Genomic DNA, 57,671 nt, shown 5'->3' with positions numbered 1-57,671 from the left:
GGTTTGATTCAAACTCACCGCGCTCAAGATGCAGATCAGATTGTTATCAGGCAACATCTTAAAAGCGTACAAGGCGCTCCGTGACGTCGGACTATTTGTTGTTGTCCAGAGCTTGGAGGATCATTGCCGAGCGGGTCCCGATGATTTTGCGGACGGTCTTCAGCACCGGATGGGCGATGCCATCACTTGCGAGTTCGCCCAGCAGGGCGTCTGCTTCCGAGATGATCTTTGAAGCCATTGTGCCGAGCTCGGCATTGATCATCTTCTGAGCGCCCTTTGTCGGCGGCACCAGTGAGTGCCAGTGTTCCAGCAGGATGGTGTCCGGTGTCGCTCGTCCCCCGATCTTCATTGCAAGCTTCTTTGAAAGCCGGGGATATGCTGCTGTGCAGACGACGTCATAAAGTGGAGCCAAGTCAGGTGCCTTATCCCGGTAGAGCAGGGCATAATTCTTCGCGTGCGCGTCTGCATTGCCCACGAGATAGTGGAATATGAGCATGCGCTGGAACGTGAGCCGGTCCGCTGCAGGGCTCTGCGTGGAGGCCTGGATCAGTGCTTGAGAGTCCTTCGTGCCGGGGCCACCTTCTTCCTCGTATTTCAGCTCAGGCGGAACTGCGAGTGCTTGGCAGAAGTCTTCCTGATGCAGTCTGATGACAGTGCCGTCCGGCTCCTGACGCCGGTCATAGCGCTCCACGAGCAGAACATCTGTCCCGTCGGAGGAGTAGCGCCTAACCTCCGGCGCGTTGAGATCGAGGCGGCTGGCCAGCTTCATGCAAAAGAGCTCGTTCTCGACGGTCCCCTCCAGCGTCAGGATCACCGGCTTGAGAATATGCGTCGAGGGGATTCCATTTTTGGGAATCGCGATTTTTCCATCGATCAAGCAGACAGCAAGCTTGTCCTGCGCCCCGGCTAGAGACAACCGGATGCCTGCTTCTCCCCCCAGAAGCGGGCGATCATGAAGCCTGGACAGAACTGTTTTGAGCTTCTCTGCCGTTAAGACCTCGGCATATCCTTGGGAGGTTGCAGCAGATGAGTGCCCTTTCGGTAAAAGCGACAATGCGCCCGCGCAATCGCCGCCGATCACTTCTAGCAGGCCGAAAGGGTTATTGCGCGAGATACCCAGGGCTTCGGCGAGCCTGTGGCGTGCGCTTTCATCTGGCAAGAGGCCCGAGAAGTAGGCGCGGGAAGTCGCGTCCGGGTAGGGAGCCTCTGTCAGCGGCATGGACACCGAGATCGCACTGCCTCCTGAGCCGAGGTAGTCCCGGTCATAGGCAAAAGTTAGTCTGGCGCCGTCATCTTGATGGAGCTCACCGGCCTTCTTGTCATTTAGGTAGACGTCCAGGGTCCTCGTCATCAAGAGACACCTCTGCCAACGGTGATGAGTCTGAGGCCCAAGGTCTGTAGGACTAGCAGTGTCAGGCCGAGCCGGCAGCTGTCCTTGCCGCTTTCCAGCTCTCTGAGAAAGCGGATACCCACGCCTGCGAGACCGGCCAACTCCTGCTGAGTGAGATTTTGCCGCTTGCGTTCCTCCCGGATCAGCCGCCCTATTGAGGCGCTATCTTCAATTGTGGTCATTTTCGTCCCTCTCGGGATTATTTAATCACGGCAGAGCTGAAATTGCACTAAAAAGAACCGATCGGGATGAAATGAGCTGAAGTTACGGCGTGCAAGAAGAAATGATCCTGATCGGGATCATTGACATTCGAATGTGAGGCAGGGCGGTGAATACAGGGAGTGTCGAAAGTCGAATAGAGCTGTTTCGTGCACAACAAAATGTGTCACAAAAACACGTCCATCCCAATGTCACAAATTCATTGATATGAATATATGAATATGAATTCATTATCAAATAGATAGTATGTTGCTCGATGAGAGAAATGAGAGTTCGAGTCTCTCATCGCCCACCATTCCTTCCCCTTGAAATCATTGAATGTTGTTGCGCAGCAAGGCATTTGTTTGCGTTGCTGACACGCAGGCTGCCCGCTCGGCGCGGCCTTGCTTTTCAGGCAAAGCGCTTGGCGCCGGCGACGCAGGCGACGACGGCCAAGGTGGAGGCCAGCATGGGCCATGCGATGGCCTCGTGAAGGAACAGAGCTGCCAGAATCAAGCCGAAAAAGGGCTGCAGCAACTGCAGCTGGCCGACACCGGCAATGCCGCCAAGCGCCAGTCCCCGGTACCAGAAGATGAAGCCCACCAGCATGCTGAAGACCGAGACATAGGCAAGGCCGGTCCAGGCGGGGATGCCGACGTGGCTCCAGTTGGAAGGCAGAGTGAAAAGCCCGATGGCTGCCATGACCGGCAGGGACAGAAGCAGCGCCCAGGAAATGACCTGCCATCCGCCGAGCCTGCGGGACAGGGCCGCGCCCTCCGCATAGCCCAGTCCGCAGAGCAGGATGGCGGCGACCATGAAGAGATCGCCCGTAAATGATCCGCCGCCGCTATGGGCCAGTGCGAAAGCGATCACCGTTGAGGCGCCAAGCAGAGAAAACAGCCAGAAGGCCGGGCGTGGTCTTTCCCCGCCGCGCAAGACGCCAAAGCTTGCTGTCGCAAGAGGCAGCAGCCCGACAAAGACGATCGAATGGGACGCTGTGATGTGCTGAAGCGCCAGGGCCGTCAGAAGCGGAAACCCCACGACCACGCCCAGAGCGACGATTGCCAGCGAGACAAAGTCCTGGCGCAGGGGCTGTTTCTGCCGGAGCGCAAGCAGAAACACCGCGCCGAGGAGTGCTGCGATGACCGCGCGGGCCGAGGTGAGGAAGAGGGGCGGGAAGTCCGCGACGGCAACCCGTGTCGCCGGAAGAGAGCCGCTGAAGATGAGAACGCCCAAGAGGCCGCTGCCCCAGCCTGCTGCCGGTTTTTCCATGTTGCTCCACCTTCTCAAGTCTGACCCGCCCCAGGTCGTCATGTCTTAGCCAGGCAGGGCTGGATCGGGCAGAGGCGCTGAAGTACAATTTTCAAAAATTGTATGGCTTCAATTGCCCATACAGAAATGGGCAAAACTGCGCGGACGGAACCGGTACATGGGCGTTGATACTCCGACACGTACGGAAACCCTGATGGATGTGGTCCGGGTGAAGATTGTGAACCGGTCGCTTGCGCCTGGGGACCGTCTTCCCTCGATCCGCCGCTTCGCCCGGTCGATGAGCGCTTCGCCCTCGACAGTGGCGGAGGTCTATGCCCGGCTGGAGGCCGAGGGCGTCATCCGGGCGCGGCGCGGATCCGGCTTCTATGTGACCGGTGCCGACTTGCCGCCCATGGCACTGGCCGAGATGGGGGAGCCGCGGGAGAGGACGGTCGATCCGTTCTGGGTGTCGCGCCTGTCTCTGGATGCGGGCTCATCGGACCTGATGCCCGGCTGTGGCTGGCTGCCGGCCAGCTGGATGCCGAACGGTGCAATCCGCAAAGGCTTGCGCGCCTTGAGCCGGGGAGAGGCGGGGCTCTTGACCGACTATGGCAGCACACGGGGCGCGCTGGCTCTGCGCCGCCTGCTGATCGGCCGCTTTGCGGAGGAGGGGCTTCCGGCAACAGTGTCCCAGGTCATGCTGACCGGATCCGGCACCCAGGCCATCGATCTGATCTGCCGCCTGCTGCTGCGGCCTGGCGATACGGTTCTTCTGGACGATCCCTGCTATTTCAATTTCCAGGCCCTGCTGCGGGCCCATCAGGTCCGGATCGTCAGCGTGCCCTTCACGCCGGAGGGGCCGGATGCGGATGGCTTCGAGCGGGTTGTAAGTGCGGAAAAGCCGCGCCTCTACATCACCAATTCGGCCCTTCACAATCCGACGGGCGCGACGGTCTCGCCCCAAAGCGCCTACCGGGTGCTGAGTGTGGCAGCCAGTCACGGCATGACCATTGTCGAGGATGATATCTTTGCGGATTTCGAGCCCGCGCTTTCGCCCCGGCTGGCGGTGCTGGACGGGCTGAACCGGGTCATCCGCATCGGCAGCTTCTCCAAGACCCTGTCCGCCTCCATCCGCTGCGGTTATATCGCCGCCCGGCAGGACTGGATCGAAAGCTTGACAGACCTTCAGATCGCGACCTGTTTTTCCGGTCCCAGTCCGCTGGCGGCCTCCATCATCACCGGTATTCTGACCGGCGGCAGCTACCGCAGGCATATGGACGAGCTGCGCCAGCGGCTGGCAAGCGCCCGGGAGGAGACGGCAAAGCGTCTCGCCCCCCTCGGGCTTGTGCCCTGGGTCATGCCGAGGGGCGGATTCTATCTCTGGTGCCGGTTGCCGGAGGGGCTGGACTCTTCTTCCATTGCTCAGCGCTGCATGGAGGACAAGGTGATCCTTGCGCCCGGCAATGTCTTCAGCGTTTCCCAAACCGCCGGAGGGTTTCTGCGCTTCAATGTGGCGCATATGGCGGACAAACGGATCTATATGGCCCTGGAGAAGGCAATGACCGGACCGGCCCGCCCGGTCTGATCTGATCGCTCCCGGACCGGATATGCTTGCCATCTCCACCGGTAAAGGGGTATTTGTTCTCTTTATGTTCTTTTGGGTGGGCTTTGGCGTTCAGAGTAAGCTGACATCATGCGGACCGGTCTCTTTGCTTCCTTTCCCTTGCGTTCTGCCCGCGTCCATGAGGTCAGCGGTCCGGGCAGCTGCGCCTTTGCGGCCATCGCTGCGGCTTCGGCAGGAGGAATGGTCCTGTGGGTGCGCGAGGCGTGGTGCCCGGAGACGGTGACCCCGGCAGGACTGGCGCCGTTTTTCGATCCGGACAGGCTGCTTCTGGCCCTTACGGACAATCAGACCGGTAGTCTTGCCGTTGCCGAAGAGGCGCTGAGGGCGGGTGTGATTGCCTGTGTCGTGATCGAGATATCCCAGCCGCTGGGCCTACGTGAAGGCCGCAGGCTCCAGCTGGCGGCCAAGGCGGGGCATGCGGCCGGATTGTGTATAACGCCGGAAGGCATGGGCTCCAATGCTGCCGAAAGCCGCTGGCACGCCGCGCCTGTCTTTGATCCGGCAAGCGGGGACTCGACTCTCATGCGCTGGGAGATTAAAAAGAACAAAACAGGAACATACGGAGCCTGGCATGTTCGATGGTCTTCGGAAACGCATCGTTTGCATGTGGTTTCCCCGGTTGGCGAGCGACCGGGTCTTGCGGGCGCGGCCGGTTGACGGTCCTTTCGCGCTGACGCTCACGCAAAACAACACCAATCGGATCTATTGCCTGAACCGGCAGGCGGAACAGGCAGGGCTATCACGCGGCATGAGCTTTGCCGATGCGCGGGCCTATTGCCCCGGGCTGATCACCCATCCTGCCAGGCCGGATCTGGATGCCCGGTTCCTTGTTGTTCTGCGACGCTGGGCGGCCCGCTATTGCCCTTCTGTTGGTGCAGAAGGGATGGATGGTTTGACGCTGGACGTAACCGGCGCCACCCATCTTTGGGGCGGCGAGGAGGCCATGCTGGATGACATGCGCGCCCGGGCCGAAAGGGCAGGGCTGAGCCTTCTGGTTGCCTGTTCCCATTCCCGTGGCGCGGCCTGGGCCCTGGCGCATTACGGTCAGGAGGGAGGAGGGCTTGAAACCCTGCCCGTTGCGGCATTGCGGCTTGAGGGCACCATGATCACGTCGCTCGAGCGGCTGGGGCTCCGGACCATTGCGGATCTTGAGGCGACGGCCCGCGCGCCGCTCGCGCGCCGGTTCGGGCCCCAGCTTCTGACGCGGCTGGATCAGGCCTTTGGACGGGCGCCGGAAGCACTGGCCCCCGAGGGAGACCCGCCCCATTACGGCGTACGCCTCAGTTTTCCCGACCCCATCGGCTTGACCGGGGACGTGATGAATGCGTTGGAGCGGCTGCTCAAGCCACTCTGTACCAAGCTCAAGGCCCAGGAGACGGGCGCCCGCTGCCTGGTGCTGACCTTCCGGCGGGTGGATCAGGAAAGCCAGGACGTTCCGCTCCGTCTTGCCGCGCCCATGCGGGATCCGGAGCGCCTTCTGCGCTTGTTCGAGCGGGGCGTTGGCGAGGTGGAAGCAGGCTTCGGCATCGATCAGATGCGTCTTGAAGCGACCCTCGTGGAACCGCTGCCTGCCGAGCAGCTCAGTACGGCCCAGACGAGACCCGGGGAGGACCGGCTCAGCGATCTGATCACCCGGATTGGAACCCGCATCGGCCTGGAGAATATCCAGCGCTTCCTTCCCTCCGACAGTCATATTCCGGAGCGCAGCTTTATGACCGTGCCCGCGGCTTTCAATGGCACCCCAAGTGCGCCCGGCAGCGGCTGGCGCCGGGGGCAGTTGCGTCCCCTGCGCCTGTTCCCGCCCGTTCCCATCCTTGGCACCGGTAGTCAGCCGCCTAACCAGTTCCGTTGGCGCCGGATGGCCTTCAGGACATTCCGTGCAATGGGTCCGGAGCGTATTGCACCGGAATGGTGGCAGGACGACGAGAACTGGCGGTCTGGGGTTCGGGATTACTGGAAGGTGGACACCCGTGAGGGGCAGCGGCTCTGGCTGTTCTACACGCCGCAGAACCCAGGCTGGTTCGTGCAGGGGGAGTTCGCATGAGCCAGCCGCCCTGTCCGGTCATTCCCCTTACTGCGGCGTTTCCACAGCGCTATGCCGAACTGTGTGTGACCTCCAATTTCACCTTTCTCACTGGAGCATCCCACCCGGAAGAGCTGATGCGGCAGGCGGCTGAGCTGGGGCTGGAGGCCATCGCGATCACCGACCGCAACACGCTGGCCGGTGTGGTGCGGGCCTATAGTGCGCTCAAGGCTCTGCGCAAGGAAATGGACGGCGCCCGGAATGACACGCATCCGGATGGGCGCGGGGCGGTGCCGTTCCGCTTGCCGAAGCTGATCATTGGCACCCGCCTCGTGCTGCGCGACTGTCCGGTGGAGTGGCTGGCCTTGCCAGTGGACCGGGGAGCCTATCACCGGCTTGCCCGGCTTTTGACCGATGGCAAGCGGCGGGCGCAAAAGGCGGAATGCCATCTGGATCTGGCAGATCTGGAAAAGGGCTGCCAGGGCATGATTCTGATCGCCCTGCCGCCTGCTGATCTTGTTCCAGCCGATCTGGCCAAGTCCGAGGGACCTGTGAAAACCCTTGTCCGCCGCTATCCGGGCCATGTCTTTCTGGGCGCACCGCCGCGTTATGATGGTTCGGACCAGTCCTGGTTCGACGCCTGCGCGGCCTTCGCGCTGCGGATCTCTGCGCCGATGGTGGCTGTAGGCGACGTCCTGCTGCACCGGGCGGCCCGGCGCCAGCTGGCGGATGTGCTGACCTGCCTGCGCGAGGGACTGACCATCGACCGGATCGGCACCCGGGCCCTGCCCAATGCGGAGCGCCGCCTGAAGGGGGCGGAGGATATGGCGCGGCTTTACCGCAACCATCCGGCGGCCCTGCGCCGGACCTGTGAGATTGCCGCCCGCTGCGCCTTCGACCTCTCGGAGCTCAGCTACGAATATCCCAATGAAATCGCTGATGGAGAACCGCCTCAGGCCCGGCTGGAGCGTCTGGCAAAGGAAGGGCTCGCCCGCCGGTATCCGGGTGAGGTGCCCGGCAAGGTGCTGACTTTGATGGGAAAGGAGCTGGCCCTGGTCGGGGAACTGGGCTTTGCCGCCTATTTCCTGACGGTACATGACATCGTGCAGGAGGCCCGTTCGCGCGGCATTCTTTGCCAGGGGCGCGGTTCGGCAGCCAATTCCGTCCTTTGCTATCTCCTTGGCATCACCGATGTCAGTCCGGACATGATCGGCATGGTGTTCGAGCGCTTCATCTCCCGCCACCGGGGGGAACCGCCAGATATCGACGTGGATTTCGAGCATGAGCGCCGGGAAGAGGTGATCCAGTGGATCTACGATAAGTATGGCCGCCACCGGGCAGGGCTTTGCGCCACGGTGATCCACTTCCGCGCCCGCGCGGCAATCCGCGAGGTCGGCAAGGTCATGGGCCTGTCGCAGGATGTGACCGCAGCCCTTTCCGGGCAGATCTGGGGATACTCAAACAGCGGGGCGGACGCTCAGCGGGCGCGGGAACTGGGGCTGAACCCCAATGACCGGCGGCTGGCGCAGACGATCCGCCTGATCGAAGAGATCATCGGGTTTCCGCGCCATCTCAGCCAGCATGTGGGCGGTTTCATCATCACCCGCGGACGTCTGGACGAGTTGTGCCCCATCGAAAATGCGGCGATGGAAAACCGCACGGTAATCGAATGGGACAAGGATGACATCGACGCTCTCGGCATCCTGAAAGTCGATGTTCTCTCCCTTGGTATGCTGACTTGCCTGCGCAAGAGTTTCGATTTGCTGGAGCAGCATGAGAAGCTCCGTCTGACCCTCGACACCGTGCCCAAGGAGGACAAGGCGACCTATCAGATGCTTCAGCGGGCCGACGCGGTGGGTGTGTTTCAGGTGGAAAGCCGGGCGCAGATGAACTTCCTGCCCCGGATGCAGCCGAAGACGTTCTACGATCTGGTGATCGAGGTCGCCATTGTCCGGCCCGGTCCCATTCAGGGCGGCATGGTCAAACCCTATATCCGCAGGCGTCAGGGGCTGGAGGCTCCGGAACCGTTCGGTCCTGCGCTTGAAGAGGTGACCCGCAAGACCCTGGGCGTGCCGCTGTTTCAGGAACAGGCCATGCAGATCGCCGTGGTCGGCGCGGGCTATTCGGCGGAAGAGGCGGATCATTTGCGCCGGTCCCTGGCCTCGTTCCGGCGCATGGGCACTATCGGAGACCACAAGACCCGATTCATCAATGGCATGCTGGCAAACGGTTACAGTCAGGACATTGCCGCGCAGTGCTTTTCCCAGATCGAGGGCTTTGCGGATTATGGCTTTCCGGAAAGCCATGCAGCGGCCTTCGCCATGCTGACCTATGTCTCTTCCTGGCTGAAATGCCATCACCCGGCGGTCTTTGCCTGCGCCTTGCTGAATTCCCAGCCGATGGGTTTTTACGCTCCTGCCCAGATCGTGCGCGACGCCCGGGAGCATGGGGTCGAGATCCGGCCCGTCTGCGTCAATCACAGCCAGTGGGACAATCTCTTGGAGCGGCGCGGCGACGGTGCACTGGCCCTGCGGCTCGGCTTCCGTCAGATCAAGGGATTCCGCGAGGAAGACGCGGGCTGGATCGTGGCGGCGCGGGGCAATGGCTATCCGGATCCGGAAAGCCTATGGCTCAGGGCTGGGGTTGGCCCTGCCGTTCTGGAGCGCCTGGGCGAGGCGGATGCCTTTGCCGGGATGGGGCTTACCCGGCGCGATGCCCTCTGGCAGGTCCGCGCGATCCGCTCTCCAGCGCCCCTGTCGCTTTTTTCCGACCCTCTGGACGGGGAGGGCCTGCGGGAGCCTTCCGTCACCCTTCCTGCCATGCATCTGGGCGAAGAGGTGGTCGAGGATTATGTCGCCATGCGCCTGACCCTGCGCGCGCATCCGATGGAGCTGTTGCGCCCGTCGATCACGGGCCTGACCCCGCACGACCGGCTGCCGGTTGCTCCTTTGATGCGCACCACTGTCTGCGGGCTGGTTATCACCCGCCAGCGGCCGGGCACCGCTTCCGGCGTCATCTTTCTGACGCTGGAGGACGAGACCGGTGTTTCCAACGTTGTGGTCTGGCCGAAGATCTATGAGCGGTTCCGGCGCATCGTTATGGGCGGGCGTCTGCTCAAGGTGACAGGGCGGCTGGAGCGCGAGGGCATCGTGGTGCATCTGATCGCCGACCAGATCGAGGATCTGTCCTTCAAGCTCTCCGAGCTTGGCCACCCGCTCGACAGCGCCATCGGCATCACCCAGCCTCAAGCCGACGACGCCCCCCGTCCGCCCCGCTATGCCGCCAGCGCGCGGCATCCGAGAGAACAGGCCAAGCGGCTGTTTCCCAGCCGGGATTTCCATTGAGAAAACCGCGCAAAGACAAGCCGGCAGGTGGACCTGCCGGCTTGTCTTGAAAACGGTGCAATGACGGGATCAGGCGGCTGCCACGTCCTGCAGGAAGGTCTCGATCTTGTTGCGCAGGTTCTGGGTGCTTTCCGCCGTGCGGGTCGTGCTTTCCAGCACGTCGTCGGCGGTTTGGGCCGTCTGGGTCGCACCGCTTGCGACGGTGTGCATGTTGACCGTGGCAAGGCGCGTGCCTTCGGCAGCTTCCTGCACGTTGGAGGATATTTCCTGGGTCGCCAGCCCCTGTTCGCTGACCGCATCCGTAATGGCGGCGGTGTAACCGCTGACTTCTTCCATGATCTTGGTGATGTCCTCAATCACCGCGACGGTCTCCCGGGTCGAATTCTGGATGGCCGTGATCTGGGAGGAAATTTCCTCCGTCGCCTTTGAGGTCTGGTTGGCCAGTTCTTTAACCTCGGCCGCCACAACGGCAAAGCCGCGTCCGGCTTCACCTGCACGTGCAGCCTCAATGGTCGCATTCAGCGCCAGAAGGTTTGTCTGTTCAGCGATGGCCTGAATCAGGCTGACAACTTCGCCGATCTTCTGGGCCGCGGCATCCAGGCTGGCGACCTTGGAATTGGACAGGGCGGCACTTTCACTTGCCTGTCCGACAGTTGCGCTGCTCTGGCTCACCTGACGGTTGATTTCGCTGATCGAAGCCGAGAGCTCCTCTGCCGCCGAGGCGACGGTCTGCACGTTTGCAGTGGCCTGTTCCGAGGCCGCAGCCGCACTGCCGGAACTTTCCTCTGTTCTGGTGGCAATGTTGCGCAGGGCAACAGCTGCTTCGTTCAAACGGCCGGTGTTGTCGCTGACCGATCCCACCGCGATGCGTACTTCTTCCTGGAAGATTTTGATCAGGCTCGCGATCTTTGTCTGGCGCTGTTGTTCGCGCAGACGATCAGCTTCTGTCTGCTGCTCAAGCTGCTGGCGGGCGATTCCGTTTTCGCGGAACACGGCCACAGCCTTGCTCATGTCGCCAATTTCATCACTGCGGTCCACGCCCTCGATAGCACCGGAAAAGGTGCCTTCCGCGATTTCCCGCATCCGGAGGGAGAGGGTGCGCAGCGGGCTGGCGATCGACCGGGCAATCATAGCGCCGAGGCCAACGCAAACCGCAATCAGCAGCGCCATTAGACCGGCACTGCTGGCTGCCGTTTTCCAGTAGGCAGCATTGATGTCATCCATGAGAACGCCGGAACCAAGAATCCAGCCCCATGGCTTGAACTCTGAGACATAGCTGATCTTTGGCAGGATCTTGCCGTCGGGATCCTTCCAGGCATAGGAAACATAAGCGGTGCCATTGGCCTTTGCCTGATCGATAAACTCGCGAATGTGAAACTTGCCGTTGCCATCCGTCGAAGAGAGCAGGTTCTTTCCTTCATTAGCTGGTTTCGCCGGATGAACCAGATTGGTGCCTCCACCATCATAGACAAAGACATAATCTTTGCCGCCGTTGTAGAGCATGCCGCGCAAGGCGCGCTTGGCGGCGTCCTGGGCGTCTGCCTCGCTCATTTCTCCTTTTGAGACGAGCGCCTGATAATTTCCGGCAATGCTTTGCGCTGCCTGTACAAGACTACGGATTTCCGCGCGTTTGAAGGCCTCGAGATTGTTTCCGAGGGCGTACAGCTGATAGCCGAGAGTGATCATGAAGCAGGCGGAGAAGAGGCCGACGAGGGCATAGAGCTTTCCGCTTACTGTCTTTGGGGCGCCTAAAATCATCTTGCAGATCCGGTGGAAGAACGAATGGATAGATCAAATAAGTACACAGGATAAGTTAATGAAAAGTCGTTTCTTGTGCCGGTGATGATTTTTATTCGAGTCCACTTAGGGTTGCGCGATATTGTCAAAAAAACGTATTGTTATTTTTGTTGTGCGCTTAGTTTATTTGATTGTAGATTTGAATTTCCGCAGAGGAATAAGCTTGGCAAGTCAACCGCTTGCAGCGGGCATAAGGCGCATCAGCCGCCGTTTTGCCCTTGCTCTGAAAGTCTGCTGCCGATGGCGAGGGCTATCAGGTGCGGGGTGGTGTCGGCGCGGTACTTGAGCTTCAGGTCCTGAATGCGGTGTTCGACTGTACGCTGGGACAAACCGAGTTCTGCTGCGATCTGCTTTGCCGTCCGTCCGAGCATCAACCGGTCGAGCACATCATTCTCGCGGCATGTCACTCTCCTTGAGGGGGAGACTGCCGGAAGAATTAGTCTCGGCAAGACAATCGACACAGCCCAGGCGGCGCGTCCCGTCGTCACCTTCCGAGGCAGGATCAGCCGGTCGTAGATGATGTATTGATCGATCATCCGGGCTTGGACTGTTTCAACAATTGGCTGGCAACTGTCCCTCGTTGCGGCAAAAGGGTCGGCGACATGCTTGCGGATGAAGCTCTGGTCCGAATAGTCGCGCAGCCGCGTTACGCCATTCCGCTTCAGGCTTGTCTGCTCGACAACGGGGACCAGGCTGAAGTCTCCCGGGTCGTCGCAATGCATGTCGATGCTGTGCAGATTGATCCCGTTGCCTGTGGTGAGTGGCAGAAATCTGTTTGCATCCGACAGGGGCGAGCTACCGGCGCTGGTGTCGGACCAGATGCCGAGGGCGTTGCGGGTAAGGGTCTCAAACGGGCTTGTCGTCAAGGGCCGGTGCTTTTCAAAAGAGTTGAGCCGCCGGAGGGCTGGCTTCCTGACAGTGGGATCTCTGCCGTGTAAGGCGGCAGCTTATGTATAAATGACCTGTTTATGCATACATAGATGCGGCTGGCTGCTGGTTTGGTCAAGTCTGCGGGGCCGGATGGAGGATGGATCTGTCTCGAAATTGCGACTGAATAGGTATTCAGAAGAATCTGGTGCGATTCAGGATCAGGGTTTTGCCTCAAGCCATTTTGCTGGCTTGATTTTATCCACAAGACAGCGCCACTCAGAAACGCCTTGTTCCTAGGGGTTTTTGCGTGTTTTGCAAAAACCTCCCGGCATGGCTTTCCGGGTGCTTGACTTCCTCCGCCTGCCGCCGTACATCAGCGCCACTTCGCGGCGACAACACGTCGTCAGCGCGGAGCGGGTGTAGCTCAGTTGGTTAGAGTGCCGGCCTGTCACGCCGGAGGTCGCGGGTTCGAGCCCCGTCACTCGCGCCACTTCCCATAGGACTTCGGTCAGGGAAGGGCGCCTATATACCGTTAAGTTGCGGGTGTAGCTCAGTTGGTTAGAGTGCCGGCCTGTCACGCCGGAGGTCGCGGGTTCGAGCCCCGTCACTCGCGCCACTTAACGAAGCCGGGAAACCGGGCCGCCCTTGGGCAAGACATTTCCTCAAAACAAACTCAAAGAAAATATGAAACCAAACGCCTGCGCTTTGTGGCGCCTTTGCGCGTCCTGGCTTCAGATCCCTTCCTTGTCTGCTCATGCGAATCCTTTGAATGCCTCAGGGCCTGCCGGGTCAAATGACGGCAGGCGCGAAGCGTGCATACCTCTGGTGAAAGTTATGCACCGGCCGGGAACGCAAGGAATTGTGCGGTTCGTGGCGTGAAAACGGCAATTTCGGTCAACGATGGCAATTGTTTGGCGGCGGGAAGGTCTTGCGTTGCACCATGGGGTGAGCTAAGCGTGCCTTCGCATGCTGGTCCGCCTCGGGCCGGCAGGTCTTGCGCTATGAGCGGTTGAAACACTGCGCTAGGGTAGGGCCTCGAAGGCAGGATCTTCTCCCGGTCCACCCTCCACATGCAAGGACGCGAAAGACATGGAAGAACTCTTGCGGGAATACATCCCGATCGTCGTGTTCATCGGCATTGCGCTGGTGATCGGCCTGGCGCTTTTGATTTCTCCGTTCCTCCTGGCCTACAAGAATCCGGATCCGGAGAAGCTCTCCGCCTATGAGTGCGGTTTCAACGCATTCGACGACGCGCGCATGAAGTTCGATGTCCGTTTCTACCTGGTCTCGATCCTGTTCATCATCTTCGACCTGGAAGTGGCTTTCCTCTTCCCCTGGGCGGTGAAGTTCGGTGATCTTGGGTGGTACGGCTTCTGGTCCATGATGGTCTTCCTCGGCGTCCTCACCATTGGCTTCATCTACGAATGGAAAAAGGGAGCGCTGGAATGGGATTGACCAGCACAACCGGCCCGCTCATCGCGCAGCAGCCGAAGGGTATCATTGACCCGAACACCGGCAAGCCGGTCGGCGCGAATGATCCTTTCTTCATGGAAGTCAACGACGAGCTGGCCGACAAGGGCTTTCTCGTCACCTCGACCGACAATCTGATCCAGTGGGCCCGTACCGGCTCGCTGATGTGGATGACTTTCGGTCTGGCCTGCTGCGCCGTGGAAATGATGCAGCTCTCCATGCCTCATTATGATGTCGAGCGCTTCGGCTTCGCACCGCGCGCGTCTCCGCGCCAGTCGGATGTGATGATCGTCGCCGGCACGCTGACCAACAAGATGGCTCCCGCGCTCCGCAAGGTCTATGACCAGATGCCCGAGCCGCGTTACGTTATCTCCATGGGCTCCTGCGCCAATGGCGGCGGCTACTACCACTTTTCCTATTCGGTGGTGCGCGGCTGTGACCGGGTCGTTCCGGTCGACATCTATGTGCCGGGCTGCCCTCCGACGGCGGAAGCTCTGCTTTACGGCGTCTTGATGCTGCAAAAGAAAATCCGGCGCACGGGCACGATCGAGCGCTGAGAACCGGTTGAATTTGACTAGGGGTGGAACGCGCCGCCCCTTCGAGGCTCCAACGGAGTGAGGCAAAGAACATGGACGAGACGCTGAAGGAACTCGCAGAGCACATCCAGCTTGCTCTGGGCGAGTCCCTGCTGTCCTGGACCGTCGAGTATGGCGAGCTGACGCTTGTGGCGGATGCTGGCCAGATTCTTGACGTTGTGCGGTTCCTGCGCGACAACAGCTCCTGCAAGTTCGTCAATCTGACGGATGTGTGCGGAGTTGACTGGCCGGCGCGGGAAAAGCGTTTCGACGTCGTCTATCACTTCCTGTCCCCCGTTCAGAACCAGCGCATCCGCGTGAAGGTCGCCACCGATGAGGAAACCCCGGTTCCCTCCATCACCGGCCTTTTCCCGGGCGCTGAATGGTTCGAGCGCGAAGCCTATGACATGTACGGCATTCTCTTCTCCGGTCACCCCGATCTGCGCCGTCTGCTCACCGACTATGGTTTCGACGGCCATCCGCTGCGCAAGGACTTCCCCGTGACCGGTTACGTGGAAGTGCGCTATGACGACGAGAAGAAGCGCGTCGTTTACGAGCCGGTTCGCCTGAACCAGGAATTCCGCAATTTCGATTTTCTCTCGCCATGGGAAGGCACGGACTACGTGCTGCCGGGCGATGAGAAAGCAACCACGAATTAAGGCTTTCCCCGATGGCCGAAAATCAGGTTCGCAATTTCAACATCAACTTCGGTCCCCAGCACCCGGCGGCCCACGGCGTTCTGCGTCTTGTGCTTGAGCTGGATGGGGAAGTGGTGACGCGCGTCGATCCGCATATCGGCCTGCTGCACCGCGGCACCGAAAAGCTGATCGAGCAGAAGACCTATCTGCAGGCCGTTCCTTACTTCGACCGCCTCGACTACGTGGCGCCGATGAACCAGGAACATGCTTTTGCGCTGGCGGTCGAGAAGATGCTCGGCGTCACCGTTCCGATGCGCGGCCAGCTGATCCGCGTTCTCTATTCGGAAATCGGCCGCCTGCTGTCGCATCTTCTGAACGTGACCACCCAGGCCATGGACGTTGGCGCTCTGACGCCGCCGCTGTGGGGCTTCGAGCCGCGCGAAGAACTGATGATCTTCTACGAGCGCGCTTGCGGTGCCCGCATGCACTCTGCTTATGTGCGTCCGGGTGGTGTCCACCAGGACCTGCCGCGCGATCTGCTCGACGACATCTGGGATTTCTGTGATCCGTTCCTGCAGCGTCTGGACGACATTGAAGGCCTTCTGACCGACAACCGCATCTTCAAGCAGCGCAACGTCGATATCGGCGTTGTTGATCTGGATGATGCCTGGGCGTGGGGCTTCTCCGGTGTGATGGTCCGCGGATCCGGCGCTGCTTGGGATCTGCGCAAGTCGCAGCCGTATGAGTGCTATGCGGATCTGGAGTTTGATATTCCGATCGGCAAGAACGGCGACTGCTACGACCGCTATCTGATCCGTATGGAAGAGATGCGTCAGTCGGTCCGGATCATGAAGCAGTGCCTTGAGCGGCTGACCACGGAAACGGGTCCGATCTCTTCCACGGACGGCAAGATCGTTCCACCCAAGCGTGGCGAGATGAAGCGGTCGATGGAAGCCTTGATCCACCACTTCAAGCTCTATACCGAGGGCTATCACGTCCCGGCTGGCGAAGTGTACGCCGCTGTGGAAGCGCCCAAGGGCGAGTTCGGCGTCTATCTCGTGGCTGACGGCACCAACAAGCCGTACCGCTGCAAGATCAAGGCTCCGGGCTTTGCGCATCTTTCGGCCATGGACTTCGTGGGCCGCGGCCACCAGCTCGCCGATATCTCGGCGGTTCTGGGCTCGATGGATATCGTGTTTGGCGAGGTCGACCGCTAACGGTCGGCTTTCGCGCTTTTTTCTCGACCCTGGCAGCCGGCCAACCGGCTCCGGTCATGCTGATGAAACGGGGATAACACCATGGCGGTTCGCAGACTTGCCGCGGAACAACCTGAAAACTTCGCCTTCAACGAGGTTAACTTCGCTTGGGCGAAGAAGGTGATCGACCGGTATCCGGCGGGCCGTCAGGCCTCTGCCGTCATTCCGCTGTTGTGGCGCGCCCAGGAACAGAACAACGGCTGGGTCTGTGAGCCGGCAATCCGCTACATCGCGGACATGCTCTCCATGCCGCATATCCGGGTTCTGGAAGTCGCGACCTTCTACACGATGTTCCAGCTTCAGCCGGTGGGCAAGAAAGCTCACATCCAGGTTTGCGGCACCACCCCGTGCCAGCTGCGCGGATCTGAATATCTGATCAAGATCTGCAAGTCCCGTATCGCCAAGCACATGCATGAGATTTCCGAAGACGGGAACTTCTCCTGGGAAGAGGTCGAGTGCCTGGGCGCCTGCGTGAACGCGCCGATGGTCCAGATCTTCAAGGACACCTATGAAGACCTGACGCCGGACACGTTCAACAAGCTTCTGGACGATATCTCCGCTGGCAAGGAAGTGACGCCTGGCCCGCAGAACGGTCGCCGCTTTGCCATGGCGGAAGGCGGGCAGACAAGCCTTACCGAGATCAACGACGACACCAAGGGCACCCTGCCGGTGCCGCATGTGGTCGATGGCAACGCAAAGGCCTCATTGGCCTTTACCGGCGCTGCGATCAACGCGGGCGGCAAGGACTATGACGGTGTGCCGACCCCGGCAGAAGACGCTGTTGCCAAGGTGAAGGCAGCTTTTGCTGCCAAGCAGGCTGCGGACAGCGCCGCTGACACTGCCAAGAAGGTCGAGAAGGCAGCTGAAAAGCCCGCCGAACCGGCGCCGGTCTCCAAGGCCAAGCCGGAAAGCGCCGATGCACCTGCCGTGGAAGAGAAGGAACCTGTTCTTCTCACCGCCGCGCGTGACGGCAAGCCGGACGATCTGAAGAAGCTGAAGGGCGTTGGCCCGAAGCTTGAGGAAACCCTCAATGATCTCGGTTTCTATCATTTTGATCAGGTTGCGGCCTGGACCCCGGCGGAAATCGCCTGGGTGGACAGCCGGTTGAAGTTCAAGGGCCGGATCGAACGCGACGGCTGGATCGAGCAGGCCAAGATCCTGGCATCTGGCGGCGAGACGGAATTCTCCAAACGCGTCGAAAAGGGCGAAGTGCCCTCCAGCAAGAACGAAGGGTAGGGGGAAGAGATGCTGAAAGATCAGGATCGGATCTTCACCAATATCTACGGTCTTCATGACTGGGGTCTTGAAGGCGCGAAGAAGCGCGGCCAGTGGGACAACACCAAGGGGCTGCTCGACAAGGGCCGCGACTGGATCATCGACGAGATGAAGGCATCCGGTCTGCGCGGCCGTGGCGGCGCAGGCTTCCCGACAGGCCTCAAGTGGTCCTTCATGCCGAAGGCTTCCGATGGCCGTCCGTGCTACCTCGTCGTCAATGCCGACGAATCCGAGCCGGGCACCTGCAAGGACCGCGAAATCCTGCGCCACGACCCCCATACGCTGGTTGAAGGCTGCCTGGTCGCCGGTTACGCCATGGGCGCGATTGCTGCTTACATCTATGTGCGCGGTGAGTTCATCCGCGAACGTGAGCGTCTGCAGGCTGCCATTGATCAGGCCTATGACGCTGGCCTGATCGGCAAGAACAACAAGAACGGCTACGATTTCGATATCTACGTTCACCACGGCGGCGGCGCCTATATTTGCGGCGAAGAAACCGCTCTGCTGGAAAGCCTTGAAGGCAAGAAGGGTCAGCCGCGCCTGAAGCCGCCGTTCCCGGCGAACGTTGGCCTCTACGGCTGCCCGACCACGGTGAACAACGTGGAATCGATTGCAGTCGCGCCGACCATCTTGCGCCGTGGCGCGTCCTGGTTCTCTGGCCTCGGCAAGCCAAACAATGCAGGCACCAAGCTATTTTGCGTGTCCGGCCATGTGAACCAGCCGGCGACCTTCGAGGAAGAACTGGGAATTCCGTTCTCCGACATGATCGAAAAGCACTGCGGCGGTATCCGTGGCGGCTGGGACAATCTGCTGGCAGTCATTCCGGGCGGCTCCTCGGTGCCCTGCCTCACGGCGGAGCAGATCAAGGACACGGCGATGGATTTCGACACGCTGCGCGGTCTGGGCTCCGGCCTTGGCACGGCAGCCGTGATCGTGATGGACAAGTCGACCGACATCATCAAGGCGATTGCCCGGCTGAGCTACTTCTACAAGCACGAGAGCTGCGGCCAGTGCACGCCGTGCCGTGAAGGCACCGGCTGGATGTGGCGCGTCATGGAACGCATGGTGAAGGGCGAATCCTCTTATGAGGAAATCGACATGCTGTTCAACGTGACCAAGCAGGTTGAAGGTCACACCATCTGCGCACTTGGCGATGCTGCGGCTTGGCCGATCCAGGGGTTGATCAAGAACTTCCGGCCGGTCATCGAACAGCGCATCGACGATTACGTCGCCAAGGCCAAGCGGCCGGCGATGGTCGCGGCAGAGTAACGCGGAAACGGGATTTGGAGAGCAGGCGATGACAAAGCTGATCATCGACGGCAAGGAAGTGGATGTCCCGGCGGACTACACGCTGCTTCAGGCATGCGAGGAAGCCGGCGCCGAAGTTCCGCGCTTTTGTTACCACGACCGGCTGTCGATCGCCGGAAACTGCCGCATGTGTCTTGTGGAAGTGAAGGGCGGACCGCCCAAGCCGACCGCATCTTGCGCCATGGGTGTCCGTGACCTGCGTCCGGGCCCGAACGGAGAGCCGCCGGTGGTTCTGACCAAGAGCCCGATGGTCAAGAAGGCCCGCGAAGGGGTGATGGAGTTCCTCCTCATCAACCACCCGCTGGATTGCCCGATCTGCGACCAGGGCGGCGAGTGCGACCTTCAGGACCAGGCAATGGCCTATGGTGTCGACAGTTCCCGCTACAGCGAGAACAAGCGCGCCGTGGAAAACAAGCACCTGGGTCCGCTGGTCAAGACCATCATGACCCGCTGCATCCACTGCACCCGCTGCGTCCGTTTCACCACGGAAGTCTGCGGTGTGGCCGACATGGGCCTGATCGGCCGCGGCGAAGATGCAGAGATCACCACCTATCTGGAGAAGGCGCTGTCTTCCGAAATGCAGGGCAACGTCGTTGACCTGTGCCCGGTTGGCGCCCTGACCTCCAAGCCCTACGCCTTCCATGCCCGTCCGTGGGAACTGGTGAAGACCGAAAGCATCGACGTGATGGATGCACTCGGCTCCGCCATCCGCGTCGACACCCGCGGCAAGGAAGTCATGCGCATCATGCCGCGTCTGAACGATGCGGTGAACGAGGAATGGATCTCCGACAAGACCCGGTACATCTGGGACGGTCTGAAGACCCAGCGCCTCGATCGTCCTTACGCAAAGAAGGATGGCAAGCTGCAGCCGGTGAGCTGGGCCGAAGCCTTCCAGATCATTGCAGACAAGGTGAAGGCCACGTCTCCGGAAAAGATCGGCGCACTTGCCGGTCAGCTCTCCGGTGTTGAGGAAATGTTTGCGCTCAAGAGCCTGATGGACAGCCTCGGTGTGAAGAACATCGATAGCCGCTATCCGGGGTCCGCGCTGCATCCGAAGCATGGCCGCGCCAGCTATCTGTTCAACTCGACAGTTCAGGGCATTGATGAGGCAGACGCTATTCTGCTCATCGGCACCAACCCGCGTCTTGAAAGCCCAGTCCTCAATGCGCGTCTGCGCAAGCGCTGGACCCGCGGCGACATCAAGATCGGTTTGATCGGCCAGAACGCTGACCTGACCTATCCGGTGACCTATCTGGGTGCAGGTCCGGAAAGCGTCCAGAGCCTCATTGGTGATGCCTCCATTCTGGCAGGGGCCAAGAAGCCGATGATCATCATCGGCCAGGGTGCTCTGAACCGCATGGATGCCGCAGCGGTCCTGTCTGCTGCTGCCGCTGTCGCCAAGGCGCACGGCGTCATCAAGGACGGCTGGAACGGCTTCAACATTCTTCACACGGAAGCAGCCCAGGTCGGCGCGCTCGACATCGGCTTCGTGCCGGGTGAGGGCGGCTTGTCCACGGGTCAGATCCTGGCGGAAAACAGCCTGGAGGTTCTGTTCCTCCTCGGCGTCGACGAAGTCGAAATTCCGGCCGGTGCTTTCGTGATCTATCAGGGCACCCACGGTGACCGTGGCGCACACCGCGCCGACGTGATCCTGCCGGGCGCTGCCTATACCGAAAAGTCGGCCATCTACGTGAACACGGAAGGCCGCGTGCAGCTGGGCGACCGGGCGGGCTTCCCTCCGGGCGATGCCCGCGAAGACTGGGCGATCCTGCGGGCGCTGTCGGCAGCTCTGGGCAAGACCCTCGGCTTCGACTCTCTCGCCGGTCTGCGGGGAGCGCTGTTTGCAGCTCATCCGCATCTGGCCGAGATCGACGGCATTGCCGCCGGAGATATTGCAGACATCGCCAAGCTGGCGGACATGGGCGGCAAGCCGAATTCGGCAGCCTTCCACAACGTGATCAGCGATTTCTATCTGACCAACCCGATCGCGCGTGCGTCGGCCGTGATGGCGGAATGTTCCGCCCTGGCCAAGTCCCGCGCGGCGGAAGCAGCGGAATAAGGGCAGGGGACAGATATGTGGGATTTCATGACGGCCTACGGCTTTCCGCTCCTCTGGATGATTTTCCAGAGCGTGCTGCTGCTCGTCTGCCTTCTGGTGATCGTTGCCTACGTGCTCTACGCCGACCGTAAGATCTGGGCTGCCGTCCAGATCCGCCGCGGCCCGAACGTGGTTGGCCCCTGGGGCCTGCTGCAGAGCTTTGCCGACCTTCTGAAGTTCGTCCTGAAAGAGCCGGTCATTCCGTCCGGCTCCAACAAGACGCTCTTCCTGCTCGCGCCGCTGGTGTCCGTGATGCTCGCCCTGTCCGCATGGGCCGTCATTCCGGTGGCCTCCGGCTGGGTGATTGCCGACATCAACGTCGGCGTGCTGTTCGTCTTCGCGGTGTCTTCGCTCGAAGTCTACGGCATCATCATGGGTGGCTGGGCATCCAACTCCAAGTATCCGTTCCTGTCGGCTCTGCGCTCTGCGGCTCAGATGGTCTCTTACGAAGTCTCCATCGGCTTTGTGCTTGTGACCGTTCTGCTGTGCGCCGGTTCGCTGAACTTGACGGCCATCGTCGAATCCCAGCAGACCGGTCTCGCGACCATGCTGGGCGTGCCGTGGCTGTCGATCCTGAACTGGTACTGGCTGCCGCTGTTCCCGATGTTCGTGGTGTTCTTCATTTCCGCCCTGGCGGAAACGAATCGCCCGCCGTTCGACCTTGCGGAAGCTGAATCCGAACTGGTCGCCGGTTTCATGGTGGAATACGGCTCCACCCCGTACATGATGTTCATGCTCGGTGAGTATGTTGCCATCTGTCTGATGTGCGCGCTCATGACGATCTTCTTCATGGGTGGATGGCTGCCGCCGTTCGACTTCGCGCCCTTCACCTGGGTACCGGGCATTGTCTGGTTCATCCTGAAGTGTCTGCTTGGCTTCTTCATGTTCGCGATGGTCAAGGCGATGGTCCCGCGCTACCGCTATGACCAGCTGATGCGCCTGGGCTGGAAAGTGTTCCTGCCGCTGTCGCTGGCAATGGTCGTGATCGTGGCCGCCGTGCTGATGGTCATGGGCTGGGCGCCGTGAGTGTAATGGGGATTGTACTCGGTGCTGGTTTGGGCGTTGTAGTCGCTCTGTTAGGCCGAGTACTGGTCCTCCCCAATGTGCTGCGTTTGCAGGCAAAGCTTGCTGAAGAGCGCCGTAAACGGGGGCTGGATGCAGGTATAGGGCTTGGGCCCATAAGGTGGGATTTGGAGACAGCTCAAAAGGCAACTCGATTTCTCTACCAATGGTTCATGCCTGTGCTGTTTGGTTTCGTCGGGGCGATAGCTGGGAATCAACTTCTTTCCTAGCTAGAAGCTTCCTCAGAACCTGAGAGTGGATAAGAGATGAGTGTTTCGATCTCCGGACTGGTCGGGGCGGCTCTGGGGGGATACCTCGGCTGGCTCGACTGGAAGATCCTGAAAGGGGTGCTTCAGGCGGTCGAGGAAAAGAACAGACGCGCAGGCGGCGACGGTGGCCTTGTGGCCCGGTACGGCGCTCTCCTGCGGGGACTTGTATTCGTAATTCCGATCATTGGATTTCCAGTGATCGGGTATCTGGCCGGCAGTCAGCTGGCCGGTTGAGGGATAAGGAAGGCAACAAGGCGATGGGACTCGATCAGGCCGCCAAATCGCTGTTCTTGAAGGAGTTCGTCTCGGCGTTCTTCCTGGCCATGCGCTACTTCTTCAGGCCGAAGCCGACGATCAACTACCCGTTCGAAAAGGGGCAGGTGAGTCCGCGGTTCCGCGGTGAACATGCGCTGCGCCGCTATCCGAACGGGGAAGAACGCTGCATTGCGTGCAAGCTGTGCGAGGCCATCTGCCCGGCACAGGCGATCACCATTGAAGCTGGCCCGCGCCGCAACGATGGCACGCGCCGCACCACCCGTTACGACATCGACATGGTGAAGTGCATCTACTGCGGTTTCTGTCAGGAAGCCTGCCCGGTGGACGCCATTGTCGAAGGGCCGAACTTCGAGTTCGCCACCGAGACCCGTGAAGAGCTGTACTACTCGAAAGAGAAGCTGCTCGCGAACGGTGACCGTTGGGAGCGTGAAATCGCCCGCAACATTGAAATGGATGCTCCTTACCGCTAGGAGCTTGACGCAACTTTTCTAGGGCTTCCGGCAATTCGGCCAGAGGTCCTGATCCCGGCCGGAAACGGCCAGACGACAGGCAGGTCTACCCATGATCCTGAACGCGCTTTTCTTCTATCTGTTTGCCGGGGTGACGGTGGCATCGGCCTTCATGGTCATTGCCTCGCGCAACCCGGTCCATTCGGTGCTGTTTCTGATCCTCGCGTTCTGTAACTCCGCCGGGCTCTTTGTCATGCTCGGTGCCGAATATCTGGCCATGCTGCTGGTCGTCGTCTACGTGGGCGCGGTCGCGGTTCTCTTCCTGTTCGTGGTGATGATGCTCGACGTCGACTTCGTCGAGCTGCGCCAGGGTTTCCTTCAGTATCTGCCGGTCGGCGCTCTGGTCGGCATCATTCTGCTGGTTGAGCTGCTCATGGGGCTCGGCGCCTGGGTCATCGCTCCGGATGTTCTGAACCACGGCGCAGAGCCCACGCCCGCCTTGACCGAGATGTCCAACATCGAGGCCATCGGCAGCGTGCTCTACACGAAATACATCTTCTTCTTCCAGGTGGCTGGCCTGGTTCTGCTGGTGGCCATGATCGGTGCCATCGTGCTGACCCTGCGCCACAAGGAATATGTCAAGCGGCAGAGCATTGCCGCGCAGGTTGCCCGCAACCCCTCGACCTCCATCGAGGTCCGCAAGGTGGAATCGGGCAAGGGTATCTGAGCGGTCAAGCGCTCAAAGTCATGAAGTCCGGGCAGCGGCGGTTACTCCGCGCCGTTGCCGGGTGAGGTTAAACGAGGGGGAGCACGGCGAGGCGCCCATGGAAATCGGTCTGTCGCACTATCTGTCGGTCGCGGCCATTCTGTTCACGATCGGGATCTTCGGGATCTTCCTGAACAGGAAAAACGTGATTGTCATCCTGATGTCGGTGGAGCTGCTGCTCCTTGCCGTCAACATCAACTTCGTCGCCTTCTCTTCATTCCTCGGCGATCTCATGGGCCAGATCTTCACGATGCTGGTTCTGACCGTGGCTGCGGCTGAAGCAGCCATCGGCCTCGCGATCCTGGTGGTCTTCCACCGAAACCGCGGCTCCATTGCCGTGGAAGACATCAACATGATGAAAGGCTAGGGGCGAATGTACTCCGCAATCGTATTCCTGCCTCTGATCGGCTTTCTGATCGCAGGCCTGTTCGGCCGGGCGCTCGGTGCCAAGGCATGCGAATTCATCACCAGCGGCCTCGTTGTCGTCGCCGCGCTTCTGTCCTGGGTCGCGTTCTTCTCCATCGGGTACGGCGAAACCAACCTTGTTCAGGTCGAGGTGCTGCGGTGGATCACCATCGGCGCGCTTGATGTTTCCTGGTCCCTGCGCATCGACACACTTACAGTGGTCATGCTGGTGGTGGTGAACTCGGTCTCGGCCCTGGTTCACATCTACTCCATCGGCTACATGCACCACGATCCGCACCGTCCGCGGTTCTTCGCCTATCTGTCGCTCTTCACTTTCGCGATGCTGTCGCTGGTGACCTCCGACAACCTGCTGCAGATGTTCTTCGGCTGGGAAGGCGTGGGTCTAGCCTCGTATCTGCTGATCGGCTTCTGGTTCCAGAAGCCTTCCGCAAACGCTGCCGCCATGAAGGCCTTCGTCGTCAACCGCGTTGGTGACTTTGGCTTCGCCCTTGGCATCTTCGGTGTCTTCGTTCTGTTCGACAGCATCGACCTCAGCACCATCTTCGCCAAGGCTCCTGCCGTTATCGGCGCTGCCGGTGAACATGGTGCGGAAGCCGCTGCCGAACACGGTGCAACCGTTCTGAACTTCCTCGGCTACCATCTGGACTCCCACAGCGCGATGACGGTCGTCTGTCTGCTGCTGTTCATGGGTGCCATGGGTAAGTCGGCGCAGTTCCTGCTGCACACCTGGCTGCCGGACGCGATGGAAGGCCCGACGCCTGTGTCGGCTCTGATCCACGCCGCAACGATGGTGACCGCGGGTGTCTTCATGGTCGCCCGTCTGTCGCCGCTGTTCGAACTGTCCCACACTGCGCTGACGGTTATCACCTTCTTCGGTGCAACAACGGCCTTCTTCGCCGCGACCGTCGGTCTGGTGCAGAACGACATCAAGCGGGTGATCGCCTATTCGACCTGTTCGCAGCTCGGCTATATGTTCGTGGCTCTGGGGGTCGGTGCCTATTCCGTCGCCGTGTTCCACCTGTTCACGCACGCCTTCTTCAAGGCGCTTCTGTTCCTTTGCGCCGGTTCGGTCATTCACGCCGTTTCCGACGAGCAGGACATGCGCAAGATGGGCGGGTTGCGGAAGCATATTCCGGTCACCTACTGGACCATGTTCATCGGAACCGTGGCCCTGACCGGTGTCGGCATTCCGTTCACCCATATCGGTTTTGCCGGCTTCATCTCCAAGGATGCGGTCATCGAAGCTGCCTATGCCGGTCACAATGCCATGGCCCAGTACGGCTTCTGGCTGACCGTCTTCGCTGCCGGCCTGACCTCGTTCTACTCCTGGCGCCTGACGTTCATGACCTTCCACGGCAAGCCGCGCGCTTCCGTCGACGTGATGAAGCATGTGCATGAATCGCCGCTGGTGATGACGGCTCCGCTCTACATCCTGGCCGTCGGCGCAACGCTCGCAGGGATGGTCTTCTTCGGATCGTTCTACGGCGAAGGCTACGATGCCTTCTGGAAGGGCGCTCTGCCGTCCTTTGAGGCCAGCCATGTTCTCCATGCGATGCATGAAGTGCCGGGCTGGGTGAAGGTCTCTCCCTTCGTCATGATGGTTGGCGGGTTCCTGGTTGCGTACCAGTTCTACATCCGCTCGCCGGAAACGCCGAAGAAGCTGGCCGAGGACTTCTCTGGTCTCTACCAGTTCCTGCTCAACAAGTGGTATTTCGATGAGCTCTACGACTTCCTGTTCGTCCGCCCGGCTCTGTGGATCGGCCGTCAGCTCTGGAAGAAGGGCGATGGCGTGGTGATCGACGGTTACGGCCCGAACGGCGTCGCCGCTCGCGTTCAGAATGTCACGACCTGGGTCGTCAAGCTCCAGACCGGATACCTCTACCACTATGCCTTCGCGATGCTGATCGGTGTGGCGGCCCTCATCACCTGGTCGATGTTCACCGGGGCCGGCACCGTCGGGGGAGCTCACTGATGATCGACTGGCCAATCCTAACCACCACGACCTTCCTGCCGCTGGCAGGGGTGCTGGCGATCTTGCTGGTGCCTGAGGAGACAGCGGACGACAAGCGCCGCATCCGGTTCGTGGCTCTGATGACCACGGTCTTCACCTTCGTTCTGTCCCTGTTCATCTGGGGCGGGTTCGACTATGCGAACCCGGGCTTCCAGATGGTCGAGACCAGCGAATGGCTGGGCGGTTCCATCAACTACAAGATGGGCGTTGACGGCATTTCGGTGCTCTTCGTCATCCTGTCCACCTTCCTCATGCCCTTTTGTATCCTTGCCTCCTGGGAAAGCGTGCAGAAGCGGGTGAAGGAATACATGATTGCCTTCCTGATCCTGGAAACGCTGATGATCGGCGTCTTCTGTGCCCTGGATCTGGTTGCCTTCTACGTGTTCTTTGAGGCTGGTCTGATCCCGATGTTCCTGATCATCGGTGTCTGGGGTGGCGCGCGCCGCGTCTATGCGTCCTACAAGTTCTTCCTCTACACGCTGCTCGGCTCCGTGCTGATGCTGGTCGCCATCATGGCCATGTACTGGGAAGCCGGCACCACGGACATCACGGTTCTGCTGCAGCATGACTTCCCGGCCTCCATGCAGACCTGGCTCTGGATCGCCTTCTTCGCCTCCTTCGCGGTGAAGATGCCGATGTGGCCGGTCCACACATGGTTGCCGGATGCGCACGTGGAAGCACCGACCGCCGGTTCGGTCATCCTGGCAGGTATCCTGCTGAAGCTCGGCGGCTATGGCTTCCTGCGCTTCTCGCTGCCGATGTTCCCGCTGGCCTCCGACATGTTCGCGCCGATGATCTACACCCTGTCCGTCATCGCCATCATCTACACCTCGCTGGTGGCATTGGCTCAGGAAGACATCAAGAAGCTGATCGCCTATTCGTCCGTCGCCCACATGGGCTACGTGACCATGGGGATTTTCACCCTGACCCCGCAGGGTGTGCAGGGCGGCGTCTTCCAGATGCTGTCCCACGGGATCGTGGCCAGCGCGCTGTTCCTTTGCGTTGGCGTGATCTATGACCGGATGCACACCCGTGACATTGCGGCCTATGGCGGTCTGGTTAACCGGATGCCGAAATACGCGGTGGCGTTCCTGATCTTCACCATGGCCAATGTCGGCCTGCCGGGCACCTCCGGGTTCGTCGGTGAAATCCTGACCCTCATGGGTGCGTTCGAAGTCAACACCTGGGTGGCGTTCTTCGCGACCTCCGGCGTGATCCTCTCGGCAGCCTATGCGCTCTTCCTCTACCGCCGCGTCGTCTTCGGTGCGCTGGAGAAGGAAAGCCTGAAGTCGATCCTGGATCTGGATCTGCGCGAGAAGGTCATCCTGGTTCCCATGATCATCCTGACGATCTTCTTCGGTGTCTATCCGATGGCGATCCTCGATGTGACCCAGGGTGCCGTCGACAACCTGATCACCCATTATCACGCAGCGCTTGAGGCAGCCGGACAGGTGTCCCATGCCGCAACGGCCGTGCACTAACGTACCGAAGGCGAGAGAAAGCCAATGTCCGAGATGACACACTTGCCAGATCTCATGCCCGTGCTGCCGGAATTGTTCCTGGCTGCCGGCGCGATGGTTCTGCTGATGATCGGCGTCTTCGGCGGTCCGCGGTCCAGCGCGCCGGTGAACGGCATCGCCATGGGCCTGATCGCGGTTGACGCGCTCTTTGTCCTGCCTTTCGGTGCCAGGCTCGGGGAAACCTTCGGCGGCTCCTTCGTCCTCGACGAATATGCCTATTTCCTCAAGCTTCTGGTTTTGACCGGTTCGTTCTTCGCCATCGCCATGTCCTGGGCCTATGCGAAGAGCCAGTCCTTCGACAAGTTCGAGTATCCGGTTCTGATCGTGCTGGCCACCGTCGGCATGATGCTCATGCTGTCTGCGGGCGACATGATCACCTTGTACCTGGGCCTCGAACTTCAGAGCCTTGCGCTCTATGTGGTCGCTGCCATCAACCGGGATTCCGTGCGATCCACGGAAGCAGGCCTGAAGTACTTCGTGCTCGGCGCCCTGTCCTCCGGCATGCTGCTCTACGGCATGTCCCTGGTCTATGGTTTCACCGGCCACATCGGCTTCAACGCGATCTCCGAAGCCCTGTCCCATGGAGGCGCATCTATCGGTCTCGTGATCGGCCTCACCTTTGTTCTGGCTGGCCTGTGCTTCAAGATCTCCGCGGTTCCATTCCACATGTGGACGCCGGACGTCTATGAAGGCGCGCCGACCCCGGTCACAGCCTTCCTGGCGGCTGCTCCGAAGGTTGCTGCCATGGGCCTGCTGGTCCGTGTCGTGATCGAAGGCTTCCAGCCGGTCACCCATGAGTGGCAGCAGGTCATCGTCTTCGTGGCACTGGCATCGATGGCTCTTGGCGCGTTCGCAGCGATCGGCCAGACCAACATCAAGCGCCTGATTGCCTATTCCTCGATCGGTCACATGGGCTATGCCCTGGTCGGTCTGGCAGCCGGCACTGAGAAGGGTGTCGAAGGCGTGATCGTGTACATGGCAATCTACCTTGCCATGACCCTCGGCGTCTTTGCCTGCATCCTTTCCATGCGCCGCAAGACCGGCATGGTCGAAGAGATCAATGATCTCGCCGGCCTGTCGCGCACCAACCTGCCGATGGCGATCCTGCTCGCGATCCTGATGTGGTCGCTCGCCGGTATCCCGCCCTTCGCCGGTTTCTTCGCCAAGTGGTATGTCTTCTCGGCAGCTGTCGAGGCAGGCCTTTACCCGCTGGCCGTGATCGGTGTCGTGCTCTCGGTTGTCGGTGCCTACTACTACCTGCGTGTCATCAAGGTCATGTTCTTTGATGAGCCGGCAGAAGCCTTTGAAAAGATGCCCGTGGAACTCCGGGTCGTGCTCGGCCTGTCCAGCCTTGTGGTCATCTTCTTCGCTCTGATGCCGGGTCCGATCGTTCAGGGAGCTGCCGCAGCAGCGGGGGCCTTGTTCTGACCCGGCCCAACCCCGATATGAGACATGCGAACCCGGCGCCTCCCGCGCCGGGTTTCCGCATTGAATGGCATGAGAGTGTCGGCTCCACCAACACGTTGGCTTTTGAGCATGCGCGCGATGGTGATCCGGGCAATCTCTGGGTCGTGGCCGGTGAGCAGACCCTTGGCCGCGGACGGCGGGGCAGGGACTGGTTCTCGCTCAAGGGCAATCTGTTCGCCAGCCTGCTTCTGATCGATCCGGCAGACCGGGACCGGCTTGGCGAATTGCCGCTTGTGGCGGCTGTTTCCCTGGCCGAGGCGGTGGACGCTGCTGCGGGAACCCATCAGCTTGCCGGTCTGAAATGGCCCAACGACCTCTTGGTCGAAGGGGCCAAGCTGTCCGGTATTCTGCTTGAAGCTGAAACCCTTCAGGACGGCCGCCTGGCTGTTGTCCTTGGTTTTGGTGTGAACTGCGCGGCTCATCCGGAGCTGTCGCTTTACAGGTCGACCGACCTGATGAGCCTTGGCTTTAGGGTCGAGGCGAATGAACTGCACGGGCATCTTGCCCGTATACTTGCCGCAAGGCTGGGCGCCTGGCGCCGTCCGGGAGGCTTTGACGCTGTCCGGAAAGCCTGGCTTTCGCGCGCGGTGCATCTGGGTAAGACGATTACCGTGCGCAACGGGGACCGGGAACAGACCGGAACCTTTGTTGATCTCGACAGCCGGGGACATCTGATCCTCGGCCTTGATAACGGAAGCCGGCAAACCATCTTTGCCGGTGACGTTTTTCCGCAGGGCTCGCAGCCGGAAGGCTCGCCCTCAATCCCGTAGAGCATTTCGCGTTGGATAAGACGCATCGAGATGGTCTTACACTAAACATCGATCAGCGTGTGGGCATTCGCCGCTTCTGGCGCCCGGCCCGCTGATCAGGAGGCATTGGAGCTTCGCTATATGGCATCTGCCAAGGACTTAGTATTTCTGCCGCTCGGCGGCGTTGGTGAAATTGGAATGAACATGGCCCTTTACGGCATTGGCCCGGAGCATGACCGCTCCTGGTTGATGGTGGATTGCGGCGTGTCTTTTGCCGGTCCGGAGCTTCCGGGCATCGATCTTGTGTTCCCGGACATCAAATTCCTTGAAGAGGAAGCCGACCGGATCGCTGGCATGGTCATCACCCATGCTCATGAGGATCATTACGGCGGTATCATTCACCTGTGGCCCTATCTGAAGGTGCCGGTCTATGCGACCGCCTTTACTGCCGGTCTTCTTGAAACCAAGGCCGACAGCGAGCCTGGCGCCGAGAAGGTGCCGGTGACCGTGGTCAAGCAGGGCGACCGGATCGACATTGGCCCATTCAATGTCGAGTTCGTCACCATGACCCATTCGATCCCGGAGCCCTGCGCTCTGGCGATCCGCACTGAGGCCGGGCTCGTGGTGCACACGGGCGACTGGAAGATCGACATGACGCCGGGTGTCGGCAAGCCGATCGACCTGGACCGGCTGGCGGAGCTTGGCCGGGAAGGGGTGATGGCTCTGATCTGCGACAGCACCAATGCCATTCGCGACGGCGTCAGCCCGAGCGAAGGCGATGTTGCAGTCGAGCTCAAAAAAGTCATCAAGAACGCGCCGCACCGGGTGGCGATCACTACCTTCGCCTCCAACGTTGCCCGTATCCGGGCGATTGCCGAAGCTGCGGAAGCCAATGACAGGGACGTGGTGGTTGTCGGCCGCTCCATGCGCCGGGTGATCGATATTGCCGGTGAGCTTGGATATCTGGACGGGTTGAAGCCGTTCCATGATGAAGAAGCCTATGGCTATCTGCCGCGCGACAAGACCGTGCTTTTGTGCACCGGATCCCAAGGCGAGGAGCGGGCGGCCATGGCGCGCATTGCCTCCGGCGATCACCGGAACATTGCACTTTCTCAGGGCGATACGGTCATATTCTCGTCCCGCACCATTCCGGGCAATGAAAAGGCCGTCGGCGCGGTTCAGAACAACCTGTCCAAGTCCGACGTGACCATCGTCACCGACCGGGATGCGCTGGTGCATGTGTCCGGCCACCCGCGCCGGGGCGAGCTTGAGCAGCTCTACAAGCTGCTTTCGCCCAAAGTTGCGGTTCCTGTTCATGGCGAACCGTTGCATCTTGCCGCACACGCCCGCTTTGCCCGCTCCTTGGGCGTGCGGGAAGTGATCCGGGGCAAGAATGGCGACATCATGCGGCTGAACGCCGGGAGCGCCGGCATCATCGACGAAGCGCCGTCCGGTATCCTCGTCAAGGATGGTCTGATCCTGGATGATCCGGAGGTCACCGGCGTCAAGGAACGGCGCAAGCTGTCCTATGCCGGGGCGCTGGTGGTGTCGCTGGTGATCAACAAGGCAGGCGAACTGCTGGACGATCCGGAAATGGCGCTGATGGGCCTGCCGGACACGGATGACGAGGGCGAGCCGATGGAGAATGTGATCTCCAAGGCCGTGATCGGCGCGGTGACCAGCATTCCCAAGGCCCGCCGCAAGGACAAGGATCTGATCGGCGAAGCGGCCCGCAGGGCTGCCCGTGCCGCGGTGGTCGAGGTCTGGGGCAAAAAGACGCTTTGCCAGGTGCTTGTCACGCGCATATGAGAAGCAGGTGGCTAGATCCGGTGAGATCATGGCCGCAAGAGATTGGGAGGTTGAGGCAATGATCGGACGTTTGAACCACGTGGCCATTGCGGTTTCCGATATGGAAGCAGCTGTGGCGGTCTATCGCGGCACACTTGGAGCGGACGTCTCTGAAAAGGTTGCCCAGCCGGACCATGGCGTCAGCACGGTCTTCATCAACCTTCCCAACACGAAGATCGAACTGCTTGAGCCGCTTGGAGAAAATTCTCCGATCCTCAAGTTCCTGGAAAAGAACCCGTCCGGCGGAATCCACCACCTCTGTTACGAGGTGGACGATATCCTGGCTGCCCGCGACAAGCTGCTTGCCCAAGGCGCGCGGGTATTGGGTGACGGAGAGCCCAAGATTGGTGCCCACGGTAAGCCGGTGCTGTTCCTGCATCCCAAGGATTTTCTGGGTACTTTGACGGAGCTCGAACAGGCCTGATACCTGGTTCGTTTCCAGGTGATGGGAATTGCATTCCCTTCGAAATCCGGCCGTGACTATTCCAGATGACAGCGGGCGCAGGTCAAGCGCCCGTTTCCAGCCTGAGGCTCAGACCGATGTCCATTCCCTTCGCGCTCGCGACCTATTTCATGATCTGGTGGATCATTCTGTTCGCCATTCTGCCCTTTGGCATGCGGCGGACCCAGGAAGAGGCAGGGGAAGTGGTTCCGGGCTCAGAGCCAAGCGCACCGGAGCACCCGCGTTTCCGGCGCGTCATCATTGCGACGACCATCACGGCAACGCTGATCTTTGCGGGTTTCCTCTGGCTGCGCCAGTCCGGGATTACACTGGAAGACATTCCTTTGCCGAGTCCGCCCGGAAAGGCCTACGGCGGCTGACCGCCCTCGCTGAACCTGCCTGCGTAAACCGGGATTTTTCCATTCTGCTCGATGCTCTCAGTTTGGAAAAGTCAGAGCGGTAAAATCCGCCTCCATTGCTTGTGAACACTCTTGATGCCTCTTATGCTTGTGTCGCAAGGGGCAGGGGATGCCTTGGTCTTGCCGCTGACCGTTCGAGCTCACAAGGACTTCCTGCCTCATGACGCGGAAAATGGATCTTGCGGGCGCCATGTTCTTTACCGGCGCCATCCTCTGTCTTCTGGTGGTCTTCTTTTCCAACGCTGCGTTCTTCGCATGGGCCTTTGAAAGGCACCAGAACACGGCGTCCTGGGTGGCGCGTCCGCTGCTCGTGATTCCCTTTTGTTTCTTCGCATGGAAGCGTTCGCTTGCCGGGATAATGGCAAGCGTGCTGGCCATTCTGTCGTCCATGTTCTGGTTTCCGGTTCCCGCTGAGCCGAGACCGGATGTCTTGCGCTTTCTGGCGATGGAGCGGGAGCTGCTCTCGTCGGGCTGGTCGCTGGAGAACATCTGGGGAGCGGTGGCCGTCGTGCTCTATTGCGCGGCGCTGGCAGCCGCGTTCTGGAAACACTCGTGGAAGCTGGGTCTAATCGCTGCCGCTGCAGGCGCGGCTTTGAAGTCCGTCTGGAGCGTTGCCTTCAGTCCGGAGGCTGGGGCCGCCGTCTTTCCCTTTGCCTTTGGTGGTCTTCTGCTTCTGGTCTTGCTGGTTTTTGCCCTGCGGAGGCATCTTCGCTAGGCTGCCAGCCGACCCTCATCCATGGGTAGACAGCTTGCAGGTTGACGGGCCGTTCCCGGATGCGTGGCTGAATATTAGGCGGTGACGCGGGAGACTTGCAGGGCAGCGTGGAAAGGCGCGCGCCGGACAAATCCGTTTTGTAGAACACCTGAAGAATTCAAAAAAAAAGCAGAGCCGAAGCCCTGCCAATTTAGTTCCGCGTCTAATTACCTCTCATCCCTCATCAAGCTTTGACACTCATGGGGCGGCTGCGAACCTTACGGTGCGCCAGAGAGATCTTCCTCCCAAGACTCAGACCGCGATGCCTGTAACGGGCTGCCAATCAGTAGAACTAACCAGAGCCCTTGTTCTTATGCAGACGGACACTAGCTGAATGAAATCAGCTTGTCATCTATTTGTGCGTGTCAGCACAAACTTTTTGCTTGCCGGTAAGGGAGGCAGCTTCGCTTTGTTTTCGTTTGGGTTTCAATCATTGAAGACTGACGGGCTTTTTCGCGGATTTCTGCAAGCTTCGCATGCTTCGGACTTGTTTTTGCCGCGGGCTTGCGGTTTCACTGCGCCACGCGCCGCATTTTGCGGCCCAAGTTCTGACCTGAGAGACCCCATATGCGCCTGTCCCGCTATTTCCTGCCCATTTTGAAGGAAACGCCCAAGGAAGCGGAAATCGTTTCGCACCGCCTGATGCTTCGTGCCGGCATGATCCGCCAGCAGTCTGCGGGGATCTACTCCTGGCTTCCTCTAGGGCACCGCATCCTGCGCAAGATCGAGCGAATCGTCGAGGAAGAGCAGGCGCGCGCCGGGGCGATCCAGCTTTTGATGCCGACCCTGCAATCCGCCGATCTGTGGCGCGAAAGTGGGCGCTATGATGCCTATGGCAAGGAAATGCTGCGCATCCAGGACCGTCATGAGCGCGACATGCTCTATGGACCGACCAACGAGGAGATGATCACGGATATTTTCCGGTCCTATGTGCGCTCCTATAAGGATCTGCCGCTGAACCTCTATCACATCCAGTGGAAATTCCGGGATGAAGTGCGGCCCCGTTTCGGCGTCATGCGCGGACGCGAGTTCCTGATGAAGGACGCCTATTCCTTCGATATCGATCAGGAAAAGGCGGTCGAATCCTATAACCGCATGTTTGTTGCTTACTTGCGCACCTACAAGCGCATGGGTCTGACCGCTATTCCGATGCGGGCTGAAACCGGCCCTATCGGCGGCGATCTCAGCCATGAGTTCATCGTTCTGGCGGAGACCGGCGAAAGCGCCGTGTTCTGCCATGCGGATTACCTGACCAAGGACGTGCCGGGCGAGGATCTGGACTTCAGCGGCGACCTGACACCGATCGTCAAGGACTGGACTTCCCATTATGCGGCAACGGAAGACGTTGTCGACATGGCCGAGTTCGAGCGCAGTGTTCCCGAAGACAAGCGCATTTCCGCCCGTGGCATTGAGGTCGGCCAGACTTTCTATTTCGGCACCAAATATTCCGAGCCGATGGGCGCGAAGGTAGCGACCTCCGAAGGCACGGAAGTTCCGGTGCATATGGGGTCCTACGGCGTTGGTGTTTCCCGTCTTCTTGGCGCCATCATCGAGGCGAACCATGACGAGAACGGCATCATCTGGCCGGCGTCGATTGCTCCGTTCCATGTTGGGCTGATCAATTTGAAGCCGGGCGACGATCTGTCTGACGCTGCCTGTGAGGCGCTTTATGCCAAGCTGGAAGCTGCGGGCATCGAGGTGCTTTACGATGACACCGACAACCGGGCCGGGTCAAAGTTCGCGACCATGGATCTGATCGGTCTGCCGTATCAGGTGGTCGCAGGTCCGCGCGGCCTGAAGGACGGTGTGCTTGAGGTGAAGGACCGCCGTACCGGCGAGAAGGAGCTTCTGTCCCCAGAAGCCACCTTCGACAAACTGAAAGCGGCATTGACGGTTTAACCGCAGTCCCCGATCCTCGGCGGAGGGATTCGCGGGGGATACAAGCAGGTGGACGACGCATGAGCGCGGACAAGAGTTCCAGCATGGGGGAAGCGGCAGGCCGCACGACGCCGTTTGCTGCCTTCGAATGGATGATCGCCAGCCGGTACCTGAGGTCCCGGCGCAAGGAGACGTTCATTTCCGTGATCGCGGGCTTCTCTTTTGTCGGCATCATGCTCGGCGTCGCCACCCTCATCATTGTCATGGCGGTGATGAACGGCTTCCGCACAGAGCTTCTGGGCAAGATCCTCGGCATCAACGGCCACATGCTGGTGCAGCCGATCGACACCCCGCTGACGGACTATGATGCGGTCAGCCAGCGAATCGAAGGGGTTCCGGGCGTCGTTAGCGCCATCCCCTTCGTGGAAGGGCAGGCACTGGTGTCCGGTCCCGGCAGCAGCCTTGGCGGGCTGGTGCGCGGCGTTCAGGAAGACGGCCTGCGCAAGCTGCATCTTGTTGCCGACAATGTGCGCGCGGGCAGCTTCGATGATTTCGACAGCAGCAACGGCATCGCCATCGGCACCCGCATGGCCCAGCAGCTGGGCGTCAGCCTCGGCGACAACGTCACCATCATCTCTCCCGGCGGCAGCGTGACCCCGATGGGCATCATGCCCCGGCGCAAGGCCTATCCGGTTGTCGCTATCTTCGAGATCGGAATGAGCGAGTATGACGGCACCTTCGTCTTCATGCCCTTTGAAGAGGCACAGGCCTTTTTCAACATGGAGGGCAAGGCGACCGGTATCGAGCTTTATGTCACCGACCCGGATGCGGTCGGCCTGATGCGCCAGCCGATCGAGGACGCCGCTGCCCGGCCTGCGCTTGTGACCGACTGGCGCCAGCGCAACGTGACCTTCTTCTCCGCTCTGGAAGTGGAGCGGAACGTCATGTTCATTATCCTGACCCTGATCGTTCTGGTAGCGGCTCTCAACATCATCTCCGGTCTCATCATGCTGGTGAAGGACAAGGGCAGGGACATCGCTATCCTGCGCACCATGGGGGCGACCCGGGGTGCGGTGATGCGGATCTTCCTGATAACCGGCGCCAGCATCGGCGTGGTTGGCACTTTGGCCGGGTTCCTGCTGGGAATGGTGGTGTGTCTCAACATCGAGAGCATCCGGCAGTTCGTCTCCTGGCTGACGGCAACCCAGCTGTTTGACCCGACGCTCTATTTCCTGTCGAAGCTGCCGGCGGAAATCGACAATGGCGAGACGACCATGGTGCTGGTGATGGCGCTTGTTCTCTCTCTCATTGCCACGGTCTATCCGGCCTGGCGCGCCGCCCGCCTCGACCCGGTCGAAGCCCTCAGATACGAATGACCCCCATAGACACACCTGTGGAGACCCGCATGGCCGACGCCCCTTCCGGCGCCTCTTCCAGACCGACCGTTCCTGCCATGGAACTGCGTGGCGTGAAGCGCAGCTTTGCCGAAGGCGAGAACGAGCTGAAGATTCTGAGTGATGTGAATTTTGCCATCTATCCCGGCGAGATGGTGGCGCTGGTGGCGCCCTCCGGAACGGGGAAGTCGACGCTGCTTCATATTGCGGGCCTGTTGGAGCATCCGGACGAGGGCGCTGTCCTGATTGGCGGTGTGGATTGCGCCGACCTTGGGGACGATGCCCGCACGCGCATCCGCCGGTCCGATGTGGGCTTTGTCTATCAGTTCCACCATCTCCTTCCCGAGTTCACAGCTTTGGAAAACGTGATGGTGCCGCAGATGATTAATGGCCTTGGCCGTAAGGATGCGGCTGCGCGGGCGCAGCAATTGCTGGATTATATGCGCATGGGCAACCGCTCCAGCCACCGGCCTTCGGAGTTGTCGGGGGGCGAGCAGCAGCGTGTGGCTGTGGCCCGCGCTGTTGCCAATGCGCCGCGGCTTCTGCTTCTTGATGAGCCGACCGGCAATCTCGACCCGACGACGGCGAACTACGTCTTTGATGCACTGCAGGCGCTGGTCCGGGCCTCAGGTGTCGCAACGCTTTTTGCAACCCACAACATGGAACTTGCCGGCCGGATGGACCGCTGCATCACCCTGTCCGGCGGACAGGTGATCCCGGTGGACCTATAAAAGCTGCAGCCGACTGGCTGTTCCATCAGCAAGGCGGATGCGGATTTCCTACTAGGAATCAATTCCCTGGATGGCGTGGTTACCTTTTGGTAAGCAAAGTCAAGAAATAAGAACAAAAGGGGATTGCAAAGAGAACAAAATAAAAACATACTCTCCTGGTGATGAGGTTCTTGGTTTTTGCAGGAGGTAAGTATGTTTCATGTGGCTCGTGATTTCGCCGCCTTCGGTTCCCTGGTTCTCTTCTGCGCCACCATCATGGTCTGGAGCGATGTGCTGATGCCGCTCAACTGAGGGGCGCCGTTCTTCTGGCTGCCGCGAATGAGAGCCTGAAGGGCCGGTAAAGACCTGTGACCTTTTGTGGGAATTGGGTTTGAAAGGTCGACAGAAGCGCCTTCGGCAGGTCATGTGGGATGGAGAAATTATTCACCCGCTGAGGGAGCCCCGCCATGACATCCGAAAGCACTGTTCCGCCGTCCGGCGCCGGGTTCGTGCATCTCAGGGTGCATTCGGCACTTTCACTTCTTGAAGGGGCCTTGCCGATCAAGAAGCTGCTGGATCTGGCCAAGGCTGACGATCAGCCCGCCCTTGCGATCACCGACAGCGGAAACCTCTTTGGTGCTCAGGAATTTTCGGGCAAGGCCTGGGGATCGGGCATCCAGCCGATCATTGGCTGCCAGCTGTCTGTCGCCTTTGAGGACCGGACCCCGGAAGAACGCCGCAGCGAACCGGATCTTGGCGACCTTGTGCTTCTTGCCATGGACGAGCAGAGCTATGGCAATTTGATGGAGCTTACGTCGAGGGCGTATCTCGACACGGATACCGGGCTGAAACCCCATGTCACCCACAGCTACCTCCTTGAAAAATCGGACGGGCTGATCTGTCTGACCGGCGGCAGTCTTGGGGCGGTGGGCAAGCCTCTTCTGGTGGGGAGAAAGGATCTTGCCCGCGGGCGCCTTGCAACACTGGCCGGAGCGTTCTCCGGGCGGTGTTATGTCGAGATCCAGCGCCACGGTATGGAGAGCGAGCGCAAGACCGAGGATGCGTTCCTGGATCTGGCCTATGACCTCGGTCTGCCGCTGGTGGCCACGAACGAGGCCTTCTTCCCCAAGCGGGAGGATTATGAAGCCCATGATGCCTTGATCTGTATTTCCGAAGGCCGTGTCCTCATCGAGGCGGACCGCCGCCGTCTGACGCCGGAGCATTACTTCAAGAGCCGGGCGGAAATGGTTGAATTGTTTGCCGATCTCCCGGAGGCTGTTGCCTCGACGATCGAGATCGCGCAGCGCTGCAGCTACCGGCCCCTGCGCCGCGATCCGATCCTGCCGCGCTTTGCCGGGGCGGATGCCGACCCGGAAGAAGCGGTAAAGGCCGAGACTGCCGAACTCTTCCGTCAGGCCCGCGAGGGCCTGCAGATGCGTCTTGATGTCCATGGCCTCGCCCCGGGCCTGACCGAGAAGGACTATTGGGACCGGCTCGACTATGAACTCGGCATCATCGACCGGATGAAGTTTCCGGGCTACTTCCTGATCGTTGCGGACTTCATCAAATGGGCGAAGGCCCATGACATTCCGGTGGGTCCGGGCCGCGGGTCCGGGGCAGGGTCCCTTGTGGCCTGGTCGCTGACGATCACCGACCTGGATCCCATGCGTTTCTCCCTCCTGTTCGAGCGCTTCCTCAACCCGGAACGTGTCTCGATGCCCGACTTCGACATCGACTTCTGCCAGAGCCGGCGCGAAGAAGTCATCCGCTATGTGCAGGAGAAATATGGCCGCGGCCAGGTGGCGCAGATCATCACCTTCGGGTCGCTTCAGGCCCGCGCCGTGCTGCGTGACGTCGGCCGCGTGCTGCAAATGCCCTATGGCCAGGTCGACCGGCTCTGCAAGCTGGTACCGGCCAACCCCGCCAACCCGGTCACCCTTGGCCAGGCCATCGCCGACGAGCCGCGCTTGCGTCAGGCCGCCGAGGACGAGGAGATCGTCGACAAGCTTCTCAAGATGGCGCAGAAGCTGGAGGGTCTTTACCGGCACGCCTCCACCCACGCGGCGGGTGTGGTGATCGGCGACCGGCCTCTCGAACAGCTTGTGCCGCTCTACCGCGATCCGCGCTCGGACATGCCGGTTGCCCAGTTCAACATGAAGATGGTGGAAGACGCCGGGCTGGTGAAATTCGACTTCCTCGGCCTCAAGACGCTGACGGTCATCGATACGGCGGTGAAGCTGATCGAGCGCCGGGGCATCAAGGTGGATGTGGCCGCGCTGCCTCTGGACGATCCCGCCACTTACAAGCTTCTGGCAGGGGGCGAAACCTTTGGCGTGTTCCAGTTGGAAAGCCAGGGCATGCGCCGCGCCATCGCGGGCATGAAGCCGGACCGGTTCGAGGATATCGTCGCGCTGGTGGCGCTCTACCGGCCGGGTCCGATGGAGAACATTCCGGTTTATAACGCCGTGAAGCACGGCGAGCAGGAGCCGGACTGCCTGCATCCGCTGCTCGAGCCGATCCTGATGGAGACGAACGGCATCATCGTCTACCAGGAACAGGTGATGCAGATCGCCCAGGTGCTGTCCGGCTACTCCCTCGGGGAAGCTGACCTTTTGCGCCGCGCCATGGGTAAGAAGATTGCCGCGGAGATGGAGATCCAGCGTGCCCGCTTCGTGGATGGGGCGGTCGAACGGGGCATCGACAAGGGGCAGGCGGGGACGATCTTTGACCTTGTGGCGAAATTCGCCAACTACGGCTTCAACAAGTCTCACGCCGCAGCCTATGCGCTCGTCTCCTATCATACGGCCTGGCTGAAGGCGAACCACCCGGTCGAGTTCATGGCTGCTTCCATGACCCTTGATCTCGGCAACACGGACAAGCTCGGCGACTTCCGCCAGGAAGCCCGGCGGATGGGGATTGAGATCGTGCCGCCATCGATCAACCGGTCCATGGTCCATTTCGACGTGCAGGATGGCAAAATCATCTACGCTATGGGTGCCATCAAGGGCGTCGGCGAACAGGCGGTGGAGCATATTGTCGAGGTCCGGGGCGGCAAACCGTTCAAGAGCCTTGGCGACTTTGGCCGCCGCATCAGCCCCAAGGTCCTCAACAAGCGGACCATGGAAAACCTGATCGCCGCAGGTGCATTCGACGAGCTTGAAAAGAACCGCGCCCGGATTTTGGAAGGCTTGGACCGGATCATGGGCCTCGCGCAGCGCACGGAAGAAGACCGGACGCTTGGCCAGAATGACATGTTCGGCGGCAGTGACGGAGAGGAGCCTTTGGTTCTGCCCGACAGCAACAACTGGACGTCGGAAGAAAAGCTCCAGCGCGAGCATGCCGCCATCGGCTTTTATCTCTCGTCCCATCCGCTCGACGAATATGGCGAGCTTCTGGAAAAGATGCGCGTGCAGCCCTGGGCGAAATTTGCCGAAGCGGTCAAGAAGGGGGCATCTGCCGGGCGTCTTGCCGGCACGGTGATCTCGCGCCAGGAGCGCAAGACCAAGACCGGCTCCAAGATGGGGATTGTCCGCTTCTCGGATGCGACCGGCCAATTTGAAGGGCTCCTGTTCAAGGAACGCCTGGAACAGTTCCGGGATGTTCTGGAGCCGGGCCGCTCCATGGTGCTGCTCGTCGGGGCGGACCTGCGCGATGACGAGCCCTCCATCCGCATCGAGCAGGTGGACCCGATCGAAGTTGCCGCCGCAAGGGTTCAGCGCAGCCTGCGCATCTTCATGCGTGATGAGCGCCCGATCGCAAGCCTTGCCCGGCATCTGAAGGTGCGGGGTGAGGGGGAGGTGACCGTTGTGGTGATGCTGGAAAACGGCGCCCGCGAGGTCGAGGTGCGCCTTCCTGGCAGGTTCCGCCTCTCGCCGGAAATCACCGGTGCCTTGAAGACCGTTCCTGGGGTTATGGACGTGCAGATGGCGTGACGCCCTGTCCGGGAGGGGCCGCAGGCCGATTGGGGCATCCATGGCGCGAATCTCCTGCCTTGAAAAGACGGTGCAGCATGTAGTTGCCGTCTTCCGGACGCTTTGGTTTTCCTGGAAACGGGGTGGTGAACAGCTGTTCCGCGCTATGTCCGCCCTTGGCGGGCCTTTGCTGTGGGTTCAATTGGCCTGATCGGACGTGGAATCGACCTTTGGGCTTGAACTTGCCAGACGCGGCCACTATAAGGCGCGCATTCCACACGCAAGGGGCGGAGGCTGAGCTTAATCATGTCCTCCATCCGGTGACGGACGGGATCTCCCGCCGTCGGCTCCCTCTTGCGGAGGTATAACCGGAAAAACATCAGGAGTTTGGGCCATGGCTTTGCCCGATTTCACCATGCGTCAGCTGCTCGAAGCAGGCGTTCACTTTGGTCACCAGAAGCACCGCTGGAACCCGCGTATGGGCCAGTACATCTTTGGTGTGCGTAACGACGTTCACATCATGGATCTGGCACAGACCGTTCCGCTGCTGCACCAGGCTCTGAAGGCTGTCAGCGACACCGTTGCCGGTGGTGGACGCGTTCTGCTCGTCGGCACCAAGCGCCAGGCTCAGGACGCTGTTGCTGAAGCTGCACGCAACTCCGCGCAGTACTTCGTCAACGCCCGATGGCTCGGCGGCATGCTGACCAACTGGAAGACCATCTCCAACTCGATCCAGCGTCTGCGCAAGCTTGAAGAGACCCTGAACTCGGACGTCTCCAAGTCGCTGACCAAGAAAGAGCGTCTGTTCATGGACCGCGAGCGCGAAAAGCTCGAGCGGAACCTGGGCGGCATCAAGGACATGGGCGGTATCCCGGACCTGATCTTCATCATCGATACCAACCGTGAAGCAAACGCGATCCAGGAAGCCCGCCGTCTGGGTATCCCGGTTGCTGCAATCCTGGACTCCAACTCGAACCCGGAAGGCATCACCTATCCGGTTCCGGGTAACGATGACGCCGGCCGTGCGATCACGCTTTACTGCGACCTGATCACCCGCGCCGCCATCGACGGGATTTCCCGTGCTCAGGGCGCTTCCGGCATGGACATCGGTGCTTCTGAAGAAGCTCCGGTTGAAGAAGTTCTAGCCGAAGAAGCTGCTGAAGCCTGATTGATCAGTCCTGGCCGCGGATCGACGCCGCGGCCAGGATTTCAAATTTTGTCGTGGGCGGACCCTGTCGGTTACGGCTCCGTCATAAAGATGCGGGCGCTCATGCTTTAAGTGCTGACCAGCCCCAACCTATCCACGAGGCAATCAATGACCACCATTACCGCTGCAATGGTAAAAGAGCTGCGCGAGACGTCTGGCGCAGGCATGATGGACTGCAAGACCGCCCTGACCGAGTCGGGCGGCGACATGGAAGCTGCCATTGACTGGCTGCGCACCAAGGGCCTCGCAAAGGCTGCGAAGAAGGCTGGCCGCGTTGCTGCTGAAGGCCTGGTCGGTGTTGCTTCCGAAGGCGCCAAGGCTGCCGTGATCGAGCTGAACTCCGAAACCGACTTCGTTGCCCGCAACGACGGCTTCCAGGAGCTCGTCCGCAATGTTGCCAATGTTGCTCTGGGCACCGACGGCCAGCTGGAAAGCGTTGCTGCCGCAGCTTATCCGACCGGCAAGCCGGTTGAAGATGCCATCAAGGACGCGATCGCGACCATCGGCGAGAACATGACTCTCCGCCGCGTGGCTCTGCTGACCGTTTCTGAAGGCGTTGTTGCTTCCTACGTCCACAACGCTGCTGCTGAAGGCCTCGGCAAGATCGGCGTTCTGGTCGCTCTGGAATCTGCAGGCGACAAGGACAAGCTGAACACTCTCGGCCGTCAGATCGCCATGCACGTTGCTGCGACCAGCCCGCTGGCTCTGAACACCGATTCTCTGGATCCGGCTGTTGTCGAGCGTGAGCGCAATGTGTTCATCGAGCAGGCCCGCGAATCCGGCAAGCCGGACAACATCATTGAAAAGATGGTCGAAGGCCGTATCCGCAAGTTCTATGAGGAAGTCACGCTGATCAAGCAGGCTTTCGTCATCAACCCGGATCTGACCGTCGAGCAGGCTGTAGAAGCCCTGGCCAAGGAACTTGGCACCCCGGTCAAGCTCACCGCTTTCGTCCGCTTCGCTCTCGGCGAAGGGATCGAGAAGGAAGAGACGGACTTCGCCGCGGAAGTGGCGGCAGCCGCAGGGAACTGATCCCATCGAAAAGCGCCGGCATTGTCCGGCGCTTTTTTTTAGAAGGAACAACAAAAGAGAAGGTTGCGACATGACCAAGCCCCTGCGCTGGAAACGCGTGCTGCTGAAGCTCTCCGGTGAAGCCCTGATGGGCAGCCAGTCATTCGGGATCGATCCGATGGTGGTGGAGCGGATCGCCAAGGAAATTGCAGATGCGGTTGCTCTGGGGTGTCAGGTAGGGGTCGTTGTCGGTGGCGGCAACATCTTCCGCGGTGTCGCTGTAGCGGCCAAGGGCGGCAACCGGGTCACCGGCGACCATATGGGTATGCTGGCGACCATCATGAACTCCCTGACGCTTGCCGACGCCCTGCGGCGCCACAAGGTTCAGGCCCGTGTTCTGTCCGCCGTTTCCGTTCCCTCCATCTGCGAAACCTTTTCCCAGCGAGTGGCCGAGCGCTACATGGAAGATGGTGACGTGATCGTCTTTGCCGGCGGCACGGGCAACCCGTTCTTCACGACCGATTCCGGAGCGGCCCTGCGCGCCGCCGAAATGCGCTGCGATGCCTTCCTGAAGGGCACGCAGGTCGATGGCATCTACTCGGAAGATCCGAAGATCAATCCGGAGGCCGAGCGCTATGATACGCTGAGGTTCGAGGATGTGATCCAGCGCAATCTCAAGGTCATGGACACCACAGCCATCGCTCTTGCGCGCGACAACAACATTCCCGTGATTGTTTTCCGCATCCATGAGCCGGGGGCTCTGGTTGCTGTGCTTCAGGAAACCGGCCGTTATACGGTTGTCGGGAGCTGATTCTTTTGCCAATAACTCCGGCGCAAGGACTTGTGTTTCAGCACGAGTGTGCGATTTTGGCGCCGGCCGTGACTCTCTGAGCCACCAAAGCAAGATATAAGCGAGGAAGTTATGCCTGTAGAAGGTGTGGACATGGACGATCTCAAGCGCCGTATGAATGGTGCGCTTGGTGTTCTGAAGACCGAATTCGCCGGCCTGCGGACCGGCCGTGCCTCGGCCAGCATGATGGATCCCATTGTTGTTCAGGCCTATGGCCAGTCCATGCCGGTCAGCCAGGTTGCGACCGTCTCCGTTCCCGAGCCGCGCATGCTTGCCGTTCAGGTCTGGGACAAGGGCATGGTTTCGGCTGTCGAAAAGGCCATCCGTGAATCCAACCTGGGCCTCAATCCGGTGATCGATGGCCAGCTGCTGCGCCTGCCGATCCCGGAACTGAACCAGGAACGCCGCCAGGAGCTGATCAAGGTCGCTCACAAATATGCCGAGGCCGCCAAGGTCTCTATCCGTCACGTCCGCCGCGACGGTATGGATACGGCAAAGAAGCTGGAAAAGGACGGCGACATCAGCCAGGACGACAGCCGGGTTGCTTCTGACGAGATTCAGAAGCTGACCGATGGTATGATTACCGAGGTTGATGTAATGCTCGCCAAGAAAGAGCAGGAAATTTCTCAGGTCTGATGACCTTTCCGGCATAACCGCCGCGCGGGGAGCTTCATGACCGCAAGTCCAGACCGTACCGACATGGCGCCGCCTTCCCGGCAAGGGCAGGGTGGCGTGCCACGCCACGTGGCCCTGATCATGGACGGCAACGGCCGGTGGGCCAAGGAAAGAGGCTTGCCCCGCTCGGAAGGCCATCGCCAGGGGCTCGATACCCTGAGGCGGATCATCCGTCATGGTGTCCGCATTGGCCTCGATTACATTACCATCTACAGCTTCTCCTCGGAGAACTGGTCCCGTCCAGCCGGCGAGGTCAGCTTTCTCATGTCCCTGCTGCGCCGGTTTGTGCAGCGGGACCTGTCCGAGATTCACCAGGCCAACGTCCGGATCCGCGTGATTGGGGACCGTCAGGGGCTTGAGGGCGGAATCCGGGCTCTTCTTGATGAGGCTGAGGGGCTGACCCGGGACAATACCGGTATGACCCTGGTTGTCGCCTTCAATTACGGCTCGCGGGACGAAGTGGCCCGCGCCGTCAGAACGCTCGCTCAGGATGTGGCTGAAGGCCGTCTCAAGGTGGAGGAGATCACACCTGAGGCGATTGGCGCCCGCCTGGACACATCCGGAATTCCGGATCCGGATCTCATTATCCGGACCAGCGGGGAGCAGCGTCTGTCCAACTTCCTCATGTGGCAGGCTGCTTATTCCGAATTCTATTTCTGCGACACCTACTGGCCCGACTTCGATGAAGCCGCGTTTGACCGTGCGATTGCCGATTTCAGCGGCCGTGAGCGGCGCTTCGGCGGCGTCAGCGCCAAAGTTTTCTGATGATGGCGGGAACAAGCGGCCAGGGGCAGGGCGCCGGAAAGTCCAAAATGGCTGATCTGAGAGCGCGGGTTCTGTCTGCGCTTGTGCTTGGGCCAGCGGTTCTGGCGCTGAGCTGCTTCGGCGGTGCGCCCTATGACGGTCTGGTTCTTGTTGCGGGCGTGCTGATCCTGTGGGAGTGGTTCACCATCACCGGGACCATTTTCAAGAGCCCGTCGGGTCTTGCCGGTCTTCTTGCTTTGGCGGCATCGGGGCTCAGCTATCACCTGGGGCTGCCGATTGCGGCTTTCGGCTTGGTGCTTGCTGGCATGATCCTCTGCTACATTTTGGGCAAGGCGGCACGGACAGCCCGCTGGGGAGCGGAAGGTGTTCTTTATGCCGGGCTTTCCATGCTTGCCCTGATGGCCGTGCGCCGGGGTGATCTTGGGCAGGTGTTCATCTTTTTCCTGCTGGTTGTGATCTGGGCAACCGATATCTGCGCCTATTTCGTCGGCCGCTTTCTTGGCGGGCCGAAGCTTTGGACACGGGTGTCCCCGAACAAAACCTGGTCCGGAGCGCTTGGGGGGCTGACCTTTGCCGTCCTGTTTGGTGGCGGCTTTGTTCTTGCCGCCGGTCAGACTGAGCCGCTGGGCTGGATGCTGCTTGCAGGTCTCCTGTCCATCGTCTCCCAGATCGGCGATCTTGCTGAATCCGCCCTGAAGCGCCGTTTCAAGGTCAAGGATTCCAGCCAGCTCATTCCGGGCCATGGCGGTGTCATGGACCGTGTGGACGGTCTTGTGGCCGCGGCCGTCTTTGCTGCCTTCCTGGGGCTTGCCTTCGGCGGAGAGCTGATGGATCCGGTTTCCGCACTTGGCCTGATGTAATGGAGACCGGAATGGATGCCAGCATGCCAGGCCACGCCCGTCCTGCGGCGGCAGGATCTGAGGGCTATGATCCTTTGTCCAGTAAGCCCTATCAGCGCGTTACCGTTCTGGGCGCGACCGGTTCTGTTGGAAAAAGCACACTCGATGTGATTTCGCGCCATCCGGACCGGTTCGGGGTTGAGGCACTCGTTGCCAATTCCAATGTTGCCGGACTGGCAAGGCTGGCGCGGCAAGTTGGCGCCAAGATCGCGGTTGTCTCTTCCGAGAGCCACGGCCCGGCCCTGCGGGAGGCGCTGGCCGGAAGCGGAATCGAGGCAGCCTGGGGCCACCAGGCTGTTCTGGAGGCGGTCGACCGTCCCGCCGATATCGTGCTTGGAGCGATTGTCGGCTTTGCCGGGCTGGAGCCGACCCTTCGCGCGCTGAAGCCGGGCCGGGCGCTTGCGCTGGCCAACAAGGAATGTCTTGTCTGTGCCGGCGATCTCTTCATGTCAGAGGTTGAGCGCCACGACGTGACCTTGCTGCCGGTGGACAGCGAGCACAGCGCGATCTTCCAGGTGTTCGAGGCGGCCAACGCTGCACAGGTGGAAAAGATCATTCTCACCGCGTCCGGCGGCCCGTTCCGCACCTGGCCGCTTGAGGCGATGCAAAAGGCAACAGTTGCCGAGGCATTGAAGCATCCCAACTGGGACATGGGCAGCCGGATCACCATCGACAGCGCTACCATGATGAACAAGGGCTTCGAAGTGATTGAAGCCTTTCATCTGTTTCCGCTGGAGGCAGACCAGCTGGACGTGCTGGTTCATCCGCAGTCGGTTATCCACGGTCTTGTGCAATACCGGGATGGATCGCTTCTGGCCCAGCTTGGATCTCCTGACATGCGCACACCGATCGCTCATTGCCTTGCCTGGCCGGAGCGGATGGAAGTTCCTGTCGAACGGCTGGATTTGGCAGCTATTTCGAGCCTGACCTTCGAGGCGCCTGATCTGGTGCGGTTTCCTGCCTTGCGGCTTGCCCGGGATGCCATGCGGCGCGGGGGCGGGGCCGCGGCTGTGCTCAATGCTGCGGATGAGACGGCTGTTGCAGCCTTTCTGGCGGGCCGGATCGCCTTCATGGATATTCCGGCTTCCGTTGAGGCGGCGCTTGATGCCATGGAGCCACGCCTTGGACGATCCGCCCCGGCACGGATCGAGGATGTCGCCGCTCTCGATCGAGAGGCGCGATCAATCTGCGGGAACTGGATTGCGGCGAGGGCCTCCTGAGGCTTATGGTCTGGCCAACGATTCCGGACAGAACACCGTTTTTGACCGGAAAAAAGACGAAAGCCTTTACCCTGTTGTAATTCCTGACCGTATAATGGCCGGGAATAACCACACTGCCTTCGGACCTACGGGACAGCAGAATGGAAATTTTGACATCGGCCTATGATCTTGTCATTGGCTACATCGTGCCTTTCCTGTTTGTGCTGACGATTGTCGTCTTCTTCCATGAGCTTGGCCATTTTCTTGTTGCCCGCTGGTGCAATGTGAAGGTTGATGCCTTCTCGGTCGGCTTTGGCCGCGAGATCATTGGCCGCAACGACCGCCACGGCACGCGCTGGAAGCTCTGTTTGATCCCGCTTGGCGGCTACGTGAAGTTTGCTGGCGACGACAATGCCGCAAGCGTGCCTGACCGGGACCGGATAGCTGCCATGTCCGATGTTGAGCGCCGCACGGCCTTCGTCGCCAAGCCGGTCTGGCAGCGCGCTGCTGTGGTGGCCGCCGGTCCGATTGCCAACTTCATTCTGGCTATCGTGATTTTCGCGGCAATTTTCATGACCTTCGGACAGGTTGTTACCACGCCGGTTGTGGAAGAAGTGCGCCCGCAAAGCGCGGCGGAGCGGGGCGGTCTCAAGGCGGGGGACCTTATTCTGTCCGTCGATGGCCGCGAAATCGCGACCTTTACTGACCTGCAGCGGATCGTTTCTGTCAGTGCTGACGTGCCTCTGCACATGCAGGTGGAGCGCGAGGGCAAGACCATTGATCTGACTGTCACGCCGGAATTCCAGGAGTTGAAAGACCGTTTTGGCAACGTGCAGCGGATCGGGCTTCTTGGTGTGTCACGCAGCCCGAAGCCGGAAGATCTCGTTCATGTGACATATGGTCCTTTGGAAGCGGTTGCTCAGGGGGCGAAAGAGACCTTCTATGTCGCATCCCGGACGGTTGATTACATCTGGGGCGTGATTTCCGGCCGCGAGGCTGCCGATCAGCTGGGTGGGCCGATCCGGGTTGCCCAGATCTCCGGGCAGGTTGCGACCCAGGGCATTGTTCCGCTGCTGAGCCTGGCGGCTGTGCTGTCAATCTCGATCGGTCTGATCAATTTGATGCCGATCCCCATGCTGGATGGCGGGCATCTTGTCTATTACCTGGCCGAGGCCGTTCGCGGGCGTCCCCTGAGCGAGGGGGTTCAGGACATCGGTTTCCGGATCGGGCTTGGAATTGTTCTTCTGCTCATGGTCTTTGCCACATGGAACGATGTGCTCCATATCGCGAGGCTTTGAAAGGGCTTGAGCGTGAAGCGTTGCTTTGCCGCAACGTCTTCATATGAAAACCATTTTGGCCTTGTTCGGCTGTTGCCTAATCGGCAAAAGCCTGTAAAACGAGGTCAGTTGCTGAGAATCTGGTTTCCCTTTGCCTGCTGGCAAGGGCGCTAAAACAAAAAGGCATAGCTCACTTATGCAGCGATTGCAGTCATCCACTCGCGCCGTGTTTCTTGCGGCAACCGTTCTGGCGACGGGTGCTCTTCTGCCCAGCAGTGTCAGCCTGTTCCCGGCTGTGTCCGCCGAGGCAGCAGTGGCCCGTTCCATCGTCGTGAAGGGAAATACCCGGATCGAGGAAGAAACGGTTCTGAGTTACCTCACCATCAAGCCGGGCCGTTCTTATGGTCCTGCAGACATTGATGAATCGCTCAAGGCTCTCTTTGCCACCGGCCTTTTTGCCGATGTGAAGATCAATCAGCAGGGCGGATCGCTCGTTGTGAGCGTGAGCGAAAATCCGATCATCAACCGGGTTTCCTTCGAAGGAAACAAGAAGATCAAGGATGACGCCCTGAAGACCGCTGTCCGGTCCTCCGAGCGGTCCATGCTGACCCGCGCCCGCGTCCAGTCCGATGTGCAGAACATCCTGGAAGCCTACCGCCGCGGCGGCCGTTATGGCGCTTCCGTTGATCCGAAGATCATTGATCGCGGGGATAACCGCGTCGATCTGGTGTTCGAGATCAATGAAGGCGAGAAGACCGGCGTTGAGCGCATCACCTTCATCGGCAATAACTCTTTCAGCGATGGCCGTCTGCGTGATGTGATCCGCACCCGCGAAAGCGGGTTCCTGAGCTGGCTGCGCAGCACGGATACCTATGATCCGGACCGTCTGGCTGCCGACGAAGAGCTGCTGCGCCAGTATTACTTCAAGAAGGGCTATGCCGATTTCCGTATCGTTTCGGCGAATGCCGAGCTGGATCGCGAGCAGAACGTCTTCCATGTGACCTTCACGGTCGATGAAGGCGAGAAGTACAAGATCGGCGATGTCGAGGTTGTCTCCTCTCTTTCGGAAGTGGATCCGGAAGCGCTCAAGTCCGAACTGCGCACCTCTTCAGGCGATACGTTCAATTCGCTGCGTGTTGAGCAGAGCGTTGAGGATCTGACCGTCAAGGTTGCTGAAAACGGCTATGCCTTTGCCCAGATCCGCCCGCGCGCTTCGCGTGACTATGAAAACAAGACCATCTCTCTGACCTATTATGTCGAAGAAGGTCCGCGTGCTTATGTCGAGCGCATCAACGTGATTGGCAATGACCGGTCCCGTGAATATGTGATCCGCCGTGAGTTCGATCTGGCGGAAGGTGATGCCTTCAACCGGGCTCTTCTCGACAAGGCAGAGCGCCGTCTGAAGAATCTCGGATTCTTCGAGCGTGTGAATATCACCACGTCTCAGGGTAGCGCTCCGGATAAGGTCGTTATCAACGTTGAAGTTATCGAAAAGCCGACGGGTGAAGTTTCCTTCGGTGTCGGTTATTCCACCGCCGACGGTGTGATCGGCGATGTGTCTGTTACCGAAAAGAACTTCCTGGGCCGTGGCCAGTACGTGAAGCTTGGCGTCGGTGGTGGCAAGGACACGAAGACCTACGAGTTCGCTTTCATCGAACCGTTCTTCCTCGGGCGCCGCATCGCGCTTGATCTGGATCTGTACCGCCGGGAAAAGGATGCGAACAGCTACCGCTCCTATGATGAGCGCAAGACCGGTGGCGGTTTCGGTTTCACCTTGCCGCTGCGTGAAGACGAGCTGAAGCTGCGTCTTTACTATCAGCTGTACGAGACCAAGCTGTCCGATCCGGATGATATCTCGACCAGCATTAGCAAGTGTGACACGGCCAAATTCTCCCGTGGTATTTGCGACTCCTTCGGGTCCTACATCACGTCTGCTGCGGGCTACACGCTGACCTACAGCACACTCGACAACATCATGAACCCCAAGGACGGTCTCTATGGCCAGTTCGGTCAGGAGTTCGCAGGTATTGGTGGCGATTCCCAGTATATGAAGACCACGGCTGAAGGCCGGGTCTACAAGGAGCTGCTGCCGGATTACGGGGTGATCGGCAAGTTCGCGATCCAGGGTGGTCACATCATGGCCCTGGGCAGCAAGCGTCTGCGCGTTTCCGACCAGTATATGGTTGGTGGCGATATCGTTCGCGGCTTCGAAAACCAGGGGATCGGTCCTCGTGATGCGACCACGGGTGATGCTCTCGGCGGTACCATGTATCTGGCTGCAACGGTCGAAACCACTTTCCCGCTCTTTGGTGTTCCGGAAGAGTTCGGCTTGAGCGGCGCCGTCTTTGCTGATGCCGGTACCGTCTGGGATGTCGATAACGATCTGGCGAAGGTTGTTGGTAAGAACAATATTCAGTCCAATGACTTCGCGCTTCGCGCGTCTGTCGGTGCCGGTATTCGTTGGGATTCTCCGTTCGGCCCGCTTCGCGCAGACTTTGCATGGCCGGTCATGAAGGAAGATGAGGACGAAGTTCAGGTCTTCCGTCTGAGTGGTGGTACGCGGTTCTAATTGGGCCGTAGACATGATACGAACGGCCGCCGCACCGCCGGCGGCCGTTTTTTATTGGGAAGCAGCAATGTCCGATCCGATTTTTTTCAAGCAGCCTGAGCCGGTCACTCTCGGCCAGATCGCCGAATGGGCAGGGGCGGACATCGAGCGGGGTGATCCTTCGCATGTGATTTCCGGCGTTGGTCCGGTGGAAGAGGCTCTCGCAGGCACGCTCGTCTTCTTCGACAACACGGTCTATCTCGACAAGCTGGCCTCCACAGAAGCTGCGGCTGTTCTCGTCGCGCGCAAGCACAAGGATAAGGTTCCTGAAAGTGCGGCTGTGCTGGTCTGCAAGGAGCCGTATCGCTCCTGGGCTCTGGTTCTCGCAAAACTTTATCCGGAAGCAATGTTTCCGGCGGTGAAGGGCGTTGCCGCTGTTTCAGACCGGGCCGTTGTCGATCCGGGCGCGGTTCTGGAGCCTGGTGTCATCGTGGAAGCTGGCGCGGTCATCGCAGCCGGCGCTGAAATCGGCAGTGGCACTGTGATCCGCGCCAATGCGGTGATTGCGGAAGGCGTGCGTATTGGCCGGGATTGTGTCGTCGGCGCAAATGCTTCCGTTCAGCATGCGATCATTGGCAACAAGGTTTATCTCCATCCGGGCGTTTGTGTTGGCCAGGACGGGTTTGGCTATGCGATGGGGCCGGGCGGTCATATCAAGGTGCCGCAGATCGGCCGCGTTATCATTCAGGACAATGTCGAGATCGGGGCCAATACCACCGTGGACCGGGGTGCAAACCGGGACACAGTGATTGGTGAGGGGACCAAGATCGACAACCAGGTTCAGATCGGCCACAACGTTGTCATCGGACGCCATTGCGTCATCGTTTCACAGGTTGGCATCTCTGGAAGCGCAACCCTTGAGGACTACGTTGCCATTGGCGGCCAGACTGGCGTGCGCGGCCATGTCACCATCGGCATGGGTGCCCAGATTGCCGCTGTCAGTGTGGTGTCTGAAGATATTCCGGCAGGCGGACGGTATGGGGGCGCTCCTGCCAAGCCAGTGAAACAGTGGTTCCGCGAGATGGCAGTGCTTCGAAAGCTTGCAGAGCGTGGAAACGCAACGTAAACCGGACGGAATTGATTGAATGTTCAGGCGCGCGTTGCGCCGAGGGGTTGAATGCACATGGAAAACACTGAAAAGAAGGTTTTGCCGAGCGCAGATATCATGGAAGTTCTTGAACTTCTGCCGCACCGCTATCCTTTTCTTCTGATCGACAAGATCATCGAAATGGACGGTGACGACAGCTGCATCGGCATCAAGAATGTGACTATTAACGAGCCGCATTTCCAGGGGCATTTCCCCAAGCAGCCGGTGATGCCGGGTGTTCTTTTGATCGAAGCGATGGCTCAGACGGCAGGTGCCCTTTGCGTTCATTCCCGCGGTAAGGATACGGCTCCGCAGCTCGTCTATTTCATGACGATCGATCGGGCGAAGTTCCGCAAGCCGGTGGTTCCGGGCGATCAGGTCCACTTCCATGTGAAGAAGATCAAGCAGCGTTCGAACATCTGGAAGTTTGATGCCGTCGCCATGGTTGATGGCGCAAAGGTTGCTGAGGCGGAAATCAGCGCCATGCTGGTGGATGCGTGAGGACCTGATGTCAACGATACATCCCAGTGCAATTGTCGAGGATGGTGCCACCTTGGGTGAAGGCGTCCGCATCGGTCCCTTCTGTCATGTGGGCAGTCAGGTTGTTCTGGGGGATGGCGTCGAGCTGAAGTCTCATGTCGCTGTCGCCGGGGATACGCAAATCGGCGCCCGTACGGTTATTTTCCCGTTCGCCTCTATCGGGCATCAGGCGCAGGATCTGAAATACCGTGGCGAGCATGCCATCCTGCGCGTCGGTGAGGATTGCCTCATCCGCGAGGGTGTGACCATGAACGCGGGGACGGAAGGCGGCGGGTTCTCGACCTCCATCGGCAACCGCTGTGCCTTCCTGGCTAACTCTCACGTCGGTCATGACAGTCATCTCGGCGACAACATCGTTCTGTCGAACAACGTAATGATCGCAGGCCATGTGACCGTCGGCAGCAATGTGATCTTCGGTGGCGGTTCTGCCGTCATCCAGTTCACCCGTATTGGCGATCATGCCTTTGTCGGCGGTCTGGCCGGTCTGGAAAACGATCTCATTCCGTTCGGAATGGTTACAGGCAACCGGGCGCATCTGGGCGGCCTCAATCTGGTGGGTCTCAAGCGCCGGAATTTCCCGCGTGAGCAGATCCATGCGCTGCGGGCCGCCTATCGCGATCTGTTTGAGAGCGAGACCGGCACTCTGCGCGAGCGGGCGCAGGCCGTGGCCGAAGCCAATGCCGATCAGCCGCTCGTCCGTCAGGTGACGGACTTCATCCTGGAAAAGGAAGACCGCCGTTTTTGCACGCCGCGGGCACCCGAGTGATAAACCTGTCATGATCCGGGGCCATGACAGCAAAGATCTTTTGACGGCCGGTGCATCCCTTGCGCCGGTCGCTCTTATTTGTGGCAATGGCATGTTGCCGCTGCAGGTTCTGAACGGCCTTCGCGCCGCCGGACGCCAGGCTTTCATCGTTGCCATCAAGGGCGAAGCGGAAGAAGTCCTGAAGCGCCAGGCCGCCGTGGAGCTGGGATGGGGCGAGATAGGCCGTCTGTTCAAGGTTATGGCGGCGGCAGGATGCCGCGAGGTCGTCCTGATCGGCGGCATCAGCAAGCGCCCGGATTTCACCTCCGTCATGGGGGACCTCGGCACGCTGCGCCGTCTGCCGCGGATCATCAAGGCGCTTTCCGGAGGCGATGACAGCCTTTTGACCAAGGTGATCGGCCTCATCGAGGAAGAGGGATTTCGCGTGGTAGGGATCAAGGATGTGGCGCCGGACCTGCTTGCGGGACCTGGAAGCCTGGGACAAGTCAAACCGCGGGCGGAAGACCTGAAGGACATGGCGCTGGCGCTTGAAGCTGCCCGCCGTCTCGGGGATCTCGATATCGGCCAGGCTGCTGTTGCCCTCGGCGGCCGCGTGATTGCTGTTGAAGGCGCGGAAGGCACGGATGCCATGCTCGCCCGCTGCGCCGAGCTTCGCCAGAACGGGCGGGTGCGCGCAAAGGGGCGTCTTGGCGTTCTGGTCAAGACCGTCAAGCCAGGACAGGACCTGCGGGTTGATCTCCCGGCGGTTGGCCCGATGACCATTGAGCGGGCTCAGGCAGCCGGGTTTGCCGGTATCGCCGTGGAGGCGGGCGGAGCGCTGATTGCCGAGCGTGAAGCGACAGTCGCTGCCGCCGACAAGGCTGGTCTGTTTCTCTATGGTCTCGACCCGCAAACCGCGCCGGAGAGTGACGCATGACCGGTGGGGAGCGCATGTTCAAGATCGCCTTTGTGGTCGGCGAAGAGTCAGGTGATCTGCTCGGCTCCCGGCTGATGGCAAGCCTGAACCGGGTCTTGCCAGGCCGCATTACCTATTGCGGACTTGGCGGTGAGCGGATGGAAGAGCAGGGCTTGAAGAGCCTGTTCGACATTTCCGACATTGCGGTCATGGGGCTCACCGCAGTTCTGGCCCGTCTGCCCTTGATCGTGAAGCGGGTCTATCAGACGGTCGACGCGGTGATCGAGGCCAATCCGGATGTTCTGGTGATCATCGACAGTCCGGATTTTACTCACAATGTCGCCAAACGGGTGCGCAAGCGCGCGCCGCATATTCCGGTCATCGGCTATGTGTCGCCGTCGGTCTGGGCCTGGCGGCCGGGCAGGGCGAAGAAGATGAGCGTCTATGTGGACGAGCTTCTGGCCATCCTGCCGTTCGAGCCGGAGGTTCACCGCAAGCTTGGCGGCCCGCGCACCCATTATGTCGGCCATCCCTTGATCGAGCGGCTTGAGGAACTTCGGTCGAGCGCAGGAGAGCGTCCCGCCTTGACCGATGGGCGCAAGACACTTCTCCTGCTGCCGGGAAGCCGGGGCAGTGAGGTCGACCGGCTTCTGAAAGACTTCGGCCAGACCCTTGAAGTGCTTGATAGATCCGTGCCGGATCTGGAGATCCTGCTTCCGGCTGTTCCGCGCATGGAAGCCCGGATCCGTGCGGAGACCGCAGGCTGGGCGGTCCAGCCGGAGATCGTGACCGGTAACGCGGCCAAGCATGCCGCCTTCCGCCGGGCCCATGCGGCTCTGGCCGCTTCTGGAACAGTGTCGCTTGAGCTGGCGATTTCTGGCGTACCCATGGCGATCTGCTACCGGCTCGACTGGTTCTACCGCCGCCTCAAGGATATCAACCGCATCTTCCCCTTTGCCAGTGTCTCATCCATGGTGCTGCCGAACATCATTCTGGGCCGCAACGTCGTGCCGGAGTTTCTGGACGACGAAGTCTGTCCTGAAAAGCTGGTGCCGGTGCTTGAGAGCCTTTTGGCGGATACACAGGTTCGGCAAGAGCAGGTCAGCGCCTTCTCCGAGCTGGACACGATCATGCGCCTGCCGGATGGCCGTTCCCAGAGCGAGGCGGCAGCGGCAGTGGTGATGGATGTTCTGACGCGCGGAAAGGCAACCTGAGGGCTTTCCTTTGCGGCTAACCGGATCTTTGAATGGGCTTGCGGATCACGGCGGAAATACAAGGCCGCAGGTCTTCGAGGATGCTTGTAGCCAACCGGGCAGCTGCCCGTTCCCAGGAGGTTCGGTACGGTTGCCGTTATTGAACAGGTTGATCGGTAAGACGGCGCATCATAAGGACATCCACGATCTCTTTGCCGTCATAGATATAGCCTCCGGGAAGTCTGCCGTACTCCACAAAACCTTCCCTTTGATAGAAACGCATTGCTGCCGGGTTTTCCGCTGAGACAACGAGTTCCAGCTGGAGAATGCCGCAGTTTCGCGCATGATCCGTGACTGCGGCCAAAAGCTCCCGCGCCAGGCCGGTTCCGCGCAGGTTCTTGCGGACATACACCATCATGATCGAGGCGCGATGCGCCATCTTGGCGAGGCTCTCTGGAAACAGTCCCATTAGGCCGACGGGCTCCCGGTCGAGAAATGCAGCGAATACCGGATTATCCAGGCGTTGCATCCATGCGTCTTCAGACAGAGCGGCCCAGTCCTCATAAGTGCTGGCAAAGTTCGCAGGCTCGGCGCGAAGGGCTTCCAGGCGGATGCGGCGGAAGGCATCCACGTCGGATGCTTCCAGACGTTTGATGATGATGCCCGTGCTCATAGGCTTTTTCCCCTTCACGGTTCAGCGGACCTCAGGTCAGGCGGTGGTTCCCGAGGCTGAATAAGAAAAACCCCCGGCGGTGAGCCGGGGGTTCCGATTGCCATGACGATCCCGGCCGGTCTTAGCGGCGCTGTTCGATCGGCACGTAATCGCGCTTCGGAGCTCCGGTGTAGAGCTGGCGCGGACGGCCGATGCGCTGGGACGGATCTTCCACCATTTCCTTCCACTGGGCGATCCAGCCCACGGTGCGGGCAAGAGCGAACAGCACGGTGAACATGTTGGTCGGGAAGCCCAGGGCACGCAGGGTGATGCCGGAGTAGAAGTCGATGTTCGGATAGAGCTTTTTCTCGACGAAATAGGGATCGTTGAGAGCGATCTTTTCCAGTTCCATCGCGATGTCGAGGAGCGGATCGTCCTTGATACCAAGCTCGCCGAGAACCTCGTGACAGGTCTTCTGCATGATCTTGGCGCGCGGGTCATAGTTCTTGTAGACCCGGTGACCGAAGCCCATGAGACGGAACGGATCGTTCTTGTCCTTGGCGCGGGCAACGAATTCCG

49 protein-coding genes and 2 tRNA genes (1 of these 51 running past the window's edge) are annotated in these 57,671 nt (G+C 60.3%); 44 read left to right on the top strand and 7 right to left on the bottom strand.

Translation table 11 applies throughout. The annotated features are described in order from the left end of the window. Positions 1-91 precede the first annotated feature (91 nt). The 3 genes from IG616_RS06060 to IG616_RS06050 form a co-directional block, all read right to left on the bottom strand. Positions 92-1,351: a type II toxin-antitoxin system HipA family toxin gene (locus IG616_RS06060; RefSeq protein WP_192147220.1), complete on the bottom strand. Its 1,260-nt coding sequence runs from the start codon at positions 1,349-1,351 to the stop codon at positions 92-94. Next, a complete protein-coding gene (locus IG616_RS06055; protein WP_192147219.1) occupies positions 1,351-1,572 on the bottom strand; it encodes a helix-turn-helix domain-containing protein in 222 nt (73 codons plus the stop codon). The genes IG616_RS06060 and IG616_RS06055 overlap by 1 nt, the downstream gene beginning before the upstream one ends. Before the next feature lie 427 nt (positions 1,573-1,999). After that, positions 2,000-2,860: a DMT family transporter gene (locus IG616_RS06050; RefSeq protein ID WP_192147218.1), complete on the bottom strand. Its 861-nt coding sequence runs from the start codon at positions 2,858-2,860 to the stop codon at positions 2,000-2,002. A 157-nt stretch (positions 2,861-3,017) separates the two neighbouring features. On the opposite strand from IG616_RS06050, the gene IG616_RS06045 reads away from it, so the two are divergent. The 4 genes from IG616_RS06045 (at position 3,018) to IG616_RS06030 (ending at position 9,830) form a co-directional block, all read left to right on the top strand. Next, positions 3,018-4,424, top strand: coding sequence for an aminotransferase-like domain-containing protein (locus IG616_RS06045; protein ID WP_209007301.1), 1,407 nt, complete (start codon positions 3,018-3,020; stop codon positions 4,422-4,424). Positions 4,425-4,532: 108 nt separating this feature from the next. Further along, positions 4,533-5,120 (top strand): ImuA family protein, encoded by a 588-nt coding sequence (locus IG616_RS06040; RefSeq protein WP_192147217.1) that lies wholly within the window; start codon positions 4,533-4,535, stop codon positions 5,118-5,120. Continuing rightward, positions 5,035-6,507: a Y-family DNA polymerase gene (locus IG616_RS06035; protein WP_192147216.1), complete on the top strand. Its 1,473-nt coding sequence runs from the start codon at positions 5,035-5,037 to the stop codon at positions 6,505-6,507. Before IG616_RS06040 ends, IG616_RS06035 begins: the two co-directional genes overlap by 86 nt. After that, on the top strand, positions 6,504-9,830 hold the full coding sequence (locus IG616_RS06030) for an error-prone DNA polymerase (protein WP_192147215.1): 3,327 nt from the start codon (positions 6,504-6,506) through the stop codon (positions 9,828-9,830). Before IG616_RS06035 ends, IG616_RS06030 begins: the two co-directional genes overlap by 4 nt. A gap of 69 nt (positions 9,831-9,899) precedes the next feature. Here the strand turns inward: IG616_RS06030 and IG616_RS06025 are convergent, their stop codons facing one another. Together IG616_RS06025 and IG616_RS06020 are read right to left on the bottom strand one after the other, a co-directional pair. Further along, positions 9,900-11,588: a methyl-accepting chemotaxis protein gene (locus IG616_RS06025; RefSeq protein WP_192147214.1), complete on the bottom strand. Its 1,689-nt coding sequence runs from the start codon at positions 11,586-11,588 to the stop codon at positions 9,900-9,902. 239 nt (positions 11,589-11,827) lie between these two features. After that, positions 11,828-12,493, bottom strand: coding sequence for a helix-turn-helix transcriptional regulator (locus IG616_RS06020; protein ID WP_192147213.1), 666 nt, complete (start codon positions 12,491-12,493; stop codon positions 11,828-11,830). Positions 12,494-12,910: 417 nt separating this feature from the next. Between IG616_RS06020 and IG616_RS06015 the strand changes: the two genes are divergently transcribed. From IG616_RS06015 to lpxB, 40 genes are all read left to right on the top strand, one after another. Continuing rightward, positions 12,911-12,987: transfer RNA gene (locus tag IG616_RS06015), tRNA-Asp, on the top strand. Positions 12,988-13,036: 49 nt separating this feature from the next. Continuing rightward, positions 13,037-13,113, top strand: a tRNA-Asp gene (locus tag IG616_RS06010). Positions 13,114-13,586: 473 nt separating this feature from the next. Continuing rightward, entirely contained in the window at positions 13,587-13,952 is a 366-nt protein-coding gene (locus IG616_RS06005) for an NADH-quinone oxidoreductase subunit A (protein WP_073015459.1), read from the top strand. Further along, positions 13,943-14,524: a NuoB/complex I 20 kDa subunit family protein gene (locus IG616_RS06000; protein ID WP_192147212.1), complete on the top strand. Its 582-nt coding sequence runs from the start codon at positions 13,943-13,945 to the stop codon at positions 14,522-14,524. Before IG616_RS06005 ends, IG616_RS06000 begins: the two co-directional genes overlap by 10 nt. A gap of 71 nt (positions 14,525-14,595) precedes the next feature. Next, a complete protein-coding gene (locus IG616_RS05995; RefSeq protein WP_192147211.1) occupies positions 14,596-15,201 on the top strand; it encodes an NADH-quinone oxidoreductase subunit C in 606 nt (201 codons plus the stop codon). An 11-nt stretch (positions 15,202-15,212) separates the two neighbouring features. After that, entirely contained in the window at positions 15,213-16,397 is a 1,185-nt protein-coding gene (locus tag IG616_RS05990) for an NADH-quinone oxidoreductase subunit D (protein WP_073015462.1), read from the top strand. 81 nt (positions 16,398-16,478) lie between these two features. Further along, positions 16,479-17,672 (top strand): NADH-quinone oxidoreductase subunit E, encoded by a 1,194-nt coding sequence (locus IG616_RS05985; RefSeq protein WP_192147210.1) that lies wholly within the window; start codon positions 16,479-16,481, stop codon positions 17,670-17,672. A gap of 9 nt (positions 17,673-17,681) precedes the next feature. Then, positions 17,682-18,980 carry an NADH-quinone oxidoreductase subunit NuoF gene (gene nuoF, locus IG616_RS05980; RefSeq protein ID WP_192147209.1) on the top strand — a complete coding sequence of 433 codons (1,299 nt, stop codon included), beginning with the start codon at positions 17,682-17,684 and terminating at the stop codon, positions 18,978-18,980. A 28-nt stretch (positions 18,981-19,008) separates the two neighbouring features. Then, positions 19,009-21,078 (top strand): NADH-quinone oxidoreductase subunit NuoG, encoded by a 2,070-nt coding sequence (gene nuoG / locus IG616_RS05975; protein ID WP_192147208.1) that lies wholly within the window; start codon positions 19,009-19,011, stop codon positions 21,076-21,078. Positions 21,079-21,093: 15 nt separating this feature from the next. Continuing rightward, positions 21,094-22,143 carry an NADH-quinone oxidoreductase subunit NuoH gene (nuoH, locus tag IG616_RS05970; RefSeq protein WP_192147207.1) on the top strand — a complete coding sequence of 350 codons (1,050 nt, stop codon included), beginning with the start codon at positions 21,094-21,096 and terminating at the stop codon, positions 22,141-22,143. A 302-nt stretch (positions 22,144-22,445) separates the two neighbouring features. After that, positions 22,446-22,682 (top strand): hypothetical protein, encoded by a 237-nt coding sequence (locus IG616_RS05965; protein ID WP_192147206.1) that lies wholly within the window; start codon positions 22,446-22,448, stop codon positions 22,680-22,682. A gap of 23 nt (positions 22,683-22,705) precedes the next feature. Next, the gene (nuoI, locus tag IG616_RS05960; protein WP_073015468.1) at positions 22,706-23,194 is read left to right on the top strand and encodes an NADH-quinone oxidoreductase subunit NuoI; all 489 of its coding nucleotides are present in this window, start codon (positions 22,706-22,708) and stop codon (positions 23,192-23,194) included. A gap of 91 nt (positions 23,195-23,285) precedes the next feature. Further along, complete coding sequence (locus IG616_RS05955; RefSeq protein WP_192147205.1) at positions 23,286-23,900, top strand: NADH-quinone oxidoreductase subunit J; 615 nt, start codon at positions 23,286-23,288, stop codon at positions 23,898-23,900. 97 nt (positions 23,901-23,997) lie between these two features. Continuing rightward, positions 23,998-24,306, top strand: a complete 309-nt coding sequence (gene nuoK, locus IG616_RS05950; RefSeq protein WP_073015470.1) for an NADH-quinone oxidoreductase subunit NuoK — start codon at positions 23,998-24,000, stop codon at positions 24,304-24,306. A gap of 6 nt (positions 24,307-24,312) precedes the next feature. Next, the gene (gene nuoL / locus IG616_RS05945; protein WP_192147204.1) at positions 24,313-26,337 is read left to right on the top strand and encodes an NADH-quinone oxidoreductase subunit L; all 2,025 of its coding nucleotides are present in this window, start codon (positions 24,313-24,315) and stop codon (positions 26,335-26,337) included. Further along, a complete protein-coding gene (locus tag IG616_RS05940; RefSeq protein WP_192147203.1) occupies positions 26,337-27,857 on the top strand; it encodes an NADH-quinone oxidoreductase subunit M in 1,521 nt (506 codons plus the stop codon). Before nuoL ends, IG616_RS05940 begins: the two co-directional genes overlap by 1 nt. Before the next feature lie 24 nt (positions 27,858-27,881). Beyond that, positions 27,882-29,324: an NADH-quinone oxidoreductase subunit NuoN gene (gene nuoN, locus IG616_RS05935; RefSeq protein ID WP_192147202.1), complete on the top strand. Its 1,443-nt coding sequence runs from the start codon at positions 27,882-27,884 to the stop codon at positions 29,322-29,324. A 17-nt stretch (positions 29,325-29,341) separates the two neighbouring features. Next, entirely contained in the window at positions 29,342-30,133 is a 792-nt protein-coding gene (locus IG616_RS05930; RefSeq protein WP_192147201.1) for a biotin--[acetyl-CoA-carboxylase] ligase, read from the top strand. A 120-nt stretch (positions 30,134-30,253) separates the two neighbouring features. Beyond that, positions 30,254-31,921 (top strand): ribonuclease J, encoded by a 1,668-nt coding sequence (locus tag IG616_RS05925; protein ID WP_192147200.1) that lies wholly within the window; start codon positions 30,254-30,256, stop codon positions 31,919-31,921. A 58-nt stretch (positions 31,922-31,979) separates the two neighbouring features. Beyond that, positions 31,980-32,384, top strand: a complete 405-nt coding sequence (gene mce, locus IG616_RS05920; RefSeq protein ID WP_192147199.1) for a methylmalonyl-CoA epimerase — start codon at positions 31,980-31,982, stop codon at positions 32,382-32,384. Positions 32,385-32,500: 116 nt separating this feature from the next. Then, on the top strand, positions 32,501-32,782 hold the full coding sequence (locus tag IG616_RS05915; RefSeq protein WP_192147198.1) for a DUF1467 family protein: 282 nt from the start codon (positions 32,501-32,503) through the stop codon (positions 32,780-32,782). A gap of 199 nt (positions 32,783-32,981) precedes the next feature. After that, entirely contained in the window at positions 32,982-33,536 is a 555-nt protein-coding gene (locus IG616_RS05910) for a hypothetical protein (RefSeq protein ID WP_192147197.1), read from the top strand. A gap of 606 nt (positions 33,537-34,142) precedes the next feature. Continuing rightward, complete coding sequence (gene proS, locus IG616_RS05905; protein ID WP_192147196.1) at positions 34,143-35,474, top strand: proline--tRNA ligase; 1,332 nt, start codon at positions 34,143-34,145, stop codon at positions 35,472-35,474. A gap of 59 nt (positions 35,475-35,533) precedes the next feature. Then, the gene (locus IG616_RS05900; RefSeq protein ID WP_192147195.1) at positions 35,534-36,829 is read left to right on the top strand and encodes a lipoprotein-releasing ABC transporter permease subunit; all 1,296 of its coding nucleotides are present in this window, start codon (positions 35,534-35,536) and stop codon (positions 36,827-36,829) included. A gap of 29 nt (positions 36,830-36,858) precedes the next feature. Then, entirely contained in the window at positions 36,859-37,578 is a 720-nt protein-coding gene (locus tag IG616_RS05895; protein WP_216863286.1) for an ABC transporter ATP-binding protein, read from the top strand. A 446-nt stretch (positions 37,579-38,024) separates the two neighbouring features. After that, complete coding sequence (dnaE, locus tag IG616_RS05890; protein ID WP_192147193.1) at positions 38,025-41,489, top strand: DNA polymerase III subunit alpha; 3,465 nt, start codon at positions 38,025-38,027, stop codon at positions 41,487-41,489. A gap of 373 nt (positions 41,490-41,862) precedes the next feature. After that, entirely contained in the window at positions 41,863-42,636 is a 774-nt protein-coding gene (rpsB, locus tag IG616_RS05885; RefSeq protein ID WP_192147192.1) for a 30S ribosomal protein S2, read from the top strand. A 147-nt stretch (positions 42,637-42,783) separates the two neighbouring features. Beyond that, positions 42,784-43,707 carry a translation elongation factor Ts gene (gene tsf, locus IG616_RS05880; protein ID WP_192147191.1) on the top strand — a complete coding sequence of 308 codons (924 nt, stop codon included), beginning with the start codon at positions 42,784-42,786 and terminating at the stop codon, positions 43,705-43,707. 70 nt (positions 43,708-43,777) lie between these two features. Next, positions 43,778-44,497: a UMP kinase gene (gene pyrH, locus IG616_RS05875; protein ID WP_192147190.1), complete on the top strand. Its 720-nt coding sequence runs from the start codon at positions 43,778-43,780 to the stop codon at positions 44,495-44,497. A gap of 111 nt (positions 44,498-44,608) precedes the next feature. Beyond that, complete coding sequence (gene frr, locus IG616_RS05870; protein ID WP_192147189.1) at positions 44,609-45,172, top strand: ribosome recycling factor; 564 nt, start codon at positions 44,609-44,611, stop codon at positions 45,170-45,172. Between the two features lie 36 nt (positions 45,173-45,208). Then, entirely contained in the window at positions 45,209-45,976 is a 768-nt protein-coding gene (locus IG616_RS05865) for an isoprenyl transferase (RefSeq protein ID WP_425504155.1), read from the top strand. Between the two features lie 47 nt (positions 45,977-46,023). Then, a complete protein-coding gene (locus tag IG616_RS05860) occupies positions 46,024-46,836 on the top strand; it encodes a phosphatidate cytidylyltransferase (protein ID WP_192147188.1) in 813 nt (270 codons plus the stop codon). Between the two features lie 11 nt (positions 46,837-46,847). Continuing rightward, entirely contained in the window at positions 46,848-48,095 is a 1,248-nt protein-coding gene (locus IG616_RS05855; RefSeq protein ID WP_246476123.1) for a 1-deoxy-D-xylulose-5-phosphate reductoisomerase, read from the top strand. Positions 48,096-48,235: 140 nt separating this feature from the next. Continuing rightward, complete coding sequence (gene rseP, locus IG616_RS05850) at positions 48,236-49,372, top strand: RIP metalloprotease RseP (protein ID WP_192147186.1); 1,137 nt, start codon at positions 48,236-48,238, stop codon at positions 49,370-49,372. 175 nt (positions 49,373-49,547) lie between these two features. Further along, positions 49,548-51,920: an outer membrane protein assembly factor BamA gene (gene bamA, locus IG616_RS05845; protein WP_192147185.1), complete on the top strand. Its 2,373-nt coding sequence runs from the start codon at positions 49,548-49,550 to the stop codon at positions 51,918-51,920. Positions 51,921-51,987: 67 nt separating this feature from the next. After that, positions 51,988-53,025 (top strand): UDP-3-O-(3-hydroxymyristoyl)glucosamine N-acyltransferase, encoded by a 1,038-nt coding sequence (gene lpxD, locus IG616_RS05840; protein ID WP_192147184.1) that lies wholly within the window; start codon positions 51,988-51,990, stop codon positions 53,023-53,025. 57 nt (positions 53,026-53,082) lie between these two features. Beyond that, complete coding sequence (gene fabZ / locus IG616_RS05835) at positions 53,083-53,547, top strand: 3-hydroxyacyl-ACP dehydratase FabZ (protein WP_192147183.1); 465 nt, start codon at positions 53,083-53,085, stop codon at positions 53,545-53,547. Positions 53,548-53,554: 7 nt separating this feature from the next. Next, positions 53,555-54,352 (top strand): acyl-ACP--UDP-N-acetylglucosamine O-acyltransferase, encoded by a 798-nt coding sequence (gene lpxA / locus IG616_RS05830; protein ID WP_192147182.1) that lies wholly within the window; start codon positions 53,555-53,557, stop codon positions 54,350-54,352. A gap of 10 nt (positions 54,353-54,362) precedes the next feature. Then, positions 54,363-55,268 (top strand): LpxI family protein, encoded by a 906-nt coding sequence (locus tag IG616_RS05825; protein ID WP_192147181.1) that lies wholly within the window; start codon positions 54,363-54,365, stop codon positions 55,266-55,268. Further along, positions 55,265-56,461, top strand: coding sequence for a lipid-A-disaccharide synthase (lpxB, locus tag IG616_RS05820; RefSeq protein ID WP_192147180.1), 1,197 nt, complete (start codon positions 55,265-55,267; stop codon positions 56,459-56,461). Before IG616_RS05825 ends, lpxB begins: the two co-directional genes overlap by 4 nt. 136 nt (positions 56,462-56,597) lie before the next feature. Here the strand turns inward: lpxB and IG616_RS05815 are convergent, their stop codons facing one another. Both IG616_RS05815 and gltA read right to left on the bottom strand, forming a co-directional pair. Beyond that, positions 56,598-57,113, bottom strand: coding sequence for a GNAT family N-acetyltransferase (locus IG616_RS05815; RefSeq protein ID WP_192147179.1), 516 nt, complete (start codon positions 57,111-57,113; stop codon positions 56,598-56,600). Positions 57,114-57,234: 121 nt separating this feature from the next. Then, positions 57,235-57,671, bottom strand: the final stretch of a protein-coding gene (gltA, locus tag IG616_RS05810) for a citrate synthase (protein WP_192147178.1). The gene runs 856 nt beyond the window's last position; the window shows 437 of its 1,293 coding nt (coding positions 857-1,293); its start codon lies beyond the right edge, outside the window; the stop codon is at positions 57,235-57,237.

It is taken from the genome of Roseibium litorale, from assembly GCF_014842915.1.
Taxonomy (GTDB): domain Bacteria; phylum Pseudomonadota; class Alphaproteobacteria; order Rhizobiales; family Stappiaceae; genus Roseibium; species Roseibium litorale.
The sequence above is the reverse complement of the archived record's forward strand: the minus strand, read 5'-3'. Positions and strand labels throughout refer to the sequence as shown.

Excerpts from the sequence above, each read along its gene's own strand:
- IG616_RS06040 (WP_192147217.1), top strand. The coding sequence starts at position 4,533 with ATGCGGACCGGTCTCTTTGCTTCCTTTCCCTTGCGTTCTGCCCGCGTC.
- IG616_RS06050 (WP_192147218.1), bottom strand. The coding sequence starts at position 2,860 with ATGGAAAAACCGGCAGCAGGCTGGGGCAGCGGCCTCTTGGGCGTTCTC.
- fabZ (WP_192147183.1), top strand. The coding sequence starts at position 53,083 with ATGGAAAACACTGAAAAGAAGGTTTTGCCGAGCGCAGATATCATGGAA.
- nuoH (WP_192147207.1), top strand. The coding sequence starts at position 21,094 with ATGTGGGATTTCATGACGGCCTACGGCTTTCCGCTCCTCTGGATGATT.
- pyrH (WP_192147190.1), top strand. The coding sequence starts at position 43,778 with ATGACCAAGCCCCTGCGCTGGAAACGCGTGCTGCTGAAGCTCTCCGGT.
- IG616_RS05930 (WP_192147201.1), top strand. The coding sequence starts at position 29,342 with ATGAGACATGCGAACCCGGCGCCTCCCGCGCCGGGTTTCCGCATTGAA.
- mce (WP_192147199.1), top strand. The coding sequence starts at position 31,980 with ATGATCGGACGTTTGAACCACGTGGCCATTGCGGTTTCCGATATGGAA.
- IG616_RS06035 (WP_192147216.1), top strand. The coding sequence starts at position 5,035 with ATGTTCGATGGTCTTCGGAAACGCATCGTTTGCATGTGGTTTCCCCGG.
- IG616_RS05940 (WP_192147203.1), top strand. The coding sequence starts at position 26,337 with ATGATCGACTGGCCAATCCTAACCACCACGACCTTCCTGCCGCTGGCA.
- IG616_RS05855 (WP_246476123.1), top strand. The coding sequence starts at position 46,848 with ATGGATGCCAGCATGCCAGGCCACGCCCGTCCTGCGGCGGCAGGATCT.
- IG616_RS06000 (WP_192147212.1), top strand. The coding sequence starts at position 13,943 with ATGGGATTGACCAGCACAACCGGCCCGCTCATCGCGCAGCAGCCGAAG.
- nuoI (WP_073015468.1), top strand. The coding sequence starts at position 22,706 with ATGGGACTCGATCAGGCCGCCAAATCGCTGTTCTTGAAGGAGTTCGTC.
- dnaE (WP_192147193.1), top strand. The coding sequence starts at position 38,025 with ATGACATCCGAAAGCACTGTTCCGCCGTCCGGCGCCGGGTTCGTGCAT.
- tsf (WP_192147191.1), top strand. The coding sequence starts at position 42,784 with ATGACCACCATTACCGCTGCAATGGTAAAAGAGCTGCGCGAGACGTCT.
- bamA (WP_192147185.1), top strand. The coding sequence starts at position 49,548 with ATGCAGCGATTGCAGTCATCCACTCGCGCCGTGTTTCTTGCGGCAACC.
- IG616_RS06005 (WP_073015459.1), top strand. The coding sequence starts at position 13,587 with ATGGAAGAACTCTTGCGGGAATACATCCCGATCGTCGTGTTCATCGGC.
- IG616_RS05900 (WP_192147195.1), top strand. The coding sequence starts at position 35,534 with ATGAGCGCGGACAAGAGTTCCAGCATGGGGGAAGCGGCAGGCCGCACG.
- nuoL (WP_192147204.1), top strand. The coding sequence starts at position 24,313 with ATGTACTCCGCAATCGTATTCCTGCCTCTGATCGGCTTTCTGATCGCA.
- IG616_RS05895 (WP_216863286.1), top strand. The coding sequence starts at position 36,859 with ATGGCCGACGCCCCTTCCGGCGCCTCTTCCAGACCGACCGTTCCTGCC.
- nuoF (WP_192147209.1), top strand. The coding sequence starts at position 17,682 with ATGCTGAAAGATCAGGATCGGATCTTCACCAATATCTACGGTCTTCAT.
- nuoG (WP_192147208.1), top strand. The coding sequence starts at position 19,009 with ATGACAAAGCTGATCATCGACGGCAAGGAAGTGGATGTCCCGGCGGAC.
- frr (WP_192147189.1), top strand. The coding sequence starts at position 44,609 with ATGCCTGTAGAAGGTGTGGACATGGACGATCTCAAGCGCCGTATGAAT.
- rseP (WP_192147186.1), top strand. The coding sequence starts at position 48,236 with ATGGAAATTTTGACATCGGCCTATGATCTTGTCATTGGCTACATCGTG.
- IG616_RS05825 (WP_192147181.1), top strand. The coding sequence starts at position 54,363 with ATGATCCGGGGCCATGACAGCAAAGATCTTTTGACGGCCGGTGCATCC.
- IG616_RS06025 (WP_192147214.1), bottom strand. The coding sequence starts at position 11,588 with ATGATTTTAGGCGCCCCAAAGACAGTAAGCGGAAAGCTCTATGCCCTC.
- lpxB (WP_192147180.1), top strand. The coding sequence starts at position 55,265 with ATGACCGGTGGGGAGCGCATGTTCAAGATCGCCTTTGTGGTCGGCGAA.
- rpsB (WP_192147192.1), top strand. The coding sequence starts at position 41,863 with ATGGCTTTGCCCGATTTCACCATGCGTCAGCTGCTCGAAGCAGGCGTT.
- proS (WP_192147196.1), top strand. The coding sequence starts at position 34,143 with ATGCGCCTGTCCCGCTATTTCCTGCCCATTTTGAAGGAAACGCCCAAG.
- IG616_RS06060 (WP_192147220.1), bottom strand. The coding sequence starts at position 1,351 with ATGACGAGGACCCTGGACGTCTACCTAAATGACAAGAAGGCCGGTGAG.
- IG616_RS05995 (WP_192147211.1), top strand. The coding sequence starts at position 14,596 with ATGGACGAGACGCTGAAGGAACTCGCAGAGCACATCCAGCTTGCTCTG.
- IG616_RS05985 (WP_192147210.1), top strand. The coding sequence starts at position 16,479 with ATGGCGGTTCGCAGACTTGCCGCGGAACAACCTGAAAACTTCGCCTTC.
- IG616_RS06030 (WP_192147215.1), top strand. The coding sequence starts at position 6,504 with ATGAGCCAGCCGCCCTGTCCGGTCATTCCCCTTACTGCGGCGTTTCCA.
- IG616_RS05815 (WP_192147179.1), bottom strand. The coding sequence starts at position 57,113 with ATGAGCACGGGCATCATCATCAAACGTCTGGAAGCATCCGACGTGGAT.
- IG616_RS05955 (WP_192147205.1), top strand. The coding sequence starts at position 23,286 with ATGATCCTGAACGCGCTTTTCTTCTATCTGTTTGCCGGGGTGACGGTG.
- IG616_RS05915 (WP_192147198.1), top strand. The coding sequence starts at position 32,501 with ATGTCCATTCCCTTCGCGCTCGCGACCTATTTCATGATCTGGTGGATC.
- IG616_RS06045 (WP_209007301.1), top strand. The coding sequence starts at position 3,018 with ATGGGCGTTGATACTCCGACACGTACGGAAACCCTGATGGATGTGGTC.
- IG616_RS05910 (WP_192147197.1), top strand. The coding sequence starts at position 32,982 with ATGACGCGGAAAATGGATCTTGCGGGCGCCATGTTCTTTACCGGCGCC.
- nuoK (WP_073015470.1), top strand. The coding sequence starts at position 23,998 with ATGGAAATCGGTCTGTCGCACTATCTGTCGGTCGCGGCCATTCTGTTC.
- IG616_RS05965 (WP_192147206.1), top strand. The coding sequence starts at position 22,446 with ATGAGTGTTTCGATCTCCGGACTGGTCGGGGCGGCTCTGGGGGGATAC.
- IG616_RS05860 (WP_192147188.1), top strand. The coding sequence starts at position 46,024 with ATGGCTGATCTGAGAGCGCGGGTTCTGTCTGCGCTTGTGCTTGGGCCA.
- nuoN (WP_192147202.1), top strand. The coding sequence starts at position 27,882 with ATGTCCGAGATGACACACTTGCCAGATCTCATGCCCGTGCTGCCGGAA.
- IG616_RS05925 (WP_192147200.1), top strand. The coding sequence starts at position 30,254 with ATGGCATCTGCCAAGGACTTAGTATTTCTGCCGCTCGGCGGCGTTGGT.
- IG616_RS05865 (WP_425504155.1), top strand. The coding sequence starts at position 45,209 with ATGACCGCAAGTCCAGACCGTACCGACATGGCGCCGCCTTCCCGGCAA.
- lpxA (WP_192147182.1), top strand. The coding sequence starts at position 53,555 with ATGTCAACGATACATCCCAGTGCAATTGTCGAGGATGGTGCCACCTTG.
- IG616_RS05990 (WP_073015462.1), top strand. The coding sequence starts at position 15,213 with ATGGCCGAAAATCAGGTTCGCAATTTCAACATCAACTTCGGTCCCCAG.
- IG616_RS06055 (WP_192147219.1), bottom strand. The coding sequence starts at position 1,572 with ATGACCACAATTGAAGATAGCGCCTCAATAGGGCGGCTGATCCGGGAG.
- lpxD (WP_192147184.1), top strand. The coding sequence starts at position 51,988 with ATGTCCGATCCGATTTTTTTCAAGCAGCCTGAGCCGGTCACTCTCGGC.